Here is a 57,671-nt window from a genome sequence, read left to right on the forward strand (position 1 = left end):
TTATGCTTGGTGAGGTTAATGCCTTTGCGTGAGGCTCTGTCGGTCAAGCCACCTGCTAGAGCGATGGCCTTCTCTATGGTTAATCCTGGACGGTACTCAAATCCACCAGGTTTCCTGACTTCTCCATTAACGTAAAACAGACGAAAGTTATTGATGGTGACCATCACTTTTGGATTGATGAGATAATCGCCTTTTAAGCCCGTTTCTATTTCGTACTTGAGTTGTTTTGGTGTTTTTTTGATTGCTTTAATTCGGCCAAGGTAGGGGTAATCAAAGTAGCCATCTGACGTTATTAGAATATTTTTAATCGTAAGATCTTCTTCACCATAGACCTGCACGGAAATGGTATCGCCAGTATCGAGTAAGTAATCTTCCTCGTTTGAGTCAGCGTTGACCAAAGTGCTAAATAGCAACAACGCTACACTCATGAATTTGATGAATGCCTTCATTAATAATCCTTTTTACAGAGAAAACTGTGCGCTTAAAGTCCAAATGTTTTGTTCGAAGCTATAACCCGATCGGCTAGAGTTTTTATCTTGGTATTGCCAATCGGCTTGCAGCAGTATCCAACGTTTGATCTGATAATCGATACCAAAAGATAGAGTGTACCGTTCGTCGTTTCTGGAGATTCCCGTGTAATCATCTTGTTGATAAACAGCACCTAAGCGAGTTGCAAGGTAACTATTCCAATCGTGCTTGAGGTTCAGTCGGTAACGAGTTTGTAGGTTGTAATCGCCATCTTGATCGGGGTTAACCGCCGCTTGAGTGGTTTTCACGCTGACTAGAGTTTGTTCTTGAGGCAACCATTCAAAGCCGATATCCCAACTAAAGCCTTTAAATGTCTCTCGTTGAGCGCTGTCAAAATCTTTGATTTGATAACCGAGTCGAGCGATGCCTTTGGTTTTTCCTGTGACTTCCCATTCGGCACCGGTGTAATAGAAACTGGTGTTGTTATCTTTCGATGGCTGCGCAGAATTTCGGTGCTGATACTCGGTTACGATTTGGTTTGTTCCGACTAACCAATAGGTTCTTGGCGTCGCTCTTAAATAGAACTCCAAATGTGCATTGGGAGCTCGAAAATCGTTGTATTTAGTTTTAGCGTTTGGGCGACCAGGCAAGCCGTCACGATAGTTTTGATAGGTTTTATCACTATAGCCTAAACCGAATTCGAGTCTGCCTTTGGCACCGTTAGATCCAAAGACATAATTGGTTTTTACATCGTTACGGTTGAACTCTATTGGTGAGTCGATTGCGCTACCATTACCTTCGGTAATATCTTCTCCTCGAACTTCATGCTGGGCGCGAAAACGGTAATCAACCACTAAACGATGACGATGATTAAATTCGAAAAAGTTGGAAAACTGAAAAGTGTGGTCGTCGAAGTCGTTGCGATCGTCAGATGAAAAGCCAGCTTTTAACTTATATAAAATATCTGCGCGATAGCGATTCCGTTCTATACGTGCTAGTAAGCTTGGTTCTATACCCCAAATATTTACTGACTCTACATTGCCGGATTTTTCCGCTTTATTGATGTTGTCATCTCCCTCGTAGAAAGTTTTTACGAGGGGAATCAACTCTATACCAGACTCGGTTTGGTAAGCCATCGGTTCTGCGAGCAAGTCAGTAGAAAACAGACTCAATGCTATTGCCATTGTCAGTTTCTTCATAATCTCAACCTTAGTAAGCGTTAGCACCAGTGAAGCCTTTGAAAACGGTCATAAAGATGATTTTGATGTCCATCCAAACCGACCAATGGTGGATGTAATCCAAATCAAACTCGACTCTCTTTTCCATTTTTTCTAAGGTGTCGGTTTCGCCGCGATAACCATTAATCTGCGCCCAGCCAGTAATGCCTGGTTTTACTTTGTGACGTAGCATGTAGCGATCCACGATCTGACGGTATTCTTCATTGTGTGCCACGGCATGAGGGCGTGGGCCGACAATAGACATGGTCCCTTGCAGTACATTGATAAATTGAGGTAGTTCGTCCAAAGAGGTGCGACGTAGAAATCCGCCAAAAGGCGTAATACGAGGATCGTTCTTTGTCGCCTGTTTCACGTTGGAACCTTGATCCATGGTTGTCATTGAACGGAACTTCCAGACTTCAATCTTGCGTCCATCAAGACCGTACCGATGTTGTTTAAAGATGACAGGGCCTTTAGACGTTGCCTTAATGCCAATCGCAATGACGAATAGAATAGGGGCGATTAAGACCAAAATAATGCTCGAAAACAAGATGTCTTCAAACCGTTTTACCCAAGAAGAAATTCCAGCAAAAGGTGTATCAAAGACACTTAGTGTTTGAACTTGGCCGATCTGCGCCCAACGAGAATGTAAAAGGTTATAAGTGAAGAAGTCGGGAATCAGATACGTATTTGCGGTGGTATCTGAGAATTGGTTAAGAAGTGACGCAATGCGCTCTTTTGCGTGCATTGGCATCGCGATATAGACGTAATCTACTTCCCCTTTTTTAGCTCGCTCAAGGGCGTGGTCAACAGCTCCTTTAATAGGATAATCAGAATTTGGCAATCTGTCGGAAGATCGTTCGTCGTAAAAGCCATCAAAAAGCACGCCGTGTTCTGTGTGGTTTTGAATTTCGTTAGCTAGGGTAATGCCGTGAGGAGTTTGGCCGATGATGATTGCAGTGCGAGTGTTGAATCCTTTTTTTCTCAAATAGGCTAATCCGGTACGGAATGTTACTCGCCATGCCAAAAGCAGAGCGGGCGTAATCGCAAACCACAGCGCTAAAATTGTGTTATCAAATAAGGTATGGACTTCAGAAAAATACAGCACAACAAAGATAAGTGCAGAAGTCACCGCCCAAGCAACACAGACAATAAACATCTGCTCTTTAAACGAACTGGTTCGCCAAGAGCGATACAGATTGCCGCTTTCTGCCATAAATAGAAAGGAGATGCCTCCAACGAAAGCCAATATGACGTAATCTTTCCCCATCGCAGTATTCATGTCTTTGAACACTAAAAGCAGCATAAAAGAGACGATGACAGCAAGATCTGAGATGCGATATAAAAAAGCGAACTCCATCTCATGAGAGCGGATAAGTCCTTTTTGTTTCATGACTCAGTTTCCCTTCTGACACGCTACCGCCCTTGGGTGTCTTCCCCAATTGCCGTGTCGTGAACGTTATTAGTAGTTAGTGCACAGAGCATTCTGTGGAATGCTGCTGAGTTTTTTGTCACGTGTAATTTCGTTGATAAGTGTAAAAATTTGCTTTGTTGAGGTAAGTGGAAATAAGAATGATATTTAGCCCTTTGGCTAAGTTTGGCGGGTTAGGAAAAAGCTGGTACTTACTTATGAGGAATGAGGAAAAGTATTAAAAATGAAGTATCAGTACAAAGACAATGGTTTATGTGAGGGTAGAAGAAACGGGTGATTTGATTCGTTAACGATTAATGATTTAGTATCGAATTGCTGATATTTATTAAGATAAAAAAATCCCTCTCACTTGAGAGGGATTTTTGAGTAAGGACGAATGAACTATTCGACTTCTACGCCGTTTTCTTTGTATAGGCGGCGGCATGCGCGACCATCACTGTGGAACAGGTGACAACGATGAGCTGGAATACCGATCTCGATTTTATCGCCAGTGTCGACTGCAAGCGTGTCCGGCTGACGGAAAATAACGTCGGCGTCCGCGCCTTCTAGATTTAGGTATACTTGAGTTTCGTTACCTAGCTTCTCAACAATCATCACTTCACCGTGAATACTTGCATCAGCTTCAGAAGCGGATAATAGGTGCTCAGGGCGAATGCCTAAAGACATTCGGTCGCCGCGGTTAACTGTTGTACCATCCACCGGAATCCAGAAAGATACGCCGTTAGATAGTTGAACTTTGACGCGCTCTGCTTCTACTTCATCAATGAACACGCTCATGAAGTTCATTTTCGGAGAACCGATAAAGCCAGCTACAAAGCGGTTTTGTGGGTAATGGTAAAGTTCAAGCGGCTTACCAACTTGCGATACATAACCGCCGTCTAGTACAACGATTTTATCTGCCATTGTCATCGCTTCTACCTGATCGTGCGTTACGTAGATCATGGTACAACCAAGTTGGCGTTGTAGCTTAGTAATTTGTGCTCGCATGTTTACACGCAGTGCCGCATCCAAGTTTGATAGTGGCTCGTCTAGAAGGAATACATTTGGCTGCGATACTAATGTTCGGCCAATCGCCACACGTTGACGCTGTCCACCAGAAAGTGCTTTTGGTTGGCGCTCAAGCAAGTGGCCTAGTTGTAGGATTTCTGCTGCTTGTTCAACACGCTTGTCGATTTCTGCTTTGTCTGCTTTTGCTAGTTTCAAGCCAAATGACATGTTGTCATATAAGTTAAGGTGCGGGTAAAGAGCGTAAGACTGGAATACCATACCAACACCACGTTTGGATGGTTCGACGTCATTCATGCGCTGGTCACCAATATACAAATCACCTGAAGTAATGTCTTCAAGACCGGCAATACAACGTAAAAGGGTAGATTTACCACAACCTGATGGACCTACGAAAACAACAAATTCACCTTCGTTGATTGTTAGGTCTACGTTCTTAGAAATCAGTACGTCGCCATACGCTTTACAAACATTTTTTAACGTGACACTCGCCATGTAGCTCGTCCTCGATCAATTTTTTATTATTCACCGCTCATCATTATATGAATTATCTAGCGAGCAGTAACAGTAGGAATCGGTAAGTTCTTGCGGTTGGTAAGAAAAGTAGGGTAGCACTTCAATAAAATGTCCTGAATAGAAGTGCTACCCATCATAGCCAAGTACGAGTTTCTCTCCCCCACATTATTCGTATTGTCTCCCCCGTGAAATAATTACCACAAACAACACTAATAATGACATTCCACTCGTCTGGCAATGCAAAACCAGCAAATCTTTTTCCTAATACGTAGGCACTGCTGGGAAAGGGTTCTTACCATCCACTCTTGGATGACTGCAGTTTCTAAGATTGTGCGTAGTGCGACATCCTCCTAATAGAAATAATTGTAGGGGGAGTAGAAAGGGAGGAGTAAAAAAGGAGGAGGAAGAAAGCAGTTGGTCGGAAATCACATTATTGCACCACCTAAAGTTGAAACCGATCACAGGAACTATCCATTTTGTGATTTGAGTCTCTTACCCTTGGCGATTTAGATCACGAAAATACGTCATAATTGTAAGGGCGTAGGGATTAGGAGGATGAGACATATTGGATTATTTCAGATGATATATGTCGAAATACGGCTGAACCTCAATGGACTAGCCCTACATCAAAAATATAAAAAGGATACGAACATGAAAAAGTTAAGCGCTGTAGCACTAGGTACTCTTGTTGCTTTGGGTTCTTTTGGTGCTAATGCTGCCATCGAAGAAGGACAACTTACTATCTGGATCAACGGTGATAAAGGCTACAACGGCCTTGCTGAAGTTGGTAAGAAATTTGAAGAAGACACAGGCATTAAAGTGACTGTGGCTCACCCAGATGGCCTTCAAGACAAATTCCCTCAAACTGCAGCGACTGGCGACGGTCCTGATATCGTATTCTGGGCTCACGACCGTTTCGGTGGTTACGCAGAAGCTGGCCTGCTAGCAGAAATTAAACCTTCTAAGAATATTCAAGAAGGTATCGTTGATTTCGCTTGGGATGCAGTACGTTACGACGGCAAATTGATCGGCTATCCAGTTGCGGTTGAGTCTCTATCTCTAATCTACAACAAAGACCTAGTTCCAAACCCACCAAAGTCTTGGGAAGAGGTTGCAGCATTAGATGCAAAACTTAAAAAAGACGGCAAGTCTGCAATCATGTGGAACCTAAAAGAACCGTACTTCACTTGGCCATTAATGGCGGCTGATGGCGGCTACGCGTTCAAATACACTTCTGAAGGTTACGATGTTAAAGACGCTGGTATCGCGAAAGAAGGCGTTAAAGACGCAATGAGCTTCGTAAAAGGCTTAGTTGATAAAGGCGTAATCTCTGCGGATATGGATTACTCCGTGTCTGAGTCTGCGTTCAACCAAGGCAAAACAGCGATGACGATTAACGGTCCATGGTCTTGGGGCAACATTGAGAAGTCTGGCGTTAACTACGGCGTGACTACGCTACCTAAGTTCCAAGGTCAATCTTCTAAGCCATTCGTTGGTGTTCTAACGGCTGGTATCAGCACTGCGTCTCCAAACAAAGACCTAGCAGTTGAGTTCATTGAGAACTACCTACTAACAAACGATGGCCTACGTATGGTTAACAACGATAAGCCTCTAGGTGCGGTAGCACTTAACTCGTTCCAACGTGAGCTTGATTCAGATACTCGTATCGCAGCAACAATGGACAATGCGATGAACGGCGAAATCATGCCAAATATCCCTCAAATGAACGCATTCTGGGGTGCGGCTAAGAACGCAATCATCAACGTAGTTGACGGTCGTCAAACTGTCGATGCAGCTCTTGCAGATGCAGAAAAACAAATGACTAAATAATTAAGTAAGACCTTTTTAAGGAGGAGGCAACTCCTCCTTACTTTTCTATATTTATTCTATATTCGCTAGCAGGTTCCCTATGCAGTCAGTTCAAGGTACAAATGCTATGACAGCACCAGAAGCCAGCCTTCCGAGCAGCAAAAAAGTGTTCATGAAATGGTCACTTTTAGGCACAGTCGGCATCATCAATGGCTACGCAACAATCCTTATGTATTCTCGCGGTGAGATTGCGTTTGCACTACTTACGCTCATTCTTACCGCTTTAGCGTTGTTCATCTTTGGTAGCAAAAAGACGTACGCACACCGTTACATCTACCCTGGTATAGCAGGGATGATCCTTTTCATTCTTTTTCCTTTGGCGTACACCATAGGTTTGGCGTTTACCAACTATAGCGCGAAGAACCAACTCTCTTTTGATCGCGCTCAGAACGTACTTTTGGACCGAACTTACCAAAGTGGTGATAGCTACCCGTTCACTTTGTATAAAACGGAGCAAGGCCATCAACTTGTGGTTGAAAAAGATGGTGAGCTACTTGCAAGCCCGACTTTTCAGCTTGATAACCTTTCAGCATCGGAGTTTGATCTTTCACCAATTGAAGAAGTAACGGGTGAAAAAGAATCAATCAAGGCGATTGTTAAGAACCGCAGTGCGTTGAGCAGTGTCGATTTACATTTGCCAAGTGGTGATGATATCCGCATGAGTGGGCTGCGCAAATTTGCTGCAGTTGTACCTTTGTACACATTACAAGAAGATGGTGAAACGCTTTACAACAACCGGACTGAAGAAACGCTACGTCCAAATATGGAAGTAGGTTACTACCAGCCTGTCGATGAAAATGGTCAATTTGTTGGTAGCACAGTGTCACCAGGTTTCGTGGTGAACATTGGTACCCACAATTTTGAGCGTGTTTGGAAAGATGATGGTATCAAAGAGCCGTTTATCAGTATCTTTATCTGGACCATTGTTTTCTCTGCGCTAACCGTATTGTTTACGCTTGTTATTGGTCTTGTCCTTGCCAGTGTGGTTCAGTGGGAAGCACTTAAAGGTCGCTCAGTTTACCGTTTGTTGCTAATCCTGCCTTATGCAGTTCCGGCGTTTATTTCTATCTTGATCTTTAAAGGTTTGTTTAACCAAAGCTTTGGTGAGATCAACATGTTGTTGGAAGGCTTATTCGGCATTAGCCCGGCTTGGTTCTCTGATCCGTTCATGGCGAAAACCATGATCTTAATTGTTAACACTTGGCTTGGTTTCCCTTACATGATGATTTTGTGTATGGGCTTACTAAAAGCGATTCCAGACGATTTATATGAAGCATCAGCAATTGATGGTGCGAACTTTGTCACGAACTTCACACGTATCACACTACCAATGATGTTGAAGCCGTTAACACCATTGTTGATCGCGAGTTTTGCATTTAACTTCAACAACTTCGTACTTATCCAGTTGTTGACTGGCGGTGGTCCAAACATGATTGGTACATCAGAGCCTGCGGGTTACACCGACCTGCTAGTAAGTTACACCTACCGAATCGCATTCGAAGGTGCTGGTGGTCAAGACTTCGGTCTAGCAAGTGCAGTAGCAACGCTTATCTTCCTATTGGTTGGCGCATTGGCACTTATCAACCTACGCGTAACTAAAGTAGCTCAGGACTAAGGAGAAATTACAATGGCAATGGTACAAGGTAAGTCATTAAAGTATCGTGTTTGGGCTACTCATATTGCAATGTGGGCATTCTTGGCACTGATTATTTTCCCTTTACTGATGATCATCGCGATTTCATTCCGTGAAGGTAACTTTGCAACGGGTAGCCTGATCCCAGACAACCCAACACTTGATCACTGGAAATTGGCATTAGGTTTCTCGGTGACTAATCCAGACGGTACAGTTACACCGCCACCATTCCCAGTAATGACATGGTTGTGGAACTCGGTAAAAGTGGGTGGTATTTCTGCAATCCTAATCGTGGCGCTATCAACCACATCGGCTTACGCGTTTGCTCGTATGAAGTTCAAAGGTAAGAACACCATTCTTAAAGCGATGATGATCTTCCAGATGTTCCCTGCGGTGTTGGCACTGGTTGCTCTGTACGCGTTGTTCGACAAACTGGGTCAGTACATTCCTTTCCTTGGTCTGAACACGCATGGCGGTCTGATCTTCGCTTACTTAGGTGGTATCGCACTGCACGTTTGGACCATTAAAGGCTACTTCGAAAGTATTGACTCGTCTCTAGAAGAAGCGGCGGCTCTTGATGGTGCTACACCATGGCAAGCATTCCGTTTGGTATTGCTGCCACTGTCTGTGCCAATCCTAGCGGTAGTCTTCATATTGTCGTTCATCATGGTAATTGGTGAAGTTCCTGTAGCGTCACTACTGCTTTCTGATGTAGACTCGTACACACTTGCAGTGGGTATGCAGCAATACCTATATCCACAAAACTACTTGTGGGGTGACTTTGCCGCAGCTGCTGTACTTTCAGCAGTGCCAATCACTGCCGTATTCTTACTTGCGCAGCGCTGGTTGGTTGGTGGTCTAACCGCTGGTGGTGTGAAAGGATAATCTCTTGTGGTCTGAGATTGATAAGAATAACTAGAAAAGGGCGACCACATGGTCGCCCTTATACTTAGCACGGATATTACAATTTTGGTTTGGCCGCCGATCAGTAATATCTTGGCTTTTATTGGCGTTACGCATAGCTGGCTGTTAGCTTAGTTCCTTACGATTCAATCACTAACAGTTTTTGTAACCATAACCTGAGTTTAGACTCAGGTTTTTTTATGCCTGTTAAAGGCAATTGTGCAATAAGTAGATAGAGATTAGCGGCTTTGCAATGGATTACACAGGGCTTGAATAATGCCCTGCGTAGCACTTCACATAAATAACTAGAGCTTAGTAAAAAGCTAAATTGAGGTAGGGAAGGAAGAGATTAAAACTCTCGGCTGGAAGGTGCGCATCCAACGTATTGAAGCAGCGTGTACAAACTTTCTTGCTGCAGTGCGACGCGACGAAATAGATTAGCAAAGGTAACGTCACCGCCAAAGCAAGTTTGAATGTAATGATTAATTTCTGTTTCGTTATACCCCTCGACGTACATGGTTCTCACCCACTGGTACTCGACCGCTTTTAAATTGGTCAACGTCTCTTCACTTAAGGTCGTTTCTTTTAGTCTCAAGATCCAAACTCTATCCAGCTCTAAAATAATGGATGGATTTAAGCAAAGCTAGGTGAAGGATTTATGACAGAGAAGGGCGAGCGTGAAACAAATGGCAAAACCATGATGTTGCTCCACACTCTGGGTCTAGGTAACGTTGAGGTACTTAATAGCGTTCTTAACGGATGCCAGTTACTTGAGGTATTTAACGTGTGCTTCCATTTCTTCCCCAATCTCTTTACGCATGTTCATAAGACGGATAGCGGATTGCTCTAAGGCTTTGTCTTCATCTGACTCTGGAATCCATTTCGGTACATCGGTTGGTTTTCCGTTTTCATCTACAGCAACCATGATAACGATACAGTGAGTGGTGAGTCTGTTTTTCATTTGCTTTGGATCACTAGCTTGCACGTCAATCGCAATGTGCATTGAGCTTCGTCCGGTATAAATGACTTTCGCGCTAACTTCGACTAAGTTGCCGACATGAATCGGAGCAACAAACCGAATGCCGCCAGCATATGCGGTAATGCAATATTTACCACTCCACGCTGCAGAACAGGCGTACGCTGCCAAGTCGATCCATTTCATTACGGCGCCGCCGTGCACTTTCCCGCCAAAATTTACGTCGCTGGGTTCTGCTAAAAAGCGAAGGGTAATGTCTCTTTGACCACTGCTCATCTGTCTTTCCTTGATGGGTTATTGTTTTCCCAATTTAGCAGCAAGATGAATTTTCGGGAATAGCGAATGAAACAAAATATTAACTTTTATTCGAACGCTGGAAGTGACAAGCCACAGCGTAGTTCTGTGGCTTGGGGTGTAGATGTTAATTGGCGGTAGAGGCAACCTCAGAATTGGACAATGGTTTTCTCTGTCTTACTTTTATTTGCGACAGGATAACGCCAGAGATGACTAACAACCCACCAATAATATGGTAAGCGTAAATTTTCTCACCAATTAGTGTTGAAGCAAGTATGACGGAAACCACAGGCATTAGGTTCATGAACATAGCACTTGAATCAGCACCAATTGAATCAATCGCTTTTACCCACATCAGCGGCGCGAAAATGGAAGCAGCAATACCAGCATAAGCGATTAATGGTAGCGCGTCTTGGCTTGGTAACAGTTGTTCACTAGAGAGCCAAAGTGGTGTGAGCATCAAAACAGAAAAGAAGCCCTGCATGTAAACCAGAGTCAAACTACTGAATGGCATTTTCCAGCGTTTTAGCAGAACACAATAAGCCGCGTATACCATGGCAGCAACGAGCATTAAGCTGTCACCTTGCGTTAAGTCTTGATGTAAAAAGTAAGTGATATCACCGTGACCAAGCATAAATGCCAAGCCGCCGAGCGAAATGACACCACCGACGATACTTAACATTGATATAGATTTACCGAGCAATGGGACACTTAAAAACACACTGATCAACGGAACTAAAGAGGTGATCAGGGCCATATTAGAGGCCGTTGTTGTTAAACCGGCATAGTATCCAAGTGACTGGTTGAGAACCATACCAAGTAACGCAAGAAACGCCAACTTAGCTAAGTAAGGTCGAATAATGTGTCGTTGTTTGATGATTGCAGGCAGGCAAAATGGCGTTAGGAGTACCATTGCGACAAACCAACGGTAGAAACTCATCGCACTTGGTTCAATGGCGCTCGCAGCCATCTTGTTCACAATTGAGTTACCACCCCAAATCATAACGGTGAAAAACGGAAGTAAATAAATCATGAGAACCCTATAGCACAATTATTGATGGCGCTAGTCTGGCAGGTCTTTATAATAAAAAGTATCTCTTAAAAGACATCGTAAGCGGTAGGAAGACAATTTTGAAAAAGAGCGCCAGAAATCTTCACCCCTCCTTATCAATCGATCGTGCGCCATCAGATGTGTTTATGAATTTCGAAGCGTTTCTCTCTAATACAGAAACACGAATTCATAGCCACCCTTGGGGGCAAGTGCAACTGATCAGCGGTGGGATTCTGGAGATGGATGCAGAAGACACAAGATTTCTAGCACCTCCACATCTTGCTATTTGGGTTCCCGCCGGAGTTCGTCACACTAGCTACAACCGTAAGCCAATCGAATATTGTTCTTTGAACATTGCCCCTGAATTGACGGCGCATTTTCCAACCAAAACCAGTTTAATCAAAGTCACCCCCATCGTTTCTGCCATCATTGAGGACTTTCGTCAGCGTGACATTAACGTCGCGCAGAGCGATGAAGACAAACGCTTGGTGCGAGTGTTGTTGGATCAACTGGCGAAACGAGAAGTGGAACATCACTTTTTACCGACAACCGACAACAAATATCTTCAGCCAATCTTAAAAGCAGTAGAAGAATCGCCAACCGATGAAATTAGTTTGGCGGAGTGGGCGGCAAAAGTGCATACTACAGAACGCACGTTAGCGAGACATTGCCAGAGTGAATTAGGAATGAGCTTTACTGAGTGGCGCTTACGTGTGCGATATTTACATTCTATGGAGTTGCTGCGTAAAGGGCAGACCGTAAAAGAAGTCGCTCTGACGTTAGGTTATAACCAAGCCAGCCCTTTTATCGCGATGTTCAAGAAATACTCCGGCATGACACCGGAGCAATACAAGAATCGATTGTTATAGCTGAGCGATTATGTAATTCAAACCACCCACCACGGCTGCAACCTGTGCATCGTTACATTCTTCGTCGGTCACTGTTGGGCTGTCTGGGTACACTTCCGTTGTCGTGCCGTAAACGCAATTTGTTACGCCGCCACACAGGCCCAGTTTTACCATTGGGTAGTTGATAACGCCAAACTGTACGACGGGTGAACCAATGATTTCGCCGTTTTCATCTGCTGGTGCAATGTGAGTCACTTTTGCAACTGACTCAATGACCGCTTTTTGGAAGTCAGGCTGAGGGTTTTCACTATCTCCCACCGTGTAAAAGCCATCTGGGATCATACCTTCAATGTACTCAATACCATCACGAGCAGCTAAGGCTGGACGGAACTCAGTTTCGTCAGAATCTGTCGTTTCATGTAGATCAATGTGCATTAACACATCGCCTAAAGTTGCAACGAGCTTTATGAGGTTAGCGGACTCTTCGGCAGGGCTATACTTATAGAAAGAGCGGTTTGGATCAATCGCGTTTGGATTCCAGCGGTTGATCACCTCGTAACCCCAAGGGCTTACGCAGGGTGCAACGACAATATTGAAATGCTCTGCATAGCGCTCTGCTTCTGTTTCTACAAACTTTAATGCGCCATGTACACCGCTGGTTTCGTAACCGTGCACGCCGCCTGTGACCAACACAACAGGCTTAGTTGAATCCCAATTGCGTGTTTTGATACAAAACAGAGGGAAGCGTGCCTCGTTGTATGAGAGCGCACCATATTGTTCAACATCAAAACGCTCGCGTAGGGCATCGATTTTACTGACGACTTCATCTTGGTAGCTACGTTTTACTTCTTGCGTTGCTAACCAAGCTTTACGTTCTTCTTCGTTCCAAGGTTGGCCAGGAGTACCGATCGGGTAAATGTATCCACTTTTCATCTATACTTTTTCTTTTGACTGCTGAAAGGTATCACAAGACTAGACCTGTCTTATCTTTACGGCAATATAAAACACCATTTGGGGTGGTATTCTTTGCAAAATCATCACTTTGATGAGTTATTCATTGGTGTTACATTTTGTTACTTACTCAATTTCATATAAGAGACAAAAAATGGCTGGAGCAAGTTTACTCACACTGTTGGACGATATTGCCACGGTGCTTGATGATGTCGCCTTAATGTCAAAAATGGCGGCAAAGAAAACCGCAGGTGTGTTGGGAGATGATCTAGCGTTAAACGCTCAACAAGTGTCTGGTGTTGCATCTGAGCGAGAGATTCCAGTGGTTTGGGCGGTTGCAAAAGGCTCATTCAAAAATAAATTGATTTTAGTTCCTTCAGCTTTACTTATTAGCGCGATTATTCCATGGCTTATCATGCCATTATTGCTAATTGGCGGCTTATTTCTCTGCTTTGAAGGGGCAGAGAAAGTACTTGAGAAAGTGTTTCCTCACTCGCATCCGCACGAAGAAGAAGATGAGCTAGTTAATACTGGCGAGTCGATAGAAGAGTATGAAAAGCGTAAAGTTTCTGGTGCGATTCGGACAGACTTTATCCTTTCAGCAGAAATCATCGTGATTGCGTTAGGTACCGTGACAGGAGCCAGTCTTGTTACGCAAATTTTAGTTGTCAGTTTAATTGCAGTGATTATGACGGGTGGAGTTTATGGACTAGTCGCTGGGATTGTGAAGCTAGATGATTTAGGCCTTTACCTTGAAAGTCGCTCAAACGGTAAAGGTTGGGTGGCGAAAGTCGGAGGGGCCTTGGTCGCTTTTGCACCAAAGTTGATGAAGTTGTTAACCATTGTAGGAACTGCTGCGATGTTTTTGGTGGGTGGAGGAATTGTGGTGCACAACGTGCCAGCCATTCATCACTTTGTAGAGCCGATTATTATGAACTTTAGTGGTCATTCGGTTGCTACAGCCATTTTGCCTATTTTACTGAACGGTATTATCGGCTTTGTGGCGGGGTTGGTTGTGGTTGCGGTATGGACGATGGTTGAAAAGCTTCGTGGTCAATAATCACATCTAAAACATGAGACGATAATAACAAGGGTCATGACTTCTTTTTACAAAAAGCATGACCCTGTTTTATGGGTGAAACGTCAGTAAAGTACTTACTTCACTTTCCACTCGATCTGTTCATTTGCTCGAATAGGCACAACGATATCATTGCCAAATGGCATCGTTTCTGGCACATCCCAAGCGGATTTTTCTAACGTTACTGTATCTGTGTTACGTGCAATGCCGTAAAAATCAGGACCGTTGAAGCTTGCGAAAGCTTCCAAGTTTTCCAACTTGCCTTCTTTTTCGAAGACTTCTGCATAAAGCTCTATCGCTGCGTGTGCAGTGTAAGAACCAGCACAACCGCAAGCCGATTCTTTTGCCCCTTTCGCATGTGGCGCTGAGTCTGTACCTAGGAAAAACTTCTTGCTACCACTAGTTGCTGCTTCGATCAGCGCTTGCTGGTGGGTTCCGCGCTTAAGAATTGGCAAACAGTAGAAATGAGGTTTAATACCACCCACAAGCATGTGGTTACGGTTGAAAAGAAGATGGTGGGCAGTGATGGTAGCCGCTACGTTGTCTGAGGCGTTGTTAACGAAGTTTGCTGCGTCGGCGGTGGTGATATGTTCTAGAACGATTTTAAGATTAGGGAAGTCATTGACGATAGGAGCGAGGACAGTATCAAGGAATTCTTTCTCTCGGTCGAAGATATCAACATCGTGATGTGTTACTTCCCCATGAACCAAAAGTAACATTCCTACTTCTTCCATCGTTTCGAGAACGTGGTAAATGTTCTTCGCATTGGTCACACCGGAATCTGAGTTTGTGGTAGCGCCTGCAGGATAGAGCTTGGCAGCAACAATGTGTCCGGTTGCTTTAGCCTTACGTATTTCGTCTGGTGTCGTGTTATCTGTAAGGTAAAGCGCCATTAAAGGCTCAAACTGTTCGCCATGTTGCTCTTTGAGAATTCGGTCACGGTAGGCTAGGGCGAGCTCAGTTGTAGTAACAGGTGGGACGGTATTTGGCATAATCAGCGCACGGCCATTGTAGCGGCTGATGTCGCGAACGGTGTCTTTAAGAACTTCCCCATCGCGTAAGTGAACGTGCCAGTCGTCAGGACGAGTGATAGTCAGTGTTGTCATTAATTGCTCCCACCATTGAAAAGTTGTCTGATTGGAGCCTAAGCGCCGTATTTGCTTTTGAGCAAACGCTTGCGCTTAGGCGACAGGATGATAGAGGAATTGCCCTCATATTTCATCCCATTTTTCAATTTTATAAAGAGTGAGAGTGTAAGTGGTTACTTCATTGTTAACCAAAGCGCGTGGATCGTACCTGGTAGAAAGAAGAAACACGTCAATATTAGATTAATCAAAAAGTCTTTATTTAGACCTTTCTCCATAAACACCGCGACAGGCGGAAGAAAGATACATAACAAAATCAGAACCAGTTTTCTTGTATCCATAATTAAGCTCCAAATCGATAAATGGGAGTAGTGATAACTTGGGTGAATTATGTGTGTCGTATCACACTTTATCAAACGGTATTTGGTCAGAACGGTGTTAAAAAACGCGAATGTTGAGTGTAGTAAATACTTGTCACTAAAACCAAATTTATAAGAATATGGTTTCGAGAAAGTTGCGATGGATGAAGAGGCAGTAGACTCTGCAACTTAATGTGATTTGAGTATACAATACCGCAACAAATAAAAAACACCCGTAGGAAGAAGGCAATGTCGCAACCCGTTTTATCCCAAATTAATGTTTTTCCGGTTAAGTCAGTTGGCGGATTATCGCTGTCGTCCGTATGGGTTGAGAAGCAAGGATTGAGCTTCGATCGTCGCTTTATGATTGCGAAAGCTGATGGCTCGATGATCACTGCGCGAAAGTATCCGCAAATGGTAACCATTAAGTCTGCCTTATTGTCCGATGGAGTGGTGTTTAGTAGTTTGGGTATGGAGCCACTTAAAATCCGTTACCAAGATTTCAAAATGCAGGAGACACCTGCAACGGTTTGGAAAGATACATTTACTGCCTATACCACGACAGATGATGCAGATGACTGGTTTAGTCGTGTTTTGGGGCAGCGCGTTGAGTTGTTATTTAGTGGTGAGCAATCGAATCGTGTCCGTGAAAAGCTAGGTCAAAACGTCAGTTTTGCTGATGGTTATCCGGTTTTAGTGATCAGCCAAGCTTCACTTGATGAGCTGAATCGAAGAAGTTCAGAGCTGCACTCAATGGATCAGTTTCGTACTAACTTAGTTGTCTCTGATACTAAGCCATTTGAAGAAGATTCATGGAAGCGCATACGAATCGGTGAGGTAGAGTTTGAGTCTCTCAAACCTTGCGAGCGCTGTATCCTGACTACGGTGAATACCCAAAGAGGCACATTCCGTGAGAGCAAAGAGCCGCTCAAAACCTTGCAACAGTTCCGTGCAAACGATGTCGGTGGTGTGTTCTTTGGCCAGAATCTTGTCGCGCGAAATGAAGGCATTATTCGTCAAGGCGATAAAGTTGAAGTATTGGAGTACAAAGAGCCGGAGTTTTACGCAGATAACTCGCCAGTGCGCATGAAGCTTACATGTGTTGAGCGTGAAGAAATTGCCCAAGACTTTGTGACCTTATGGTTAGAGCCAAACAAAGGTTCGTTGCCTAATTACTTGCCAGGACAACACCTGCCAATAGAGGTGAATATTGATAGTAAGAAAGTGGGTCGACGCTATACCTTATCATCCAGTCCTTCTCGTCCGGGTCGTTATGCTATTTCTGTAAAGCGTATCGCGGGCGGAAGAGTCTCTAACTCACTCTTAGACAACTTACAAGTCGGTGATGTTTTAGAGGCAGAACAACCTGACGGTCAGTTCCACCTTAAAACGCATGAAGCGCAGCCTCTGCTGTTACTCTCTGCGGGTAGCGGAGTAACACCAATGTTATCAATGGTGCGTTACTTAGCGGATCATAATCAGTTGGAGAACGTGGTTTTCTACCATCAATGTCGGACCGAAAATGATATTCCTTGTCGCTCAGAGTTGGAGCAGTTAAAGCGTGAGCACCCAGGGCTAGAAGTAAAAGTCTGTTTAACGCAGCCTGCCGTTGATTGGTTTGGGTTAAAAGGGCGTTTAAGTTTGTCACACATTAAGCAAATCAAAGATGTTGAACAGCGCCAAGTGTTTGTGTGTGGTCCTGATGGTTTTATGGAGAAAGCGAAAAATCTCCTGCTAAGAAAAGGGCTGCCAGAAGAAAACTACCATCAAGAAGCGTTTGGAGTTTCTTCTCTTACGTCAAAGCCAGAGAAAAGTCTCGCTATTGACTTTAATGGAACTAAAGTCGTAGGCAACAACCAAAAAACGTTGTTAGATCAGCTCGAGGATGCTGGGAAGGTTGTTAGCAATAGCTGTCGTGCTGGCTTATGCGGCGCGTGTAAGGTTCAGCTTACGTCGGGTCAAGTACATCATCCGAACGTGCCCGCGTTGACTGATGAGGAACGTGCAATGGGAACCGTATTGGCGTGTTGTGCTGTGCCAGAGACGGACGTAACAGTAACCAACTAGGCGAGAACGTCTTTGTCCTTCGACAAAAACTGTTCCTAGACAAGAAAACGCTGCTATTTTTAGCAGCGTTTTGAGTTTTAAAGAGAGCTGAAAATATCGCTCAGTCGTAAATCGTCGGGATTGGCTGGCGTTTGTGCTGCGTTGCTTTGTAAATCGCTACCAAACGGTCACTCACTTGCTGTGGAACGGGTTTGCCCTCTAAGAAATCGTCGATTTGCTCGTAAGTTAAGCTTAGGGCATCTTCATCTGCTTTTTGTGGAGCAAGCTCTTCTAAGTCTGCTGTTGGCACTTTCTTCACTAGTTGCTCAGGTGCACCCAATGTAGCAGCCACTTCACGAACTTGGCGTTTACTTAATCCGAACAATGGTGCCATGTCACAAGCGCCATCACCAAATTTAGTGTAGAAACCAGTGATGTTTTCTGCTGAGTGATCAGTACCAAGAACAAGGCCGCCTACGTAGCCCGCGATCTCGTATTGAGCAACCATGCGAGCACGCGCTTTTACATTGCCTTTTACGAAGTCGACTTTTGCTGCATCAGTTGGTAGAAGATCTGTGCCTTCTAATGCAACGTGAGAAGCCGAATGAAGCCCGTCAACACCTGCTTTGATGTTCACCGATACAGAATGGGTTGGCTGGATAAAAGACAGAGCGAGCTGAGCCTCATCTTCATCTTTTTGCTCCCCATAAGGCAGGCGAACTGCGATAAATTGGTAGCTATTGTTGCCCGCTTCTTCGTTCAGCTGGTCTACAGCCAACTGAGCTAAACGACCACATGTCGTTGAGTCAACGCCACCGCTGATGCCAAGAACAAGAGACTTACAGCCCGCTTCTTGCAATTTACGCTTAATAAAAGCGACACGGCGTTCAATTTCAAAATGCGGATCAATTGAAGGGAGTACGCGCATTTCGTCACGGATGGATTGTTCCATTTAGGGTTCCTTTTCCTGCAAATATTTCAGACTCTAAAGCACATTTGCTCAAATGGTGATAAACCATACAGTTGAGGCTCATTAAACGCGACTTTAGGGTCAAAAGCTGTAAAGATTAGTAGTATCATACCGAAATCATCAGATTAGAAAACTCTCTTCAACCAGGTAATCACCGGATATGAAAAAAATCGCCATTTTTGGTAGTGCATTTAACCCACCTAGTTTAGGGCATAAAAGTGTTATTGAGTCTTTGAGCCACTTTGATCTCGTGCTACTTGAGCCAAGCATTGCACATGCTTGGGGCAAGAACATGCTTGATTACCCAACTCGGTGCAAAATGGTTGATGTGTTCATCAAGGATATGGGGCTTTCTAATGTTCAGCGTTCTGATGCGGAGCAAGCTTTATACCAACCTGGACAAAGTGTGACGACCTATGCGTTGTTAGAAAAAATTCAAGAAATCTACCCATCTGCCGATATAACTTTTGTCATTGGTCCTGATAATTTCTTCAAATTTGCTAAATTTAGTAGAGCTGAAGAGATTACGGAACGTTGGACTGTTATGGCATGTCCTGAAAAAGTAAAAGTCAGAAGCACAGATATTCGCAAAGCATTGGCCGAGGGTGAAGAGATCGGCGCCTATACAACACCTTCCGTAAGTGATTTATTACTTAGTAAAGGCTTATACAGAGAAACATTGTCTGGGAACTGAGAGGTCAGATTTTCATGGTCAGAGTCGTTTTATTTAGTGCATGTGCGCTGCTTGTGGTGACACAAGCTCATTCCGCGTGTAACTATTTTTCTGATCGTTCCGTGGTGTTTGAAGATAACACGCTTCCAATCTGTGAAGAAATTTTAGATTCCATCGGCGTGTTAAGTACTGAAGCATTGATTTGGTATGCAGCGGAAGCGAAGCTTGAAGGACCAACAGAAAACTATTGGGAGGAGTGGGCGATTAAGCCGGAAGACACCCCACTTCTAACTCAAAACTTAGAAAAGAATTACTTTGGTCTTGGTTTTTGGATGCCGGAAGAGCTCCGAGACGAAGAGAGTAAAATGGATACAGAAGAGTGGCTTCGTAGTCACGGGTTGATGTTCAGCGTCGGTTTTGGTGATAAATCAGACGGACAGCCAAGAATGCGGTTTGATTATCGTTGGCACGAATATTATGACGCTGACTGGATGATGCAGATAGAAGTACCTTTCTAGACATCTCAAGCAAATGAAAAAAGGGCGTACATTATCAATGTACGCCCTTTTTGTTTTTACTTGAATCTCTACTTTCTGTATCCGTAACTCTACGTAATGCTGAAAACGTAGCTTGTTAAAGAGCAAGTTATAGCGCTTCTCCAAAGACTAAAAAGCAAAGCTGTTCATATTCTTCGGTGTTACCAGCAAAAAGAGAGTCAACAATTTGCTCTTCCTTCTTCCCCGACAGTTTCATTTTTCTTGCTTCACGTAGTGTTAGTACCAAGCAAAGCTCTTTAGAAATATTCATGTCACAGCCAGGAGTCCATTGATTGATGGTTCTCGTTAACGTTGAGTGCGCTAGTTTAGGAGACAGCGTCAATACTTCATGTCTTACTACTGTCAGTAGATCGGTTTGCAGATCCGAGCGTTCGGCAGTTGTTGCTAGCTTCTCGACGAGCGCTTTTAGTAGCGGTGAAGGCTTCACAAAGCCCGCCTGTTGTGAGAAGTCGTCATTTAAACGCACAGAAAAATCACAACGATATACACGAGAATTAGGTAAAAAGGTGAGGGAGCTCAAACATCCTTGAGGAATCCAAAAATATTGGCCTGGTTCAATGGCATACTCCTGCTTACCCAATTTAATGACGGCTAACCCTTCGATGACAGACAGTAGACTGTGCTTCAATGCTTTTTTACGCGCAGCTACATCAAGAAAGGGGTATTTAGCGTCGTGAAATTCAATTGCGTAGTTCATTATGAGTACCAGTGTTTTTTGGCGCTAAGGGTAACGTTAAACCCATACGATTCCAACCTGCAGAGAGAATTTTTTAGCATGATAAATGGTGGCTTAACTGGTATGACCATGTTAAAAGTATGGGTTGAAATGCTGCTTGTCAGCAAAACTATGCGTAAAATGTGCCAGCTTTTTTTGATATGTAATGAACAATGACAGCCAATACCGATCCTTATATTGAAATTCGTCCTTACAACGACGAAGAAATTCCAGCAGCGCTGGATCGTCTAATCCAAGATGATGAATTTATCACTGCTATCCTAGAACATCGCTTTGCTAATAAAGCAGCGTGGTTCAAAACGCTAATGAGCCCGATCCTGCGCATCTACCTGAAAGCCAAGTGGAGCAAGCTTGATTCTGTCGAAGCAATTCAGATTGAAGTGAAGAAGTATCTGAAAGATACATTGAATAAGACAACGGATGGCGTCACTTTTTCTGGTTTGGATAAGCTGGATAAAAACACGTCATACCTATTCGTTTCTAACCACCGTGATATTGCGATGGACCCTGCGCTCGTAAATTATGGCTTGTACCAAAGTGGGCACCGTACAGTTCGTATAGCGATTGGCGATAACCTGCTGAAGAAGCCATGTGCGACAGAATTGATGCGACTCAATAAGAGCTTCATCGTTAAGCGCTCTGCTAAGGCGCCTAGAGAAATGATGAAAGCATTGGGACAACTGTCAAGCTATATCAAACATTCGCTTGATACTGGCAATTCAATTTGGATTGCCCAAAAGGAAGGTCGTGCTAAAGATGGAAACGACTTTACTGATCCTGCGATTTTAAAAATGTTCCATGTTGAAGGTCGTAAACAAAAGATCAGCTTTGGTGAGTACACGCGTTCTCTGAAAATCGTTCCTGTCTCGATTGCCTATGAAAATGATCCATGTGACATTGCCAAAGCAAAAGAGCTGTACGAAAAAGCAGAAAATGGCCGCTATGAAAAAGGCGAATTTGAAGATATCGAAAGCATCATTCAAGGTATCGTTGGCTATAAAGGCCGTGTACATGTTGCGTTTGGTGATGTGATTGAGCAAGAGTTTGAAACGCCGGAATCTCTTGCTGGTGAAATCGACCGCCAAATTCACAACAACTACAAATTGTACCCAATCAACTTGTTAGCTGCTGGGCATGAAGATTCGAGCATCATTACGGAAGCGGTTAAGCGTCATCTCGCGGATAAGTTGGATCAGCTACCTGAAGGCGCAAGACCTTATTTGGTGGCGAGCTATGCTAATCCTGTGAATAACCAAGAGTAATCTTCGTCACTGAACTCGTTGATTCAGAATGCCTTAAAGCCTCGGTCTGACGGGGCTTTTGTTTATCTGCTCTTTAAGGTGCGACGGCGCCACCAAGGGTTAAATTGCTAGGCCATTTGGTGATCCTGTTACCACCTAAATAGATATTCCCTTTCACCGTCATTGTGTCTGGAAATACTTTCAGCGCTGATCCTCCAATATAAAGATTACCATCAACCACCAATCCTTCAGGAAGTTCAGAAATGGGAGTGCGAATAACACTTAGATCACCTTTTACTCGAAGTTTAGCTGGAAGCGCTTTTAACGGTGTATCTGTCAGATTTAGGTAACCGCCTAGTTTGATGCCTTTAGGCCAGTTTTCGATCTTACTACCTAGTAGGTTTGCATAGCCTTTTATCTTTGTTCCTGAGCGAATAACTTTGAGTGCGCTGTTAGTTGCTTCCAGACTGCCTTCAACATCAAGCCCTTTAGGCAAGGTTTTGATAGGGGTTTGTGAGATGTTTAAGTTGCCCTTTACCACTAGGCCAGAGGGTAGTTGGGTGTAAGGCTTGTTTCTAAGATCAAGATTGCCGTAATTATCGATGTGACCAAACTTAGAATAGTAATCTAGCTCATATGCCAAAGGAGACGAGCAGAGTAGGATTGAAGTAAGGCATAGGGAAACAAAACGCATAGTCAAAGAGTTAGTTAAATACCGAGATCAACAGGTGCTTATCTTATACTTAAATAAACCTATTATGCATTTTTTGCTCACAGTTTTTGATTCATAACTTAAATATTCAAATTAGAGATACACGTTAAAAGTGCGCTTCTTTACTGAGCTAAGTAACTTCAAGCTTACTAAAATGAGATAAATTAAATGATTGAATGTGAAGCAGACCCAAGTGTAGAGGTGAGAAAAATATCAGTAGATATTTGAATAATATGAGATTCTTCCAAGAACTTCACAAGGGTCCTTGTTAGTATTATTGAGGTTTGAGGGAGATTTTCATGAAGTTAAAAAGTGTATCTATTTTTACCGCTGGTGTTTTTGCAGTACTGCTGTCGGGTTCCGTTTTTGCTAAATCATACAGTACACCAGAAAACAAAGCGCTAATAGTTGCTGACGGTAAGGTAGGTCAGCGTATCTGTTACTACGATGATAAAGCCTACACCACAGGGGCCGTGATTAATGTTGAAGGCGTATTACTGATGTGTACCGCTGAGAACGATTTTGAAACCAATGGCTCGTTAAAGTGGGCCGTGTTCAAAAAAGATAAATAAACGCGCCGAAGTTGTCTGTTTCATTTAGAGCGGTTTAAGATTAAGAGATTGGAAAAATAAAAAGCGAGCATCATGCTCGCTTTTTTCATTAACGCGCGAGTGAGCGAGTTTTTAATTCAAAGATAAGTTTTTCAGCACTTACTTCAAATTTGAATCGAGCCGTCGCTTGGTTAGATTCTTCGGTTATTTCTGAAACATTGTATTCAACATCAGCACATACTGATTTAGCGAGCTCGATGTATTTTTGTAGTTCAGACTCTAGCTCTGTTTTTGTCTGTGCGAAAACCGTTACGTCGGCAACTTCGTCACCTTCTTTGATGATAAAGCCTATCTCGCCAGCACAGCCGCAGGCCTCACATACTTGGTTTTTTTCTAATTCGACACTCATAACGAATCCTCTTGTAAATACTAAGGGTATTCTATCAGGTATTTGATCTGTATCTACAAAAATGACGACTTTTGCGTAAAAAAGGAACAGAGTAGGCACTTGTTAAGTAAGGGTTAAAGATTGGATTACTAAATCATCAAGAACGTTAATGTGATATATATCAACATTTAAAATCAATTAACGAACATAGTGACGAGATTTTGCTCAGTCCAGTTGAACTAATGGTTAATTTATAAGACTATTTCTTGATTGATTATTTTTAATAATTATCATTCTTGGTCTTTGAATAGTTTCGATGAATAATTGGCGCAAGGTTTTGATGAGACTAACTTTTCGCCTTATTTTGAGTAGCATGTATTGACAAAAACATAACTGAAAATTACACATTACGCAGTGTAAAGACGTTATGGTTTGGAACTCGACATGATATTAAATAGTCGCAATACATATACCCAAAGCGCTTTCAAGTGCAGTGCTTAGCAACCTGATTTCTAGGTTTTCGCTAATCGAACCGCATCGGCGAGCCGGGTATAATGCTAAGAATGATTTCATTCTGGCCTCATTTAATAGTGAGTTAGATGGATTTACAAAGAGAAGAGCTTAAAATATGCCAAAGCGTAGTAAAGAAGATACCGAAATCACTATCCAAAAGATCATGGATGCCGTTATTGATCAGCTACTCAGATTAGGTTACGACAAAATGTCGTACACGACGCTAAGCCAGCAGACAGGTATATCGCGTACCGGTATTAGCCATCACTTCCCTAAGAAAACGGACTTCACCGCCGCACTGGATGGCCGTATCTTTAAAATGTTTATTGAACACTTAGAGTTTGATAAAGGATTAAATGCATTTTCACAAAGTTGGATTAAAGCGCTGGAAGATGCTGAGTTTCTCGCGATTTTACGACTGCTATTCCATCACATTGTCACCGCTGAAAATGCGCAAGAATTTGCTGCTAATGGTATTGACCGCTTATACAAAATGGTTGAAAGCCAGTTTGGTGCGGGTGGTGACAAAGAGCTTGAGTGGTTGATTGGTCGATCATTGATCCAAATGAGCAAGTAATAGCCTTTAAAGCCCCAAATTCTGCCACTATCAAAGCAAAGGCCCGCAATTCTCATATTGCGGGCCTTTGTCGTATCAAAGTGTTTTAGAGACGGCTTAGAGGAGATACGCTTTATGCTGCGGCATGCACTTGAGGGAAGTCTAGCGTCGGATGTTTTGTCACAATAGATCGATAGCCATAAACTTGCTCAATGCGCTCTGACGTTAGTGCATTCCATGGCGTGTCATCACAAACTAGTTTCCCGTTATGCAAGAGTACAAGGCGGTCTGCGTACTGAGAGGCTAGATTCAAGTCATGTAACACCACAACCACCGCAGCGTTCTGTGCTTTTGCCGTTTCACGAGCAATTTTTAACGTGTTGTGTTGATGGGCGAGATCCAACGCTGAGGTAGGTTCATCAAGCATTAAGATTCGTTTTTCGCCAGATTGATGTAGTTGTGTCATCACTCGTGCTAGATGCAGTCGTTGCTTTTCTCCACCAGATAAAGACGGGTACAGGCTTTCTGCTAAATGCAATACGTCGGTTTGTTCCATGTAATGTAAAGCCAGTTTAGTGGTTTCTTTATTGGACAGTGATAGCGGTATTGCCCCCAGCTCTACTACTTCTCTGGCTAGAAATGGGAAGGTTAAGGTGCTGTGCTGCGGGAGCATTGCAATATGTTTGGCGCTTTTTTCAGGCTCCCAATCATGCTTTTGTTTACCGAAGTAGGTGATGTGATGATTCGAAGAGATCTCACCGCATAGAAGCTTGAGCAAAGTACTTTTACCTGCGCCATTGGGGCCGAGTAGGGCGGTCACTTCACCAGCTCGGATATCAATGTTGATGTCATCGAGCACCACACGGTTGCCATACGTCATCGAAATGTTTTTCCCCGATAAAACGATCTGGTTCATTACAAAATCTTCCCTTTTTGCTGGAACAATAAGTAGATGAAAAAGGGCGCACCAATCAATGCGGTCACGATTCCAACTGGTAATTCAGCTGGTGCCACGGCAACACGAGCAAACATATCTGCGGCAGTAAGAAGCAGTGCTCCCATTAAGGCAGATATTGGTAATAGCGTTCGATGGTCAGGCCCAGCGAGCATGCGCCCTAAGTGAGGAATCACGAGCCCAATAAAGCCAATTGCACCACTGATACTCACCGTAATACCAACACCCAGTGCAGAAAGTAAAATAAGCTGACGTTTGAGTTTTTGAACCGGAACTCCTAAGTGTCTTGCTTCTGATTCCCCTAACAACAGAGCATTCAGCGCCATCGACTTCTTCTGAAACCAGAGCAATAGGATGACGAGTGTTACAGCAGATAGAGCAATCCCTGACCAATTTGCACCAGCTAATGAGCCCATCGACCAAAGCGTCAAGTCTCGCAGCATCTGATCATCTGCGATAAAGTTCATGTAGCCAATCGCAGCACCCGAGAGCGCGCTGATGGCAACGCCGGCTAACAACATAATTGTAACTGAGGTACCAAACTTACTTGTGCCGAGTTTATAAACGAGAATAGTCGTTAGTGCACCGCCAATGAAAGCAAAAAGAGGCAGAGCCGCTAAGTTCATTAGTTGCGGATAGTTTTGGCTAAATTCAGCAAATACAACAATAGCGAATGCACCACCAAGAGCAGCGCCAGCAGACACACCAATGATACCTGGCTCGGCTAATGGGTTACGGAACAAGCCCTGCATAACCACACCACAAATTGCCAAAATGGCGCCGATGAACATACACAAAATGGTGCGAGGCAATCGGATTTCGTTAATGACCAACTGAATGTGAGGAGCGAGATCAGAACTGCCTCCCGTTAGGCTACGCAAACTGTCAGCAAAGCTAATGTTCATTGGGCCAACGGTAATAGAGGCGATAGCAATAAATGCTAAAAATCCACTAAGCACTGATAACGTCGTTGAAAGGGGGATGCGTCTTAACAACATGTCTTGTCTCTATGGGTAAAGCAGTGCATTCAAGCGTTTGGCTTCTGCAAGGCTTTTAAGGCCCAAACCACCTACCAGAGCATGGCCATCAATCGTTATGATGTCTTTGTTCTTTCCAGCGGGTGTTGCAGCAAGAAGCGGCATTGCTTTTAAAATTGCATCGGCACCACCCAACGTTTCATAGCTGCGACCACTAACAAGAATCACGTCAGGCTGCATCTCTACCATCGCTTCTGTGGATAGAGGCTTGTAAGACGAGAGTTGTGTAGCGGCTGGGTTTTGTCCGCCGGCGAGTTGAATAATTGCATCGGGTGTCGTTTGTGAGCCCGCAACATTTGCAGGTCGCCCTTCATGGATCAGCAGAAAGAGCACTTTCTTTTTCTTCGCTTGATCAGGTTGGTTTGCATTGAGTGCTTGTACTTGCGCCTGGACATCTTGCTTTAAGCTTTCAGCTTGAGCTTTGCGATCCATAAGGTTCGCAATTTGATCAATACGTTGATAAAGGCCCTCGACATTTGCATCAGTATTAACGATTTCTACATCTACGCCAGCCGATTTCAATTGGCTCAATGTTGTTTTCGGCCCCATCTCATCAGAACCAATGACTTTTGTCGGACGTAAGGCGAGCAACCCCTCCGCTGAAAGACGACGGTGGTAGCCCACTTTAGGCAGTTCCATTCCTTTTGGTAATTGACTGGTGACGTCGATAGCAACCAAGCTATCTTTAGCGTCGAGTTCAAGCAAGAGTTCAGTGACGGCGCTGCCTGCGCTAACAACGCGCTCTGAGGATGGCGTTTCATTGGCAAAAAGTTGACTACTCGCAAGTAGGGAAATAGCTGCCGTGACAACAGCATGAATAGTGATGCGTGTGTTCTTCATTTTGAAAGGATCTCTATCTTACTTATTTTTATGATGGCTCTTCAGTGAGTAACTGAGTTGCTTGAATTCCGTTTTCTTGTAAAAAGCCGAGAAGTTGTACTAGCGACTGAATATTCGCGGTTTTTTCTGCTCCAATTACAATCGGTTTATCGCTTGACTTACTCTCTTCTAACAGCGCGAGGGTAAAGTTGTCCCAATCGATATATGTCTTGCCGTTAATAGCCCAGTAAGGCTCGTCTTTAAGAATATTTACCGTGATGGATTGCTTATCGACATCTGCAACAGCCTGAGATTCTGTGCTTGGTAAATTGACGTCTAATGAATCGAGTTTGACCGCTGCGGTTAACATCAGGAAAACCATGACGATAAAAATAATGTCTAACAGCGGTGTTAAATCGGGGGTTAAACCGTTACGACTATTTTCTTGTGGTGTTTTAATCATTTAGTTGCTGCCTCAATCTTCTCAGAAGAGCGCAGTGTTACTTTTGAGTGGTCTGGCGAGACATGCTGTAACGAGATACCTTCAAGCCATAAGTTGACGTAGTTTAAAGTGTGCTCAAGCTTGGCGATTACACGATCCGCCCACAAACCAATGATCTGCGCTCCTGAAATGGCAGGAAGTGCGATAATGAGACCCGCGGCAGTGGTGCGCATAGCAAGACCTAGGCCGTCAGCCAAATCATTCGGAGTGATATTCCCCGTTGAAACCGCGATGCCTTTAAACATGTCAATTAAGCCAAGTACCGTACCAAGCAAGCCAATTAAAGGGCTGATGACGCCAATCAGCGTCAGCAAACGAAGGCCGGAATGCAGCTGATGGCGTTTTTCTTGCAGCCAAATACCTGCGGCATCCTCTCTTAAAGATTTCGAGAAAGAATGATGAGCAAGCAACATCGCAACACCACGGTACAGAAGCGGCCGCTTATTCGACAACTCTTCAGCAAGTGCTTCAAGCTCGCTCCCATTTGTTGGGTCTAATCCTGTGAGCTTTTGGCGAATGGCTCGCTTTCCTACACCAAGGCTAATTAACACATGGAATAATCGCTCGGCGATGATCATCACCGTTAGAGCTGAGCAAATGATCAAAGGCCATGTCATCAGCCCAAATTGAGTTTGTAATTCTTGTAGTTGTTCCATTATCCATCCAACTTAAAACGAACAGGTACTTGTACTCGGTGAGCGACTTTTAGCCCACCTGAAATATGTGGTGTAAATTGCCACTGTTTGATCGCACGAAGTGCTGAGGCATCTAGCGACTCTGTGCCGGAAGACTCAATCAAAACCTGTTTAATCTGGTTACCATTCTCATCTAGCCATATCTCATACAAGGCTACACCCTCAATACCGCGTCTTTGTGCAGATCTTGGGTAACGGGGTTGTGTTGGTTGACTCACAAACGTTGGTTTGTCGACCAAGACAGGCTGAGACGTTGCCCCTTTGGATTGGCTCGCAGGTGCGGATTGTTGAGCTACCGTCTCTTTCTTCACTGGTTCCGTTTTTTTCTTTGGTTTCGCTTCGGGCTGAACCTTTTGCTTTGTTACGGTTTTGGTGGGCTCGACCGCTTTAGGTTTAGATTGTTTAACCGGTTCAGGTTTTTTCTCTACTACCTTCTTCTTAACAGCGTCTTTCTTGACGACCTGTTTTTTTACAATTTTCTTTTCTGGTTCAGGTTGGTCTTGAGGCTGCTGCTCTTTTGATGGCGCTACATTTTCTGGTGTAGATTTTTCGACAGCGGGAGGAGCAGACACAAGATTTAGACTTACCGAACTTGCTGGGTTTCCAGCCGGCATCGCGAACACCTTTGTCTCTTGAGAAACAAAAAGAAGTGCGGCATGGATGACAAGGGAAGCACCTCCTGCAATGACATATCTTTGTACGTTCACGGAATATCTCGGGAAACTATGAAAACTTGGGAAGATTATTACTTACAATGGAAATAAGATCAATTATCAATTGCATTATCATTACGCTCAAATTATGATTCTTGCAGAATTTTTAAGATCAGCTTCCATCCCTTACATGATGGGAGTTAAGCGAGTATATATGAGCGTCGATATCGATAAGCTTGATGAATCAGTGTTGGGCAGTGATAGTCCTGATCCATTGCGATTTGCTTTTGTTAAGAAGCATTCTGCACATGCCGGGGGAGCGAGCGTACCTGTGCCCTCGTCTCAACAACAGGCGATTTTTTCGAGTATTACGGCTAACTCAATTAAAGCGACCAATAAGCGCTGTCTTTATATTCATGTTCCGTTTTGTCGCGTTCGTTGCACTTTTTGTAACTTCTTTCAAAATGCTGCAAGTCGCACACTGGTTGATGAGTACTTTGAAGCATTAATGCAGGAGCTTAGAGAGAAAGCGGCATTACCTTGGACACAAAATGGTATTTTTCACGCCGTATATATCGGGGGCGGAACGCCAACGGATTTATCTCCAATACAGGTTCGTGTGTTAGGCCAGGCTATCCGAGACCACTTTCCTTTGGCCGCAGACTGCGAAATCACCTTAGAAGGTCGCATCAATCGTTTTTCTGATGAGTTGTATCAAGGCGCTTTAGACGGTGGGTTTAATCGTTTCTCTTTTGGTGTGCAAAGTTTTAATACACAAGTGCGCCGCAGCGCAAAACGTTTAGATGATAGAGAAGATGTCCTCAAACGGGTGAGCGAGATCGCCAAAGAAGACAAAATTCCGGTCATTATTGATTTACTCTATGGCTTACCTTATCAAACCAAAGAAGTGTTAGAGCAAGATTTAAATGATTTCCTCTCGACTGGCGCACACGGACTGGACTTGTATCAGTTAGTGGTTGGTGGGTCAGCTCCCATGCTCAACCTCGTAGAAAAGGGAAAAATCCCGCCACCTGCGACCACACCAGAAAAAGCGGGAATGTATGAGCTCGGTGTGAACTTTATGGCCAAACACCATATGAAGCAACTGAGTGTGAACCATTGGGCAATCGATAACCGCGAGCGTAGTTTATACAATAGTTTAGCCAAGACTTATGCAGAGGTATTGCCAATTGGCTGTGGTGCTGGAGGTAATATCGGTGGCTACGGGATGATGCAACACCGCACACTAGAGACCTATATTAAAGCGGTCAAAGAAGGTCAAAGCACCATCGCGATGATGATGAAGCAAAGCCCTCTAGAACCACTTTTTTCTGCACTCAAATCTGCGTTTGACCGTGGCATTGTTCAAGCAAATCAACTTCCATCATTTATGGGAGAGGACGCGTTCGGGTTTTTATTGCCTCTATTTAAAGTGTGGCAAGCGAAAGGCTTAGTACAACTACATGAACGTAGCGCAGTCCTTACTCTTGCAGGCAGCTTCTGGGCTGTGTCATTGGCTCAAAGTTGTATTCAGGTACTCACGTCAGAGATGAACGAAACCGTACCGAAAGCATCCAATAATTAATGAAAACAAATTGAACAAAAACGGAAGACACAATGGAATCAATCAAGCAACAAGTTGAAGTATTACTAGAGCAAGAACCACAATTATTGCCAGCTGCGATGGCAGAGCGTCTTGGCATTTCCGAGTTTGAGGTTGTTGCGGCTCTACCTCAGGAAATGGTGGCTATTGCACCAGGAGAGCAAGCGCAAAGCATCTTAGAAAGTTTGGTTGGTTTTGGCCCGGTGACGACCATCGTCCACTCTTTTGGTTCTATCTTTGAAGTTAAAGCGCCGTTTCCAAAAGGAAAAGTGGCGCGTGGCTATTACAATTTAATGGGTAGAGAAGGTGAACTGCACGGCCACCTTAAATTAGATAACGTTAAAAATGTCGCATTAGTCAGTAAACCGTTTATGGGTAGAGAGAGTCACTATTTTGGTTTTTTCTCAGAGTGCGGAAGCAATATTTTCAAGATTTATTTAGGCCGTAACGAAAAGCGCGAGTTGATTGAAGAGCAAGTCACCGCATTTCGCGCCCTACAAGCCGAATTAAAAAAATAATCACAAACATAATCGAGGCTTAACTCGAATACTAATTAGTAAAGTCAGGTATCAATATGGATCAACAAGTTAAACAAGAGCGTTTGCAAGGTCGTTTAGGGCCAGAGATCAAAGAGTTCCGTCAGGAGCGTCGTACACTTCAGCTTGCAACTGTCGATGCAGAAGGTCGCCCGAATGTAAGCTACGCGCCTTATGTCCAAAACCAGGAAGGTTATTTCGTTCTCATTTCTAAAATCGCTCGTCATGCCCGTAACCTTTTAGAAAATCCAAATGTTTCATTGATGATGATCGAAGATGAAGAGTCTTCAAAGCAGCTGTTTGCTCGTAAGCGCTTAACTTTTGATGCGGTAGCAAATGTAGTTGAGCGAGACACAGAGATGTGGCAACAAGTTGTTGGACAAATGAAAGAGCGTTTTGGTGAGATTATTGATGGTCTAAGCCAGCTAGAGGATTTCGTTTTGTTCAACTTAAAGCCAGAATCGGGGCTATTTGTTAAAGGTTTTGGTCAGGCGTATCAAGTGTCTGGTGATGATTTAGTAGATTTTGTTCACCTTCAAGAAGGTCACAAGAAAGTCGAAAGTGCTTGATTGTAAACCGATCATATGAATGTCGATCATTTGGCATAATGAACGTTTAAAGGGAGTTAGGTTATACTGACTCCCTTTTTTATATTGGAACAAAAGCATGAAACCTGTAAGCAAGGAATTGAGCGAGATTTGCTATCCGTTTATTTACGAGGACAGTCCGGTTTGTGACTTTGAAATTACAGCAGATGAACTTTGTAGTCGTATTGGCCTTGTTCTCGCTATGGAGTTGGACGAGTTTAGCCGCGATATACTGACAAGAATGCAGCCTAATGTTTATCATCTAAATGGCTCGGTTCGCGGAAAATTAGCGATTACAGAGACGGAAGTCGAAGAGTTAAAGGCCGATTATGCTTTGCTCAAGCAACGTATTGATGGCGGCTTCAAAGGCTTTGTTCTACCCGGAGGGCACCCGGCAGCCAGTCAATTGCATTTGTGCCGTTGCCAAGCTAAAAAAACGGTACGAGCATTAGTTGCCGTTGAACATACAGGTAAGAAGCAGCCCGCACCTATTTTGTTTCGTTACGCGAACTTATTAGCGAATGTACTTTACAGCCTAGCTTCTTATATTAATCATGCTCACCAAGTCAAAGAGACGGAATTCGTTTCTCGTAGTTACGCGATGCCAAAGAAGTGAGCTGAGAAATTAGCGGATGTGAGCATCAGGGATAGGACAAGTACTGCATTATATTCTCAAATCAACTCGTCCAATAAGAGTTAAGAAGTCATAGCTTTGGCTTCTAGCTCTTTTGCTCCGCGAAGCATCGCTTCGATTAGTTCTCCTGCATTGAATTTCTCAAGTGCCTCATGCGCGCCAACTTGGTGAGCTCTGTCTACACAGATTTCGCTCGATAACGATGTATGTAAAATGCGGTATGAATGGTTCAGAGAGGAATTATTCTGAACTTCAAATGCTAATTCATAACCGTCTAATCCGGGCATTTCAATATCGCTGACCAGAATATCAATTGGGCGATGAGCCGCAGCGTCACTTTTCATCAGTTCCAATGCATCTAAACCATTTTTACAGATTTGATACCCAATATTGATGCTATCGAGTGCGTCACACAGCTGTTTACGAGCGATGGAAGAGTCATCCACCAATAGAATACTGAGTGCTTTTAGGCGTTCTCGCTCAATATCTGTCAGCATTGGGATCTTTGAATTCTCGTACTGCGGATAAATTTTGGAAAGTAGCAGCTCCACATCCAGCATTTGAACAGTTTTGTCCTCGTAGCGAGTAATTCCAGTCACGAAAATATTTTTTCCAGCGCTCGGAGGTGGCGTTTCAATAGCTTTCCAATCGCACTCAATGATCTTCTCTATACTACGAACCATAAACGCAACCACGGTTCGCAAGCAATCTGTCACGATCAAGTAGCAGCTTTTATATTCTTCTTCACTAATAGGACGAAAGCCAACAGCCGCTGACATATCGATCACTGGTACTGTTAAGTTACGTATCGTAACGGTTCCAATGACGTGATGATGCGAGTAAGGGATCTTTGTCGTTGGCATGTACGGGACGATTTCACGGACTTTTAGCGTACCGATAGCGAAACTCTGTTGCAGGGTGAGCTTAAACATCAACATGCCCTGAGATTGATTCGCTTTGCTAACGACTTTTGCCATGAAAATAACCTTATAAATACCACCGAATTGTGTCTAATCTAATCTTATCAGACGAAGGCTTCAACCATCGGAGAGACAAATGTGAGCTTTTTAGACAATCTTTTAGAGAATAGTGATTAACTGAGCAAAACTTGTTTGTATTTTAAACTCATTATGTAGACGATTTTATATTCCTCGTGTATTTGGGCCTTTACCGCTGAGCTATTATTAAGAAATGTTTGGTCTGTTAAAAAGGATTGGGTACACTTGCGCGACCAGAATAGTGAGAGATAGAACAATGGCAAATACAGCAGCCGCATTACATATTCTTGTGAAGCACAAAGAGCAAGCGGAAGACATAATCAAGCAACTGAAAAAAGGCGCAAAGTTTCAGACATTAGCGAAGAAGTATTCAACTTGCCCGTCAGGCAAACGCGGTGGTGACCTTGGTGAATTCCGCCGTGGTCAAATGGTACCTCAATTCGACAAAGTGTGCTTTTCTGGCGAAGTGTTAACGCCGCATTTAGTTAAAACCAAGTTCGGTTGGCATGTTGTGAAGGTGCTTTACAGAACATAAGGCTTGGTATCGACCTAAACATTGTCAGATGAAATCCACAAGCATTAAATATCATCTGTACGGTCTCTTTTCACCAATCACTACCGTTATGACATGGCAGATACATTCTGATCTGCCATGCTCAACCAAACGCTAATCTTTCCAAACTAGAAACTCATTTATATGCAGTTAACTTGGCTTTTCTCATAAGTTGTTATCCTATTTCAAGCTTTGGTATGAGAATACGTTTGCTGGTTGTATCAATTATCAATGCTATTCCTTGCTGGCGAACTTTGGTTCATGTTCGGACGCCATTCGCATATGATAGCGACCTTATAAAAATTAATCCTGTTCATAATTTAAGATGTCCCTGACTCATAAAGACTATTTTAAAATCGCATTTCCTTTCATCGTTTCTACTGTTACCCAGCCATTATTGGGGGCGGTGGACACCGCGGTGATCGGTAAACTCGGTGTGGCTGAGATGATTGGTGGTGTAGCGATAGGCACCGTCATCATGAATACCTTGTATTGGCTGTTTGGCTTCTTCCGCGTCAGTACTACCGGGCAAAGTGCAATCGCATTAGGTAAAAATAGCCCAGAGGATCAAGCGAGCAGCTTATTGCGTCCTTTCGTGCTTTCGCTCTGCCTTGGCTTGATTTTCATTGCGTTGCAGTCCGTGATTTGGATGGGGGCAGAGCTGATTATCTCCCCTGATGCCGTCGTGGCAGAAAACGCTAAGATTTACTTCGATATCATGATCTTTGGTGCGCCATTTGTACTGCTGAACTACACCGTGATTGGTTGGTTGATGGGGCAGGCGAAAGCCAAAGAAACCTTGTTCACGCAAGTGTTTGGTAACGTGCTGAACATCGTGCTGGATATCGTCTTTGTGTTGTACTTCGATATGGGCATTGCTGGCGTTGCGGTAGCGACACTTATCGCGCAAATTTCGACGTTTGTTATTGGTGCGGTACTGGTGCTGAAAACTTGTCGCTTCCCGCTGTTTGATTACATTCAAACAGCAAAAATGACGCGTAAAGATTTCAGAGTCATTGCGTCTTCCAATATGGATCTGCTGCTTCGTACTGTGTGTCTATTGGTGTTCTTCAACATGATGGCGCGTGTGGGCTCTCAGCTTGGTTCTGATGTGCTTGCTGCGAACGCAATCTTGATGCAAGTGACCTTTATCGTCAGCTACATGTTCGACGGTGTGGCGAATGCGTCGAGCGTCTTTGCAGGTAAAGCAGTAGGGCAGAAGAATAAGACATTGCTTGATAACGTGATTAAGCTAAACACGCAATGGACCGCAGCGTTCGTTGTTGTCTTGACCTTGCTGCTAGTGCAGTTCAAACACCAAGTGGTGTCGTTATTTACCACTTTGCCAAACCTTGTTGAGCTGTATCTAGACATGAGCCCTTGGTTATTGGCATTCCCGTTGGTTGCTGGTTTTGGTCTTACGTTTTACGGCATCTTTACCGGTACAGGGACGACGCGACCAGTGCGTAACTCTACCTTTCTAACCATGGTGTTGTTCTTAGTGACCCAATTTATTGCGGTGCAATATTGGGGCAATCACGGTTTGTGGCTGGCATTCACTTTGTTCTACGTTGGGCGTTTTGTCTTCTTGTTCCCATACCTCGGTCAAGTTAAACAAAAGTGTCTTTAATTCACACTGTCACAAACGACCTAATTTAGATGTTCTTATAACAAGGGTGGAGCCATCTGCCCTTGCTGATAAATCTGAAAAAGGTGATGAAATAACCCCTCTGAGTTGTTTTCTTGCTCAGACCTGCGTGATACTATCGTTATGTTATATTGTTACATTTAGTTTGATGTCGTGATTTCTCAACCAATACTCTCCGTTAATAATCTCAGCCTTACAGACTCAGAACGCACACTCTTCAAAGACATTTCTTTTGAGCTGTCTCAAGGTGAAGTTCTTGCCATTATGGGACCTTCCGGCATTGGTAAATCCATGTTGTCGAAAGCCGTCGCAGGTTTTTTGCCGTCTGATATTTGGGTAGACGGAAGTATCCAGCTTAACAGCAGTGAAGTCGCACAAACTGTCATGCTGCAACGTAGTCAATTGCAGCGTCCCGCGGTCATTTTCCAAGATGCACTTAAAGCGCTGAATCCATTGGCGTCTGTCGAACAACAACTGTGTTTGGCATTGACGGGCAAAAAAACGCGCTTGTCTTCAGCAAACCGAGACACCGTGACGACCTTGTTGTCTCAACTCGGATTTGCGGATCCAAAAGCAGCATTAGCGCAGCATCCAAGCCAGTTATCTGGTGGTCAGCGCCAGCGTATTTGTATTGCGATTGCGTTGCTTGGTAGTGCCAACTTGATCATCGCTGATGAGCCCACCAGTGCGCTCGATCCAATCACCGAAGCGGAGATCCTTGAGTTGTTTCGCAGTAGTGTTCAGCAACGCAACATCAGTGGTTTGTTGATCACGCACGATCTGTCTGCGGCTTTGGCGTGTGACAAAGTCTTGGTGATTGCGGACAACACCATGGTGGCTTATGGCGCACCTTGGCAAGCCATTCAGCAAAGTTCGCATCCTTTCTGCCAACAACTTGCGCAACTGCTGCCTTAACCTCATCTCTGGAGCCTATTTTGACTAAGCACAACTTGAGCGGGCACACGCAGCCTAAATCGGCGGAAGTTCGCTTTGAGCAAGCCAGTGTTCACTATTACTCCAAACCAAGTTGGTTGGGGGGCAAACCGTTTAAAGCGCTCGAACAATTGGATCTTTCCATCGACACAAAGAACATTGCGATTGTTGGTCCTTCTGGTGCGGGTAAATCGACTTTGATTGAGCTTCTGTTTGGTCTTCGTAAACCCACATCTGGTGAAGTGTATGTGTGTGGCTATCCGCTATCGCGTAGCTCGGCTAAGCAGCGCCAAGAGTTGTGCCAGCACATTCAATTGATTCCGCAAGAGCCGCAATCGAGCTTGAATCCTTATTACACCGTTCGCCAGATCTTACTGGAGCCGCTAAGCAACATTGGTTTGACACAAGAGCTCAATGAGAAGGTGGAAAAGGTGTTGGCGGATGTCGGTTTGGATCTCACATTGTTGGATCGTAACCCGCAGCAATTATCAGTTGGGCAAGCCCAACGTGTGGCTATCGCCAGAGCTTTGATTGTTGAGCCTTGCGTATTGGTTGCCGATGAGCCAACCAGCAGCTTAGACCCCGTCAGTCGTAAACAGATTCTCGACTTGTTGGCAGGCATTCAAAAGAGTCGTCAGATGCGCCTGATTTTGGTGACACATGACCTCGATGCGGCACAAACCCTATGCGATGAAATCCTAGTGTTAGACAAAGGACGCGTTGTCGAACACGGCACGGCACAAAACGTGACAAATAACCCATCGCACTTGATCACGAGAGCCTTGATGAGCGCTCAACACAAAAGTAATGAATTCACAAAAACCATTGGAGAGGTTTCTTATGCACCTTAGTACTCCCAAGTTAGCTTTGTCGCTGGCTTTAAGCGCACTACTGACGGGTTGTTTTGACTCTGGCGAAAGTAAGCCAGATGCGGAAAAAGCAGCGGCACCGCAAGCAACGAAAATTCGCGTTGCCATGATGCAGCCACCACGCACAGGTTTGTCGCCACTTTCAGATGACGCGTTCAAACTGTCACGTTGGAGCACGGCAGAAACGCTAGTGAACCTAAACGATCAGTCGGTAGCAGAGCCTATGCTGGCAACGGAGTGGGAACAAGTTGACCCGATGACGTGGCAATTTACGGTACGTAAGGGCGTGAAATTCCACGATGGTTCTGACCTTGATGCCAACGCGGTTGTGAACTCTCTACAAAAAGCATTAGATGCCGCACCAAAACCACGCATTTTGGATGGTATCGAATGGCAAGTTAGCGCATTGGACGACTTCACTGTTGAAATCAAAACGACCTTTAACGATCCATTGTTGCCAAGTCGTCTATCTAGTCCACAGTTAGCGATCCTTTCTGGTGCTGCATACCAAGAAAACGGTCGTGTTGTGCCAATCAATGCGGGTACGGGCCCATTCGTTCTGACAGAAATCAACGGGACAACCAGCGCTAAATTGAAGCGTTTTGATGGTTACTGGGGTGAAAAAGCGAAAGTAGACAGCATCTTCGCTGAATACGTACCAAACGGTTTTGCTCGTGCTGCTGCACTGCGTACCGGTGAGGCGGATGTAGTCGAAGCCGTTCCTGTATCGCAAATCGCGATGATGGAATCTTCACAGCTGCACGAAGTCGCAATGCCACGTACCAACACGCTTTACCTAAACAATAAATCAGATGTGTTTAGCCAGTTTGGTTTGCGTAAAGCAGCGGCTCAAGCGGTTAACCGTGAGCAAATCATCAAAACGGTTTACGAGAACCACGCCGATTCAGCAAAAGGTCTGTTAGGTCCAGCATTGGCATGGGCTCAACCAATTCGTGATGCGAACCCTCGTATGGAAACCATGGAAATGCGCCACGCGAACGGTGAGAAGATCACCATCGGTACATTTACCGACCGTGCTGAGTTGCCAGAAGTAGCGGTGCTGCTAAAGCAACAACTTGAAGCGGCTGGCTTTGTGGTTGAACTAGACGTTCGTGAATACGCACAAATCGAAAACGATGCACTAGCAGGTAAGTTCGATGCGTTCTTGTTGTCACGTGCAACGGTGCTGGATTCTGGTGACCCAGTGGCGTACATGCAAAGTGACTTTAGCTGTAAAGGTTCTTACAACCTAGGTCAGTTCTGCTCTGAAGAGGTGGACGCAGCATTGAAACATGCTGATCGTCAGCCGTTGGGTGAGAAACGCCAACAAGCGATCATCGAAGCAGAAAGCAAAATCCTTGAGCAATACGCTGTGATTCCACTGCTTCACGAGCGTGTAATCCAAGGTGAGAGTGACCGCGTGAAGAACGCACAACGTGACCCACGTGAGCGTCGCCTGATCGACCAGTTTACTGAGGTGAACTAACTCGATGTCGTCTGTTGCCAACATGCGTTCTCGTTGGAGCGCTTGTATGCCTGAATGGTTTACGCGTTTTTTGTCGCGCTTCCTGTCACTCGGGGTAGTGGTTGTGCTGGTGGGTTTGATGCCGGATATTGCCGGTATCGACCCAAGCCAATCAATCCTCCGTGCTCGTGCGGGTGCTCAACAATTGCTGACGGCAGAAGCTCTGCAAGCAATTCGAGAAGATCTTCAACTTGACCGCAGCGCTGCTGAGCGATTGTGGGATTGGTTGACGCTTGCCATGCAAGGTGACTTAGGTGTCTCTTGGGTGAGTGGCGCATCCGTGATGGAGAGCGTTCAACAAACCGCAAAAACGTCGCTATTACTGATGCTTACAGCGCTAGGCATGGCATTTGTAATGTGCATGGCGAGCGTACTTTACACTGTGCGTCGTTGGCAACAGAATCGTTTAGACAAGCATCATGACACGCTCAGTTCGGTGTTGGTCTCATTGCCTGAATATGTGATTGCTTCATTGCTGATCATGGTGTTTTCCATTTGGTTGGGTTGGTTCCCGCCTTATGGTTGGCAAGGCGTACAAAACCTCTGGCTACCAAGTTTGGCAATGGCATTGCCTGCGGCTGGCTTGTTCGGGCGCTTGCTCAATGACAGCCTCAAGCGAGTATTAGATGAGCCTTGGGTGATCACTTGGCTATCGGCGAACGTCAGTAAGTTTCAAATCTTACGCTTTGCCTTGTGGCGCGCCGTTAGTAACTTGATTCCTCAAATCGCAATGACGGTGATTGGTTTGACCGGCGGCGCGGTTGCTGTGGAGCAAGTGTTCTCCATTCCGGGTATCGGACGACTAATCTTAGGCGCAGCGAAATCACAAGATCTGCCGATGCTGCAAGGTGGTTTGTTGGTGTTGCTGGTGTTCTCGATGTTGATCAGCAGTGCGAGCATCTTATTGCAACGCTGGTTACTCGGGCACAGTGTCACAAGTGGTAAGTTGATCAGCAGTCACAGTACGTTCCGTTTTACCCAAAGCACCACCAAACGTATCGTCAGTGCCACAATCTTTACCTTGCTGATTGGTTGTGCAGGATGGGCGTTAATGCGCGATCCTTACACTATCCAATTTACCCGCCTTGAATCGCCAAGCTTAACAGCACCGTTTGGTGCTGATGCGGTCGGGCGAGATCTGCTTGCTCGCGTTGGCGGCGGTATGATGTCGACAATCAAAATGGGCATCATCGCAACGTTCCTAAGTTTAGTGATTGGTTTACTGCTCGGCTTCGTGACTCGTTATAGCCAAGGCTTAATTGAGATCACCAAAGGTGTGCCATACATTGTGGCGGGTCTGTTGATTGCTGTTCTAACGGGGATGAACCCAAACAGTGCCTTGATTGCTATTGTTATGGTGTCATGGGCACCATTAGCAGCGCACTGTTCAAGTTTGTTGATGGAAGCCAAAGCGCAGCCTTACACGCATCTTGCGCCTATTTGGGGAGCTAGTCAGTGGCGAGTACTCCGTTACTACTTGTTGCCTTATGTGCTGCCGCCATTGATTCGTCACGCGTTTCTGCGTTTGCCATACATTACGCTCAGCCTGACGTCTCTGAGTTTTATCGGACTTGGCGTTAAGCCGCCTGAACCTGAGTGGGGTTTATTGATTGCAGAGAATCTGCCTTACATTGAGCGCTCGCCATTAGGTGTCTTACTACCAATCTCAGGCTTGGTTTTGATGGCAATTGCGGTGAATTTGATTTTTGATGACAAGTGACGAGCAGCGATAAAGCGAAGTGAGCTTCCATATCCAGATGTAATCAGTAATTTGGTAATTTAGAAAACAAAAGGATGTGTTTTCTGCCAGAAAGTACACAGCACGGTCTATGTATATTGGAAGCACCTATAAATTAACGAGTATAAAAGTTACGCGAACTCAGATGTTTAGGTAGTGTTACTCTTTATACACACGTAATCCTTTATCCGTTAATTCTTGAGTGACCACTTCGGATAGGTTTCGATCGGTAATAATTCCGTCCAATTGCTCGATGTCTAATGCATGAAAGCTCGCTATCTGACCGTATTTAGTTGAGTCTGAGATCAGATAATTGGTTTGTGCCGCCTTGATGATTGCTTTTTTAACGAGAACTTTATTTTCATTAGGTGTTGATAAGCCTTTCAAGCTCCAAGATGAAGTCGAAATAAAGGCGATATCAATATTTAGCCCATTCAAGAACTCTGCGACTTTTCCTCCAATGGTGGATTGGTTCTCGCGGTCAATTTTTCCCCCAGTGTGGTAAAGCTCACATTCACTGTGCGTCATAAGGAAAGCAGCAATAGAGAAGTCATTGGTGATCACTAAAAGATCATTACGATTTGCTATTTGATGGGCGATTTCTAGAGAGGTTGTTCCCGCATCCAAGTAAATCGTAGCGTCTTGACCAATTAACGTAGCCGCCAGCTTACCAATTTGAATTTTTTCATCCGCTTGTTGCTCGACCTTCGCATCATGGGAAAGTTCGGAATGTAGAGCTTGAGCGAGTTGCACTCCACCAGAAACAGAAACGACTTTACCTGAGGATTCAAGCTTCACGATATCACGACGAATGGTCATATGTGATACGCCAAGGTGGTCGGTTAAATCTGAAATGCTTAACACTTCTTGATGTGATAACAGGGATAATATGGTTCTTTGACGTTCTGCTGGGATCATAGTTTCACTTCTATATTCTTGTTTTTCAGTATCCTACCAATCTTTTCATTTGTTGTGAATATCTGTGAATTATGTTCTCAACGTTGTAAGAACAGCCTTCGCTTGTGTTAACTGCTCGGAATATCTCTGCCCATAAAGAGGTATATATCACGACATTGTTAATTTGTGTGAAAAAATGTGATTCAAAGCGAGGTCTTAGTATTAATCTTCACATATAATCACATCAACCAAACAAGAATTAACAAAGTTTAATAGACCAGAAGGCATTGTTTTTATGAGTGAAGTTCAATCTGTAGGTGTTATCGGTTTAGGCTCTATGGGAATGGGCGCCGCAAAGTCATGTGTGCGTGCAGGCCTAGATGTCTATGGTTTCGATTTAAATTCTCAAGCGCTTGAAGAGTTAGGTTCATTCGGTGCAAAAGCTGTTTCTACAAATGCAGTTGAGTTTGCAGATAAGCTTGATTCGGTTCTAGTTCTTGTTGTGAACGCAGCTCAAGTTAACACGGTCTTGTTCAAAACCGGTCTTGCTACAGCGCTTAAGCCGAATACGCCAGTAATGGTTTCAGCAACCATCTCAGCAGAAGACGCAAAACAAATTGAAGCGAAATTGGCAGAACACAATCTTGTGATGCTTGATGCACCGGTATCTGGTGGTGCTGCAAAAGCAGAATTAGGTGAGATGACTATTATGGCGTCGGGAGCGCAAAGCACATTTGATGCACTTGAACCAGTACTCAACGCAACGGCAGCTAAAGTCTACAACATCGGTGAAGCGATTGGCCTAGGCGCAACTGTGAAGATTATCCACCAATTGCTAGCAGGTGTTCATATCGCAGCTGGTGCTGAAGCAATGGCATTAGCGGCACGTGCAAACATTCCTCTTGACCTGATGTACGACGTGGTGACGAATGCAGCGGGTAACTCTTGGATGTTTGAGAACCGCATGAAGCATGTAGTTGATGGTGATTACTCCCCTAAATCTATGGTCGACATCTTTGTGAAAGATTTAAACCTCGTATCGGACACAGCAAAAGATCTCAAATTTCCACTTCCTCTATCAAGTACAGCACTAAACATGTTTTTGAGTGCAAGCAATGCTGGTTTTGGCCAGGAGGACGACAGTGCCGTTATCAAGATTTTTGATGGTATTGAGCTTCCAGGTGTAGAAAACAAACAGAAATAAGCGCACGTAAAACGGAGAAAAAATGATGTTATTAGGCGTTATCGCAGACGACTTTACTGGCGCAACAGACATCGCAGGTTTTCTTGTAGAAAACGGCATGCGCACAGTTCAGCTTAACGGTATTCCAAAAGAAGAGATTGATGTAAACGCAGATGCGGTCGTGATCAGTCTTAAATCTCGCTCCTGTCCTGTAGATGAGGCAATCGAGGATTCAGTAGCTGCGCTTAAGTGGCTGCAAGCAAATGGCTGTCAGCAGTTTTACTTCAAGTACTGCTCAACGTTTGACAGCACAGCAGAAGGTAACATTGGTCCTGTAACGGATGCACTGCTTGCAGAGCTAGGTGAAGCGTTCACCATTGTATGCCCATCATTACCAGTGAATGGTCGCACAGTTTACAACGGCCATCTATTTGTATTCCAAGACTTGCTAAGCGACTCAGGTATGCGTAATCACCCTGTGACCCCAATGACTGATTCAAGCCTAGTTCGTATGATGGATGCTCAATCTCAAGGCAAATCTGGCCTGGTGAACTTCCAAATAATTGAACAAGGTCCAAAAGCGGTAATTGAGCGCTTTGAAGAGCTAAAAGTACAAGGCAACCGCTATGCAGTGGTTGATGCATTCAATGCAGAGCATCTTGTCACACTTGGCCAAGCGGCGAAGTCTCTAAAACTGGTAACTGGTGGTTCTGGTTTGGCTGCGGGTATTGCTAAGAACTGGATAGAGAGCCTTGAAGATCAAAGTGATGCGAAGCAAGAGGGGAACCCTAAAAAGGCACCAACCGTTGTGTTATCTGGATCTTGTTCTGTCATGACCAACCAACAGGTCGCTGTTTACAAAGAAAAAGCGCCACACTTTGCTATTGATGTGAAGGCGTGTCTGACGGAAGAAGATTACTCAAATCAAGTGTTTGATTGGGTCATGACCAACATCGAAAGCGAGTTCGCACCACTGGTTTACGCAACCGCAGATGCAGCGGCGTTAAAAGCGATTCAACAAGAGTTTGGCGCGCATGCTTCAAGTCACGCGGTTGAACAGTTCTTTAGCCAACTTGCAGTTAAACTTCAGCAGCACGGTGTGAAAAATTTCATCGTTGCGGGTGGGGAAACCTCAGGGGTTGTAACCCAAAGCCTAGCCGTAAAAGGTTTTCATATCGGTCCTCAAATCGCACCAGGTGTACCTTGGGTGAAGTCACTTGAAGGCGAGCTTTCTTTGGCTCTGAAATCGGGCAACTTCGGCGATGAACACTTCTTTGCCAAAGCACAGTCGTTTTTTGAATAGGTGACGTTGTGATGAATAAAGAATTGATGACAGAACAACAACTGCGAGAGCAAATGGTCACTATGGCTCGCTCTATGTTTGAACGTGGCTATGCGACTGGCGGCGCTGGCAATCTTTCTCTAAAACTGCCTAATGGACACTTTCTGGCAACGCCAACTGGTTCTTCGTTCGGCCGCTTGATTGCTGAAGAGCTTTCGGTTGTAGATATTGATGGCAACCATATCTCTGGTGAAAAACCATCAAAAGAAGTGGCTTTTCATCTGGCGATTTATCGAAATAACTCAAAGTGTAATGCGATTGTGCATCTGCATTCTACTTACTTGACGGCGCTTTCTTGTCTTGAAGGTCTAGATCGCGAGAATGCCATCAAAGCTTTTACACCTTACTTTGTAATGCGCATTGGCGAACTGCCAGTGATTCCGTACCTGCGCCCGGGCGACCCTCAGATTGCTGAAGAACTTGCGCAACGGGCTAGTGACTACCGAGCTTTCCTCCTGGCGAACCATGGTCCAGTGATCACGGGTACGGACTTTGAAGATGCAGTAGATAACGCAGAAGAGCTAGAAGAGACAGCGAAGCTAGCGTTCATTCTTAAAGACAGCAACATCCGCTATTTAACGGATACTGAGATTCAAGACCTAAAAGGGAGAGGTAAGTAATGGCTAAATTCGCGGCAAATCTGACAATGTTATTCACAGAAGTTCCTTTTCTAGATCGTTTCGAAAAAGCACACCAAGCGGGCTTCAAAGCGGTGGAATACCTTTTCCCATACGCATTCGAAGCGCAAGAACTAGCAAGCAAGATACAGCAGTTTGGTTTTGAGCAAGCGTTATTCAACATGCCTCCAGGTGATTGGGATGCAGGTGAACGAGGTTTTGCAGCTATTCCGGGGCGTGAGGATGAATTTAAAACGAGTGTCGAGACTGCGCTGATGTACGCCAAGGCACTGAACTGTAAAAAGGTTCACGCTATGTCTGGCATTGTTGATTCACGCTTCACTCGTGATCAGCATATTGAAACCTTTATCTCAAACATTCGTTATGCAGCGGATAAGTTTGCCGAACATGGTGTTGAGCTGATGATTGAGCCACTCAACAATCGCGATGTACCGAACTACTTTGTTGCACATCAACGTGAAGCGGTGGAACTCATCAAACAAGTGGCTCGTCCAAACGTGAAATTGCAGCTCGATCTCTATCACGCACAAATTATGGACGGTGATCTGAGTACGTTGATTCGCGATGTGGCGCCATACACAGGCCATATTCAAATTGCTTCTGTGCCTGAAAGGCACGAACCATCGGAAGGCGAACTGAATTACCCACACCTATTCAATGTTTTGGATGACTCTGGTTACCAAGGCTGGATCGGTTGTGAATACAACCCAAGGCATAGCACGCAGCTGGGCCTTAGTTGGGTTAAACCATACCTATAACAATTTTAATTTCTATCCATAAATAACTTGAAACCAATTACAAAAACAAAGGGTCGTGACTATGAATATTATCATAACTGGAGGGGCGGGTTTTCTCGGAACCCTACTTGCCAAATCACTACTAAAAGAAAACAAAGCTGAAAGTATTACTATTGTCGACATTCAAAAGTCGCGCTTAGAGGGCATTGATGACCGAGTCGTTTCTTTAGTCATGGATATGACAAAGCGAGAAAATATAGACCAAGTTATTACTGCCGAAACGACACACATTTTTCATTTAGCGGCAATTGTATCGAGCCATGCTGAGCAAGATTTTGATTTAGGCGTAGCTGTAAATCTGACGACCACACAGTTATTGCTTGAGCGTTGCCGTAAAGTAAACCCTAATATTCGTTTTACGTTTGCTTCATCTTTAGCTGTATTTGGTGGTGATCTTCCGGAAACGATTACACCAATAACAGCACTTCATCCTCAGTCATCCTACGGGACGCAAAAAGCTATAGGTGAGTTATTGGTGAACGACTATGCCCGTAAAGGCTTTGTTAAAGCTGTATCCGTACGTTTACCGACTATTTGTATTCGCCCTGGGAAACCAAACCTTGCCGCTAGCTCTTTCGTAAGCGGAATTATTCGTGAGCCTTTGAATGATCAAGAATCAAATTGTCCTGTAGACCCTACGCTAAAACTTTGGATATCGAGCCCGTCTAGAGTGGTGGACAATATTCAATATGCAGGGCTAATGCCTTATGAGCAGTTAAATAATCTGTCCTATAGAACGCTTAATTTACCTGGTATTCAAACTACACCAGCTGAGATGATTCAAACAATGGACACTCTAATGGGTAAACAACTTTCTAATTATATTACCTATGAGCATGATGCGGGTATTGATCGTATTGTGAGTAGTTGGCCACAAAAAATTGATTGTACTAAAGAACTGGAGCTTGGATTTAAAGCAGACAGTAATTTCAAGGATGTATTACAACAATTTATTTCTGTTAACAATATGGAGATTGTCTAATGTTACCAACCTCAGTAATTGGACTAATAGTAGCCGTATCAGTCCTTGTTTTTCTTGTATTACGTACAAAAGTACATGTGTTAATTGCGATGTTAATTGCGGCATGTATCGCAGGTATTATTGGTGGGTTAAGTGTTGACGACACGATTGCGACCGTTAGCAAAGGATTTGGTGGAACATTAGGCGGTATAGGGATTGTCATCGGTCTCGGCGTTATGATGGGGGCTATTTTAGAGGCTTCTGGAGCAGGAGAAAGTATTGCCTATAATTTTATAAAGTGGTTAGGAAAAAAGAAAGAAGAGGCCGCTCTTGCTGTAACTGGCTATATTGTTAGCATCCCAATCTTTGTGGATAGCGCGCTTATCATTCTTTATCCAATTGCGAAGTCTTTGTCAAAAACGTCCAATCGCTCGATTTTAACGCTTACGGTTGCTCTGGCGGGCGGCTTGGTCGTAGCGCATCACGCTATTCCGCCGACTCCAGGGCCTTTGGGAGTTGCTGGTATCTTTGGTGTCGATCTTGCCAGCATGTTAGGTTTTGGTTTGATGATCGCAGCGCCTTGTGTCATGGGTATTGTTTGGTATGCAAGATGGTTAGAAAAGCAGTTTCCTGAATTCATTCCAACCGAACATTTCTCGAAGTCTAGTGAGCAACTGATTAATGATCACAAAGAGTACATTGCAAGTAAAGAAGCGAAAGACCTACCATCTTTAAGTAAATCTATCGCTCCAATTATTATCCCTATTTTACTTATACTTGCGAAATCAGTTATGGGTTTATTAGAGGGGACTTTCGGTTTCGAAGGGCTGACTGCAACAACATTTGGTCAATTTATCGCTTTTATCGGCAGCCCTACTATTGCACTATCAATAGCGACGTTACTAGCGGTTTACACATTGGGTAATAACCTTACCAAAGAAGAAGCGAATGAAAAGATGGAACAAGGAATCTCCACTTGTGGCATCATTTTGTTAGTAACAGGAGCTGGTGGCGCGTTAGGTGCCGTATTGCGTGAAACGGGTGCGGGCGCAGAGATTGCCAACCAAGTTGCAGGGCTTCCTATTTCTGCGGTTATGATTCCATTTATTATTGCGACGTTAGTTCGTATTATTCAGGGCTCTGGTACAGTCTCCATGATAACCGCTGCTTCTATATCTGCCCCAGTTTTAGTGAATATTCCTGACGTTAACCTTTTATTCGCAGCGACGGCAGCTACGATGGGATCTCTATTTGCTGGCTACTTTAATGACTCGCTATTCCATATTGTTAATCGATTAATGGGGGTGACTGAGGTTAAGAAACAACTCATTATTTGGACTATTCCAACAACAATTGCTTGGGCTATTGGTGGTTCATTAGTCATGATTCTTAACTTATTCTTCGGATCTCATGGTTCAATCTTTGATCCTGTGTTACCACTTGCTGTACTTTTGGGGTGTGTTGCATTTACAAAATCTTACAGCGCTAAGCACGTCGAATTACAAGAGGTATAAAGGTTTACTTGTACTCTTCCATAAAGTAAAAACCTATCACAATATGTATTTTTATCAGATAGTTTAGAGTTTTTTAATAATATGAACGGCCCTATGTTTGGGCCGTTTTAGTTCTTATAAATAAACTATTTAAATTGAACCGATATAGGTTCCGTTTTCAACTTAATCAATATGAAATGGAATTGTTATTTCCCGCTTAGTAAGCGATTACATATAAAGGATATATTCGAGTTTAACCCTAGTGACTTTACTCTAGCGAAGTAGGGTTACTTTATATAAGAGTCCAGTACTTTTAATACGACTTCCATATCTTTTTCACGTTGAGTTTTGTCTTCCTCAAGTACAACGTGCTCAAGTAAGTGACCTTTAATTACTTCTCGCATCAAACCATTTACTGCTCCCCGAATAGCGGCAATCTGCTGCAACACATCTTGGCATTCATGCTCTTCTTCCAGCATTTTTTTAAGTCCGTTCACCTGACCCTGTATTTTACTGACTCGAGTGTTGAGCTTCTTTTGATCTCTGGTTGTATGCGACATGTCTTATCTTCTTTACGTTACGGGCCGAGTTATTCTAACTGATAATGTAGCACTCAATTCATACTGGGGGGTAGTATTTAATACTAGGGGGGAGTATAGTTTGCGATAAATTAGAATCAACAACAGAGAACAACAATGGATTTTGTCGCGTTACTACAACAAGGTAATGGGTGGTTCTTTATTCCCAGTGCCATTTTGCTTGGCGCTTTGCATGGTTTAGAACCTGGGCACTCTAAAACGATGATGGCGGCGTTCATTGTCGCTGTGAAAGGAACGGTCAAACAAGCCGTGATGCTGGGTTTAGCTGCCACACTTTCTCACACTATAATTGTATGGTTAATCGCTGTTGGCGGGATGTATATTAGCCAGAAATTCACCGCTGAAGCGGCTGAACCATGGATGCAACTTATCTCTGGGGTCATTATCGTGACAACCGGCGTATGGATGTTTTGGCGGACATGGAGCGATGAGCGAGCTTGGAACAAAGCTCAGGATCATGCTCGCGACTGGACGACGCAAGTTGTGGATACAGGACATGGGCATGTTTCGCTTTCGATTACAGAGGAAGGGGAGCATCACCGTTTCCAGTTGCGAACACTCAGCGGTAAACCTTTAACTGCTGAAGGTATCAAGGTTTCGGTATCGAGTGATGGTTATCAACCTTCTGATATTTATCACTTTATAGAGCGTGATGGATACTTGGAATCGGCGTCTTGCATTGAAGTCTCTAATGGACTTTCTGTCACTTTGATCATCGGGCACCATGATCATACCCATGACTTTGATGTACATTTTCGTCCTGGTTCTCATTTAGAAAGCGAAGATAAGGAATATCAAGATGCTCACGAGCGCGCTCACGCTTTAGACATTCAAAAGCGCTTTGAGAATCGAGACGTGACGAATGGGCAAATTCTGCTGTTTGGATTAACGGGCGGTTTGATTCCATGCCCTGCTGCGGTAACGGTTTTGCTTATCTGTTTGCAGCTTAAGGCAATGACTCTTGGTGCGACTTTAGTTGTGTCATTCAGTATTGGCTTAGCCTTGACTCTGGTTGCTGTTGGCGTTGTGGCAGCAGTGGGCGTGCAAAAAGCGACATCTAAATGGAGCGGTTTGAATGATGTTGCACGTCGAGCTCCTTACTTATCGGGCGTCTTGATCAGTGCAGTTGGTTTGTACATGGGTATGCATGGATACATATCGCTGACGAGTTAAACTCTGTGGTAAAGATTCTTTTCCTTTCTTTTTTATGGGCAATGGCTTAATGCCTTGGTTTGCCTATTTTGCTGCCGATTCTTTATTGAGAATCACTCGATCTGACATCGCTGCCATATCTACAAACCAAGTCATTCTCGCTTCACCAAGCATCTCGGATTACAACCGCTGCAATTGTGGCTCTAATATCTGAACCAGAGATACTAAATGATAAAACGGGAGCACTGACCACAGTGCTCCCGACGGTTAAAACGCTAATTAGAAGTCTTTTCTTTAATGTTCGATACCAATTTGGTCGCATAGTTAAATTTAACTATGCAAACGTTTCCTTTTGCGTACTCGTCCCTTCGCCAAACCTCGTAGAAATGTGACGTTTTGAAGACTTTTTTTCCTTCTGTCTAAAGTAATCGGGAACCAAGCAGATACATAGTTATAAAGTTATGTCTTGCTCTGCCAAACAGACCCAAAATGCAGTTTGATTGGTTTTGGAGAAGAAAGGCTTAGCGCTCGATTAATGAGCATCAATTGAATTGTATTGAGACAATTATAATGAAAAGAATCATCTTATTAGCAGTCTGCGCCATGTTTGGTATTGCTGTCGTGGCGAGTATGGCATCAACGTACCTAATTTCGAGTCAGAAAATCGATGACATCATCTTAAACAAATCCCAAGTTCAAGCTGAGTTTCTAGCGGGAAATGCGAGTTACATTTTGGAGAACTCAGCTAATCCAATGCAAGATTTACAATCGCTTGTTGAGGGGCTGAAACAACGTTCAGACGTGAGTTATGCCGTTGTAATTGACCGTAACGTAACGGCAGTAGCCCACAGTGATAAGCACAAGCTGAACAAAACCTATAACGATGAATATACTGTTGAAGGAGCGACGAGAGGTGTTCAACAGTACTCAAAGTGGTATGCCGATGTCCAGAAAGTATGGGTGTTTGACATCATGGCACCAATTTATGTGGATGGTCAGTTATACGGTACTTTTGATATCGGTATTCCTATTACTGAAGTGAGCCAAGCGACGAATGGAATTATTACTTACCAGTTGATCTCTATGGTGGCGATCTTCGTTATGTGTGTTTTGATTCTGTCACTTCTGCTAAATAAACTGATGAGACCGCTTTCTGCGCTTAAAGACGCTCTACAAGACATCTCAAAAGGAGACGGAGACTTAACCGTTCGTTTGCCAGCGAAAGGTAATGACGAAGTCGCGCAAATTTCTTCTGCTTTCAACGTTTTTGTTGGGAAAGTACATGAGATTATTACACAAGTTGTAAATACTGGTGTGGAGCTTAATAGTTCAGCTGTCGCTTTGCGTGGGCAATCTCAACAAGCGCTCACAAGAGGGCAAGAGCAGAACGAGCAAACCATGCTGGTTGTCACATCCATGAACGAAATGATTGCGACGGTCAATGAAATTGCCTCCAATGCTGCTGGAGCGGCAAATGCTGCGAGTGCAGCAAGTAATGAAGCGCAAGATGGCTACACGACGCTAGAAAGAACCAAAACGGCGATGACTAATCTTGAAAACGAGATGAACAGCACTTCCAACATTATCGTGAGTCTTGCTGAAAATACTCAGTCGATTGGTAGTATTCTAGAGGTGATTAGAGGTATTTCGGAGCAAACCAATCTATTGGCTCTCAATGCGGCTATCGAAGCTGCACGCGCTGGTGATGCCGGCCGAGGTTTTGCAGTCGTAGCTGATGAAGTTCGCAACCTAGCGACTAAAACGGCTCATTCTACCGATGAAATTGACAATATGATTCACCAGCTACAAACTGAAGCTCAAAGTGCGGTGAATTCAATGAGTAATAGTAAGACTCTTATTGAAGAAGGAACGGCAGAAACTGAGTTAGCTCGACAGGCTTTAGAAGCAATAGCTGCACAAGTGACGACTATTTCAGATATCAATACTCAAGTAGCAACCGCAACAGAACAGCAATCAACGGTAGCAAACGAAATTAATATGAACATGGATACCGTCAGCCACTCAGTGAAAAGTGCGCTAACGGCGAGTGAGCAACTAGAAGCATCAAGTCAACAACTCGCGGAGCTATCGCGAACACTCGATCGTCACGTAGGAGCGTTTAGAATCTAAACGCCAACTGACCCTCTTTAATAAAAGCCAGTAAATGTTAATTGCTGGCTTTTTTATTTGAAAAAATCGAGTCTCAAATCGCTTAGCGGTGTTTGTCCTTTCTAGACGATAAAACAGAATACGATAAATTAGTTGAGTAAAGCTTAGCTAGGCGTTAAGTTTTGCGTTTTGCTTTAAATGTTCAACAAACATAGATATTTTCTTCGCTACATGTTTTCTTGACGAGTAAAAGGCGTAAAGCACTAAATCCTCAGGTTCGTACTCTAGAGTGACGATTTCTAGCTCACCATTTTTGATCTCATTTTGGCATGACTCAATTGGCAATATTGCGTATCCAAGCCCTGATAACGCGCCATATCTGGCGAGATGACCGCTGTTTACTTTGAATGAAGATTGCACAGTTTGAGTAATATGGCCCCCAGCAGGGTTTCTGAATACCCATGGTGCACCATTTACTGCGGTAAGCGTCGTGATGCAGGGAACATGACTTAGATCCGTAATTTTGTAAGGGGGGGCGTATTTCTCAATTAGTTGAGGCGCGGCTAAAATGGCACTGGGCCAGCGTTTTATCTCTCTCGCCACCCAGTTACTGTCTGACAAAGTACCTCTGTGAAAACTCAATATTATATCAAAGCCATCGATAGCATCGCCTTTAGGGGCGAGCGTTGTATCACAATGCAAAGAGATTGCTGGATATTGATTGCAAAAGGAAACAATAGCTTTTGCCAGTACAGGTGTGTCTGGCATAAGAATTCGCAGTTCCCCTGTTACCGTGTGCGAGTGGCGCGTTACAGTTTCTAGTGCGGCGTTGAGTTGCTCCAATAACGGACGAGTGCTGCTATAGAGCTCTTCTCCAGCCTCGGTAGGCGTCATTCGCCTTGTTGTTCTATTGAACAACCTAATGTTTAACTTTTCTTCAAGCAGGGCAATGTGTCGGCTGACATTTGATGTTGGTATGTTCAAACACTCAGCGGCTCGCTTAAAGCTGTTGTTCTCATAAACACAGTGAAAACTTTTTAACCAGATTTGGTCAACGTTATCAAACATTTCATTATCCCACTTTATTGGATTATCAAGCCAGCATATCGCACTTTATCCCTGTACTAAGTTACATACAATTTTATTTACAAGTTTAAGCGAACAAACAACGAGATATCGCGCTAGAACGTAATCAATAGTGGTGGATTTATGAGCTGGTTAGAACGGTTATTTGAGAATAAAAATATAATAGGTTCGCGCAAAGCGTCTATCCCTGAGGGCGTTTGGACAAAGTGTCCTGAGTGTGAACAAATACTTTATCGTGCCGCGTTAAAAGAAAATTTGGAAGTATGCCCTAAATGCTCATATCACATGAGAATGGCTGCGCGTCAAAGGTTGATCTCTTTTCTGGACCATGGAACACAACAAGAGTTGGCAAGTGAGTTGGAGCCACAAGATATTTTGGGTTTTAAAGACTTAAAGCGATATAAAGAGCGAATTGCTTTAGCGCAGAAAACGACTGGAGAAAAAGATGCGTTGGTGGTGATGCAGGGCAAGTTATTGGGGCTGCCTGTTGTTGCGTGTGCATTCGAATTCTCTTTCATGGCAGGCTCGATGGGCGCAGTGGTTGGCGAGAAGTTTGTCCGAGCAATTGAAAGCGCAATTAATACAAAATCTGGGTTAGTATGTTTTTCCGCTTGCGGAGGGGCGCGCATGCAAGAGTCTTTGGTGGCACTAATGCAAATGTCAAAAACCAGCGCCGCGTTAAACCACTTATCTGAGCACAGATTACCCTATATCTCAGTATTGACGGACCAAACTTATGGTGGCGTCTCGGCGAGTTTAGCCATGTTAGGAGACATCAATATTGGTGAACCTAAAGCAAGTATTGGCTTTGCGGGAAGACGTGTCATTGAGCAAACGGTACGTGAAAAGTTACCAGACGAGTTTCAGCGAAGTGAATTTTTACTAGCGCATGGTGCGCTAGATATGATTGTCGATAGACGTGAAATGCGCGATCGCGTTGGCCGCTTACTGGCTAAGTTAACCAACGCGAGGGTGGTCTCAGAATAGGTTATATTAAAGTTAGACTTAGTACTTGCGTTTATTGAGCCGTAATCATTACAAACCGTTCATTTTGCCCCCATCTTGGTTCCGCATTCATTAGGCTGAGATCCAACGCCGTTTGGTATGGGTCAACAGCAAAATGGTCGCTTACTAACCCCCAGAGCATCCAGTTGATTGCGGTTTCATTCTCGGTAAGCTCTTCGAGTGGCGCTTGGAGGAAAAAGTACTCATCTTCGCCATCGTAACCGAGCCGATCATAGATAATGTTGCGTAGCTCTCGATCCAAATCATGTTGGAGGTTGATTGAGTCGTACAGTTGCTCTTCTGTTGGGCCATTCTCATGGTGATAAACATTGCGTTTTGACTCTTTGTGTAAAGTACCTGCGCCAGTTTCAATGCTTACTTTCTTTTGCGAGTGTTGCTCAAGAACTTGAATGATTTCATCCTCTAGTTGATCGAGTTTACTCAGCAAAACTTGATTGTTTATGTCACCAGCGGGGGAGGCCATCGTTTGGAAGGCTTTCACTCTCTCGTAGACTGCTTTCCCGTGAGGAAGGGCTGCAAAACACTGTTCTTGGAGCGCTTCATTGGCTTGCCAAATGCCCGAGTAGAGCTCGTAATCATGTGTATATGGTTGAAGCTCTTCAGTATCTTCCCCTAATAATTCTCGCCAGCGCTTTTGCCACTGTTCTTCTTTTGCGTGTTTTACACGCGCGTATTGCTTAACCCAGCGGTTACGAAGTTTTACCCCAAAAATGGCAAGTCCCCATGGAGCGAGCAAATAAAAATAATAGTGAGAAGAGTTATCCCAAAAGTAACCGTAAACGTAAACACCAAAAGCAAGCACCCAAGTTCCAATAGTACAAGCAATAACCCCGGACATTATTGATGATTGGCGCTTTGTTTCTCTTAATGTATTACCTTCAGCACATAACCAAAAAATGCCGCCAAAAACAAAGGCAAACGTTGTCATGAAGTAGGCAATCCCCGCTCCCAAAAATCCCCAAAGTGACATGTATTATCCCTAGCCAAATATCTGCTTTATTCACTCATCAATGACTGGAGGAGTAAATGTGTTTGATTTGGCGGAGAATTTACCATTAATGCCAACCTTTTGATATGCACTCTATGACTTATTGGGAATGAGTCACAAATAAAAATAGATGGTATCAAGCATCAAAATTTAATTTAGAACCTTTGATTGTCGTGAACTCTATCTGGAAGAGTTAAGGGGGGCGTTTAAGGGCAATTTTCCTCATAAAGTCGTTATTTAGAAAAAGGTAAATTAATGTTTTTATTGATAATTGTGAGTTTTTTTGGAGTGGGATTGCTCCCATTTAATTAGAGTAAAAGACCTATTTTTGGGAGCGGTTTCATAAATTTTATGATACTGATTTCACTGTTTGAGCTGTAAAGAATATAAACCCCCACTCAATGTATGTTAATAATCAATGAGTGTTGTTATGTCTCATATCCGTTTTTTCCCGCGCCATCGTTTGGCGCTTGCTTGTATGCTAGCGAGTGTGTCTGGCTTCTCTTTTGCACAAAATCAGTGTGCTGTTGCTGATTTACAACAATCGCGAGATCTGGCTACTGCCGTTTCTGGTGCTGAGTATGATTGCTACCACGCTTGGTTTTCAGCACCTTCAGAAACGCTGAATGATATCTATAGTGAAGCGAGCCTAAGCCGTATCCAAGTCGTGCTGGATCAAGAAATCGCTCGCTATCGTGGTGAAGCAGATCAAGCTCGTATTCTAGAGAACCTAGGCGAATTTATTCGAGCGGCCTACTACGTTCGCTACAACGCTGGTACTGGTACACCTGAGTTTTCGCAAGCGTTGAGTCAGCGTTTTGCTCAGTCGACGAACCTATTCCTAAACAACCCTCATGCTTTGGATCAAGGTCGTGAACAAGTTGGTGCAATGAAGAGCCTGACTTTGATGGTTGATAACGTTAAGCAGTTGCCGCTGACCATGGATAGCATGATAGCCGCGTTGATGCACTTTAATCGTGAAACCGCGCAGGACACGCAATGGGTCGATGGTTTAAACAACTTGTTCCGCTCTATGGCAGGCCATGCAGCGAACGATGCGTTCTACCGATACATGGCAAACAATACACACCATATTGATACGTTGGTGAAATTCGCATCTGATAATGCTTGGGCATTAGATACGGATGCAAGCTTTATCGTTTTCAATGCATTACGTGAAACTGGTCGTTTGCTCGCGAGCCCAGATCAGGAGACCAAACGCAAAGCATTGGCAGTAATGCAACAGGTGATGCAGCGTTATCCACTGGGTAGTGAGCATGACAAACTATGGCTTGCTGCCGTTGAAATGATGAGCTACTACGCACCAGAAGGCCTAAATGGTCTGAATATTGAGCAAGCCAAGCAAGATTTAGCTGCACGTGTAATGCCAAATCGTTTTGAATGTCAGGGACCTGCCATTATTCGCTCTGAGGATCTGACCGATGCTCAAGCAGCGAAAGCGTGTGAAGTGCTAGCGGCAAAAGAAGCCGACTTCCATCGAGTTGCGAATACGGGTAATCAACCTGTCGCTGATGATTTGAATGATCGTGTTGAAGTGGCGGTATTCGCGAGTAACACTAGTTACGTTGATTACTCTTCATTCCTATTTGGTAATACAACGGACAACGGTGGTCAGTACCTAGAAGGTGACCCTTCAAAAGCGGACAATACTGCGCGTTTCGTCGCTTATCGCTACGCGAATGGTGAAGATCTCTCTATCTTGAACCTAGAACATGAATACACGCACTATTTAGATGCACGATTTAACCAATACGGTTCGTTCAGCGATAACTTGGCTCATGGTCATATTGTTTGGTGGCTAGAAGGTTTTGCTGAATACATGCATTACAAGCAAGGTTACCAAGCTGCGATTGAGCTGATTGCAGATGGTAAACTGAGTCTTTCCACTGTGTTTGATACCACGTACTCTCACGATACCAATCGTATCTATCGTTGGGGTTATCTAGCTGTTCGATTCATGTTAGAAAATCATCCACAAGACGTCGAAAGCTTGTTGGCATTGTCGCGCTCTGGCCAGTTCGAACAATGGGCACAGCAGGTGACGTCTTTAGGTCAACAATACGATGCTGAGTTTGAACGTTGGTTGGACACATTAAAAGTGGAACCTGAGCAACCTGATACAGACCCAGAAGAGCCAACAGAACCAACAAGCCCTGAAGCACAAGTGACTGAATTGACGGCGAACCAAAGCCTTCAGCTCAGTGGCGAAGCATACAGCGAAAAACTGTTCTACGTTGATGTTCCAGCCAACACCGTTAACTTCAATGTATCTATTGAGGGTGCGGGTGATGCGGATCTTTACATGAGCTACAACAAAGTCGCGCATTACTATGATTTCGAAATGAGTCAATATGCTGATGGCAGCAATGAAGAGATTGTGTTTGAACCAGAGCAAGATGGTTACGTTAAAGCGGGTCGTTACTACATCAGCTTAACTGGACGTGATAGCTATGACTCAGTGAATCT

56 protein-coding genes (2 of these 56 only partly in view) are annotated in these 57,671 nt (G+C 44.1%); 31 read left to right on the forward strand and 25 right to left on the reverse strand.

All coding sequences use genetic code 11. The annotated features are described in order from the left end of the window. The 4 genes from R7P35_RS01785 to malK all read right to left on the reverse strand — a co-directional run. Window positions 1-449 carry the 5' portion of a polysaccharide biosynthesis/export family protein gene (locus R7P35_RS01785; RefSeq protein ID WP_005375265.1) on the reverse strand. 85 nt of this gene lie to the left of the window's left edge, so the window shows 449 of its 534 coding nt (coding positions 1-449); its start codon is at window positions 447-449; the stop codon falls past the left edge of the window. 12 nt (window positions 450-461) lie between these two features. Then, window positions 462-1,667 carry an outer membrane beta-barrel protein gene (locus tag R7P35_RS01790; RefSeq protein WP_158173201.1) on the reverse strand — a complete coding sequence of 402 codons (1,206 nt, stop codon included), beginning with the start codon at window positions 1,665-1,667 and terminating at the stop codon, window positions 462-464. 10 nt (window positions 1,668-1,677) lie between these two features. Continuing rightward, window positions 1,678-3,078 (reverse strand): undecaprenyl-phosphate glucose phosphotransferase, encoded by a 1,401-nt coding sequence (locus tag R7P35_RS01795; protein WP_042521578.1) that lies wholly within the window; start codon window positions 3,076-3,078, stop codon window positions 1,678-1,680. Between the two features lie 420 nt (window positions 3,079-3,498). Then, window positions 3,499-4,617 (reverse strand): maltose/maltodextrin ABC transporter ATP-binding protein MalK, encoded by a 1,119-nt coding sequence (malK, locus tag R7P35_RS01800; protein ID WP_005375271.1) that lies wholly within the window; start codon window positions 4,615-4,617, stop codon window positions 3,499-3,501. 672 nt (window positions 4,618-5,289) lie between these two features. On the opposite strand from malK, the gene malE reads away from it, so the two are divergent. From malE to malG, 3 genes are all read left to right on the forward strand, one after another. Then, on the forward strand, window positions 5,290-6,468 hold the full coding sequence (gene malE, locus R7P35_RS01805; RefSeq protein WP_005375272.1) for a maltose/maltodextrin ABC transporter substrate-binding protein MalE: 1,179 nt from the start codon (window positions 5,290-5,292) through the stop codon (window positions 6,466-6,468). 79 nt (window positions 6,469-6,547) lie between these two features. Further along, window positions 6,548-8,122, forward strand: a complete 1,575-nt coding sequence (gene malF / locus R7P35_RS01810) for a maltose ABC transporter permease MalF (RefSeq protein WP_005375273.1) — start codon at window positions 6,548-6,550, stop codon at window positions 8,120-8,122. 12 nt (window positions 8,123-8,134) lie between these two features. Then, entirely contained in the window at window positions 8,135-9,025 is an 891-nt protein-coding gene (gene malG, locus R7P35_RS01815; protein ID WP_005375275.1) for a maltose ABC transporter permease MalG, read from the forward strand. A 367-nt stretch (window positions 9,026-9,392) separates the two neighbouring features. Here the strand turns inward: malG and R7P35_RS01820 are convergent, their stop codons facing one another. The 3 genes from R7P35_RS01820 to R7P35_RS01830 all read right to left on the reverse strand — a co-directional run bounded on the left by R7P35_RS01820 (window position 9,393) and on the right by R7P35_RS01830 (window position 11,346). Next, complete coding sequence (locus R7P35_RS01820) at window positions 9,393-9,638, reverse strand: hypothetical protein (protein WP_005375277.1); 246 nt, start codon at window positions 9,636-9,638, stop codon at window positions 9,393-9,395. 171 nt (window positions 9,639-9,809) lie between these two features. Then, window positions 9,810-10,295 carry an acyl-CoA thioesterase gene (locus R7P35_RS01825; protein WP_005375279.1) on the reverse strand — a complete coding sequence of 162 codons (486 nt, stop codon included), beginning with the start codon at window positions 10,293-10,295 and terminating at the stop codon, window positions 9,810-9,812. A gap of 145 nt (window positions 10,296-10,440) precedes the next feature. After that, the gene (locus R7P35_RS01830) at window positions 10,441-11,346 is read right to left on the reverse strand and encodes a DMT family transporter (protein WP_017635281.1); all 906 of its coding nucleotides are present in this window, start codon (window positions 11,344-11,346) and stop codon (window positions 10,441-10,443) included. 98 nt (window positions 11,347-11,444) lie between these two features. Between R7P35_RS01830 and R7P35_RS01835 the strand changes: the two genes are divergently transcribed. Beyond that, a complete protein-coding gene (locus tag R7P35_RS01835) occupies window positions 11,445-12,233 on the forward strand; it encodes an AraC family transcriptional regulator (protein WP_213904548.1) in 789 nt (262 codons plus the stop codon). Here the strand turns inward: R7P35_RS01835 and R7P35_RS01840 are convergent. Then, window positions 12,228-13,145, reverse strand: a complete 918-nt coding sequence (locus tag R7P35_RS01840) for a M14 family metallocarboxypeptidase (protein ID WP_054728741.1) — start codon at window positions 13,143-13,145, stop codon at window positions 12,228-12,230. The two genes, R7P35_RS01835 and R7P35_RS01840, sit on opposite strands and share 6 nt — an antisense overlap. Before the next feature lie 172 nt (window positions 13,146-13,317). On the opposite strand from R7P35_RS01840, the gene R7P35_RS01845 reads away from it, so the two are divergent. After that, window positions 13,318-14,223 (forward strand): DUF808 domain-containing protein, encoded by a 906-nt coding sequence (locus R7P35_RS01845; RefSeq protein ID WP_318091614.1) that lies wholly within the window; start codon window positions 13,318-13,320, stop codon window positions 14,221-14,223. 95 nt (window positions 14,224-14,318) lie between these two features. Here the strand turns inward: R7P35_RS01845 and pyrC are convergent, their stop codons facing one another. Next, window positions 14,319-15,347, reverse strand: a complete 1,029-nt coding sequence (gene pyrC, locus R7P35_RS01850) for a dihydroorotase (protein ID WP_191116399.1) — start codon at window positions 15,345-15,347, stop codon at window positions 14,319-14,321. Between the two features lie 155 nt (window positions 15,348-15,502). Next, window positions 15,503-15,667, reverse strand: coding sequence for a YqaE/Pmp3 family membrane protein (locus R7P35_RS01855; RefSeq protein WP_005375297.1), 165 nt, complete (start codon window positions 15,665-15,667; stop codon window positions 15,503-15,505). Window positions 15,668-15,934: 267 nt separating this feature from the next. Between R7P35_RS01855 and R7P35_RS01860 the strand changes: the two genes are divergently transcribed. Continuing rightward, window positions 15,935-17,752, forward strand: coding sequence for a hybrid-cluster NAD(P)-dependent oxidoreductase (locus tag R7P35_RS01860; RefSeq protein ID WP_191116400.1), 1,818 nt, complete (start codon window positions 15,935-15,937; stop codon window positions 17,750-17,752). 100 nt (window positions 17,753-17,852) lie between these two features. Here R7P35_RS01860 and nadE read toward each other — a convergent pair whose 3' ends face one another. After that, window positions 17,853-18,683 carry an ammonia-dependent NAD(+) synthetase gene (gene nadE / locus R7P35_RS01865; RefSeq protein WP_005375299.1) on the reverse strand — a complete coding sequence of 277 codons (831 nt, stop codon included), beginning with the start codon at window positions 18,681-18,683 and terminating at the stop codon, window positions 17,853-17,855. A gap of 178 nt (window positions 18,684-18,861) precedes the next feature. On the opposite strand from nadE, the gene R7P35_RS01870 reads away from it, so the two are divergent. Beyond that, on the forward strand, window positions 18,862-19,395 hold the full coding sequence (locus R7P35_RS01870; RefSeq protein ID WP_042521568.1) for a nicotinate-nicotinamide nucleotide adenylyltransferase: 534 nt from the start codon (window positions 18,862-18,864) through the stop codon (window positions 19,393-19,395). 14 nt (window positions 19,396-19,409) lie between these two features. Continuing rightward, the gene (locus R7P35_RS01875) at window positions 19,410-19,892 is read left to right on the forward strand and encodes a hypothetical protein (protein ID WP_017635276.1); all 483 of its coding nucleotides are present in this window, start codon (window positions 19,410-19,412) and stop codon (window positions 19,890-19,892) included. 127 nt (window positions 19,893-20,019) lie between these two features. Here R7P35_RS01875 and R7P35_RS01880 read toward each other — a convergent pair whose 3' ends face one another. Further along, window positions 20,020-20,628, reverse strand: a complete 609-nt coding sequence (locus tag R7P35_RS01880; RefSeq protein WP_005375302.1) for a hypothetical protein — start codon at window positions 20,626-20,628, stop codon at window positions 20,020-20,022. A gap of 191 nt (window positions 20,629-20,819) precedes the next feature. On the opposite strand from R7P35_RS01880, the gene R7P35_RS01885 reads away from it, so the two are divergent. Further along, the gene (locus tag R7P35_RS01885) at window positions 20,820-21,929 is read left to right on the forward strand and encodes a 1-acyl-sn-glycerol-3-phosphate acyltransferase (protein WP_005385027.1); all 1,110 of its coding nucleotides are present in this window, start codon (window positions 20,820-20,822) and stop codon (window positions 21,927-21,929) included. Between the two features lie 73 nt (window positions 21,930-22,002). On the opposite strand, the gene R7P35_RS01890 is transcribed toward R7P35_RS01885, so the two are convergent. Continuing rightward, window positions 22,003-22,602: a hypothetical protein gene (locus R7P35_RS01890; RefSeq protein WP_017821237.1), complete on the reverse strand. Its 600-nt coding sequence runs from the start codon at window positions 22,600-22,602 to the stop codon at window positions 22,003-22,005. Window positions 22,603-22,919: 317 nt separating this feature from the next. Between R7P35_RS01890 and R7P35_RS01895 the strand changes: the two genes are divergently transcribed. Next, window positions 22,920-23,192: a YnjH family protein gene (locus tag R7P35_RS01895; RefSeq protein ID WP_053307874.1), complete on the forward strand. Its 273-nt coding sequence runs from the start codon at window positions 22,920-22,922 to the stop codon at window positions 23,190-23,192. 88 nt (window positions 23,193-23,280) lie between these two features. On the opposite strand, the gene R7P35_RS01900 is transcribed toward R7P35_RS01895, so the two are convergent. Further along, entirely contained in the window at window positions 23,281-23,580 is a 300-nt protein-coding gene (locus R7P35_RS01900) for a YfcZ/YiiS family protein (protein WP_005375307.1), read from the reverse strand. Window positions 23,581-24,187: 607 nt separating this feature from the next. Here R7P35_RS01900 and R7P35_RS01905 point away from each other — a divergent pair. Further along, window positions 24,188-24,649, forward strand: coding sequence for a TetR/AcrR family transcriptional regulator (locus R7P35_RS01905; protein WP_005385033.1), 462 nt, complete (start codon window positions 24,188-24,190; stop codon window positions 24,647-24,649). 112 nt (window positions 24,650-24,761) lie between these two features. Here R7P35_RS01905 and R7P35_RS01910 read toward each other — a convergent pair whose 3' ends face one another. From R7P35_RS01910 to R7P35_RS01935, 6 genes are read right to left on the reverse strand one after another with little or no spacing between them, the layout of a single operon-like run. Next, a complete protein-coding gene (locus tag R7P35_RS01910) occupies window positions 24,762-25,544 on the reverse strand; it encodes a heme ABC transporter ATP-binding protein (protein WP_005385036.1) in 783 nt (260 codons plus the stop codon). Then, complete coding sequence (locus R7P35_RS01915; protein ID WP_054578656.1) at window positions 25,544-26,581, reverse strand: FecCD family ABC transporter permease; 1,038 nt, start codon at window positions 26,579-26,581, stop codon at window positions 25,544-25,546. Before R7P35_RS01915 ends, R7P35_RS01910 begins: the two co-directional genes overlap by 1 nt. 9 nt (window positions 26,582-26,590) lie before the next feature. Continuing rightward, window positions 26,591-27,460, reverse strand: coding sequence for a heme/hemin ABC transporter substrate-binding protein (locus tag R7P35_RS01920; protein ID WP_005375320.1), 870 nt, complete (start codon window positions 27,458-27,460; stop codon window positions 26,591-26,593). 28 nt (window positions 27,461-27,488) lie between these two features. Beyond that, a complete protein-coding gene (locus R7P35_RS01925; RefSeq protein ID WP_005375322.1) occupies window positions 27,489-27,902 on the reverse strand; it encodes an ExbD/TolR family protein in 414 nt (137 codons plus the stop codon). After that, on the reverse strand, window positions 27,899-28,597 hold the full coding sequence (locus R7P35_RS01930) for a MotA/TolQ/ExbB proton channel family protein (RefSeq protein WP_005375324.1): 699 nt from the start codon (window positions 28,595-28,597) through the stop codon (window positions 27,899-27,901). The genes R7P35_RS01925 and R7P35_RS01930 overlap by 4 nt, the downstream gene beginning before the upstream one ends. Next, complete coding sequence (locus tag R7P35_RS01935) at window positions 28,597-29,343, reverse strand: energy transducer TonB (protein WP_080773752.1); 747 nt, start codon at window positions 29,341-29,343, stop codon at window positions 28,597-28,599. The genes R7P35_RS01930 and R7P35_RS01935 overlap by 1 nt, the downstream gene beginning before the upstream one ends. A gap of 160 nt (window positions 29,344-29,503) precedes the next feature. Between R7P35_RS01935 and hutW the strand changes: the two genes are divergently transcribed. From hutW to R7P35_RS01955, 4 genes are all read left to right on the forward strand, one after another. Continuing rightward, window positions 29,504-30,874, forward strand: a complete 1,371-nt coding sequence (gene hutW, locus R7P35_RS01940; RefSeq protein WP_025768508.1) for a heme anaerobic degradation radical SAM methyltransferase ChuW/HutW — start codon at window positions 29,504-29,506, stop codon at window positions 30,872-30,874. Between the two features lie 32 nt (window positions 30,875-30,906). After that, the gene (gene hutX / locus R7P35_RS01945) at window positions 30,907-31,410 is read left to right on the forward strand and encodes a heme utilization cystosolic carrier protein HutX (RefSeq protein ID WP_005375329.1); all 504 of its coding nucleotides are present in this window, start codon (window positions 30,907-30,909) and stop codon (window positions 31,408-31,410) included. Window positions 31,411-31,466: 56 nt separating this feature from the next. Further along, a complete protein-coding gene (hutZ, locus tag R7P35_RS01950) occupies window positions 31,467-31,997 on the forward strand; it encodes a heme utilization protein HutZ (RefSeq protein WP_005375331.1) in 531 nt (176 codons plus the stop codon). 97 nt (window positions 31,998-32,094) lie between these two features. Further along, window positions 32,095-32,631: an ATP:cob(I)alamin adenosyltransferase gene (locus tag R7P35_RS01955; RefSeq protein WP_005375333.1), complete on the forward strand. Its 537-nt coding sequence runs from the start codon at window positions 32,095-32,097 to the stop codon at window positions 32,629-32,631. Window positions 32,632-32,711: 80 nt separating this feature from the next. Here R7P35_RS01955 and R7P35_RS01960 read toward each other — a convergent pair whose 3' ends face one another. Further along, window positions 32,712-33,626, reverse strand: a complete 915-nt coding sequence (locus tag R7P35_RS01960) for a chemotaxis protein (RefSeq protein WP_005385059.1) — start codon at window positions 33,624-33,626, stop codon at window positions 32,712-32,714. A 214-nt stretch (window positions 33,627-33,840) separates the two neighbouring features. Here R7P35_RS01960 and ppiC point away from each other — a divergent pair, with 214 nt between their 5' ends. From ppiC to R7P35_RS01990, 6 genes are all read left to right on the forward strand, one after another. Further along, window positions 33,841-34,182, forward strand: a complete 342-nt coding sequence (gene ppiC / locus R7P35_RS01965; RefSeq protein WP_081007916.1) for a peptidylprolyl isomerase PpiC — start codon at window positions 33,841-33,843, stop codon at window positions 34,180-34,182. A 343-nt stretch (window positions 34,183-34,525) separates the two neighbouring features. Beyond that, window positions 34,526-35,830, forward strand: coding sequence for an MATE family efflux transporter (locus tag R7P35_RS01970; protein WP_213904547.1), 1,305 nt, complete (start codon window positions 34,526-34,528; stop codon window positions 35,828-35,830). A gap of 171 nt (window positions 35,831-36,001) precedes the next feature. Then, window positions 36,002-36,763 carry an ATP-binding cassette domain-containing protein gene (locus tag R7P35_RS01975; protein ID WP_104976471.1) on the forward strand — a complete coding sequence of 254 codons (762 nt, stop codon included), beginning with the start codon at window positions 36,002-36,004 and terminating at the stop codon, window positions 36,761-36,763. A 20-nt stretch (window positions 36,764-36,783) separates the two neighbouring features. After that, complete coding sequence (locus R7P35_RS01980; protein WP_054701280.1) at window positions 36,784-37,632, forward strand: ABC transporter ATP-binding protein; 849 nt, start codon at window positions 36,784-36,786, stop codon at window positions 37,630-37,632. Continuing rightward, complete coding sequence (locus tag R7P35_RS01985; protein ID WP_005385068.1) at window positions 37,622-39,136, forward strand: ABC transporter substrate-binding protein; 1,515 nt, start codon at window positions 37,622-37,624, stop codon at window positions 39,134-39,136. Before R7P35_RS01980 ends, R7P35_RS01985 begins: the two co-directional genes overlap by 11 nt. A 4-nt stretch (window positions 39,137-39,140) precedes the next feature. Then, the gene (locus R7P35_RS01990; protein WP_411978882.1) at window positions 39,141-40,895 is read left to right on the forward strand and encodes an ABC transporter permease subunit; all 1,755 of its coding nucleotides are present in this window, start codon (window positions 39,141-39,143) and stop codon (window positions 40,893-40,895) included. A 177-nt stretch (window positions 40,896-41,072) separates the two neighbouring features. Here the strand turns inward: R7P35_RS01990 and R7P35_RS01995 are convergent, their stop codons facing one another. Further along, entirely contained in the window at window positions 41,073-41,831 is a 759-nt protein-coding gene (locus R7P35_RS01995) for a DeoR/GlpR family DNA-binding transcription regulator (RefSeq protein WP_005375354.1), read from the reverse strand. 274 nt (window positions 41,832-42,105) lie between these two features. Between R7P35_RS01995 and ltnD the strand changes: the two genes are divergently transcribed. From ltnD to R7P35_RS02025, 6 genes are all read left to right on the forward strand, one after another. Then, complete coding sequence (gene ltnD, locus R7P35_RS02000; RefSeq protein WP_005375356.1) at window positions 42,106-43,014, forward strand: L-threonate dehydrogenase; 909 nt, start codon at window positions 42,106-42,108, stop codon at window positions 43,012-43,014. A gap of 25 nt (window positions 43,015-43,039) precedes the next feature. Further along, window positions 43,040-44,296: a 3-oxo-tetronate kinase gene (otnK, locus tag R7P35_RS02005; RefSeq protein WP_213904694.1), complete on the forward strand. Its 1,257-nt coding sequence runs from the start codon at window positions 43,040-43,042 to the stop codon at window positions 44,294-44,296. 11 nt (window positions 44,297-44,307) lie between these two features. Next, window positions 44,308-44,955, forward strand: coding sequence for an aldolase (locus R7P35_RS02010; RefSeq protein WP_005385078.1), 648 nt, complete (start codon window positions 44,308-44,310; stop codon window positions 44,953-44,955). Continuing rightward, window positions 44,955-45,731 (forward strand): 2-oxo-tetronate isomerase, encoded by a 777-nt coding sequence (gene otnI, locus R7P35_RS02015; RefSeq protein WP_005375365.1) that lies wholly within the window; start codon window positions 44,955-44,957, stop codon window positions 45,729-45,731. The genes R7P35_RS02010 and otnI overlap by 1 nt, the downstream gene beginning before the upstream one ends. Before the next feature lie 61 nt (window positions 45,732-45,792). After that, window positions 45,793-46,752, forward strand: a complete 960-nt coding sequence (gene denD / locus R7P35_RS02020) for a D-erythronate dehydrogenase (protein WP_213904546.1) — start codon at window positions 45,793-45,795, stop codon at window positions 46,750-46,752. Then, entirely contained in the window at window positions 46,752-48,245 is a 1,494-nt protein-coding gene (locus R7P35_RS02025; protein WP_005375369.1) for a GntP family permease, read from the forward strand. Before denD ends, R7P35_RS02025 begins: the two co-directional genes overlap by 1 nt. 266 nt (window positions 48,246-48,511) lie before the next feature. Here R7P35_RS02025 and rcnR read toward each other — a convergent pair whose 3' ends face one another. Then, a complete protein-coding gene (gene rcnR / locus R7P35_RS02030) occupies window positions 48,512-48,784 on the reverse strand; it encodes a Ni(II)/Co(II)-binding transcriptional repressor RcnR (RefSeq protein ID WP_005375370.1) in 273 nt (90 codons plus the stop codon). A 135-nt stretch (window positions 48,785-48,919) separates the two neighbouring features. On the opposite strand from rcnR, the gene R7P35_RS02035 reads away from it, so the two are divergent. Then, window positions 48,920-49,996: a nickel/cobalt efflux protein RcnA gene (locus R7P35_RS02035; RefSeq protein WP_213904544.1), complete on the forward strand. Its 1,077-nt coding sequence runs from the start codon at window positions 48,920-48,922 to the stop codon at window positions 49,994-49,996. 549 nt (window positions 49,997-50,545) lie between these two features. Further along, window positions 50,546-52,105, forward strand: a complete 1,560-nt coding sequence (locus R7P35_RS02040; RefSeq protein ID WP_031778895.1) for a methyl-accepting chemotaxis protein — start codon at window positions 50,546-50,548, stop codon at window positions 52,103-52,105. A gap of 147 nt (window positions 52,106-52,252) precedes the next feature. On the opposite strand, the gene R7P35_RS02045 is transcribed toward R7P35_RS02040, so the two are convergent. After that, the gene (locus R7P35_RS02045; RefSeq protein ID WP_017821535.1) at window positions 52,253-53,152 is read right to left on the reverse strand and encodes a LysR family transcriptional regulator; all 900 of its coding nucleotides are present in this window, start codon (window positions 53,150-53,152) and stop codon (window positions 52,253-52,255) included. 141 nt (window positions 53,153-53,293) lie between these two features. Between R7P35_RS02045 and accD the strand changes: the two genes are divergently transcribed. Further along, window positions 53,294-54,157 carry an acetyl-CoA carboxylase, carboxyltransferase subunit beta gene (gene accD, locus R7P35_RS02050; RefSeq protein WP_005385089.1) on the forward strand — a complete coding sequence of 288 codons (864 nt, stop codon included), beginning with the start codon at window positions 53,294-53,296 and terminating at the stop codon, window positions 54,155-54,157. 31 nt (window positions 54,158-54,188) lie between these two features. Here accD and R7P35_RS02055 read toward each other — a convergent pair whose 3' ends face one another. Then, the gene (locus R7P35_RS02055) at window positions 54,189-55,166 is read right to left on the reverse strand and encodes a hypothetical protein (RefSeq protein WP_005385090.1); all 978 of its coding nucleotides are present in this window, start codon (window positions 55,164-55,166) and stop codon (window positions 54,189-54,191) included. A 448-nt stretch (window positions 55,167-55,614) separates the two neighbouring features. Here R7P35_RS02055 and R7P35_RS02060 point away from each other — a divergent pair, with 448 nt between their 5' ends. After that, on the forward strand, window positions 55,615-57,671 hold the 5' portion of the coding sequence (locus tag R7P35_RS02060; RefSeq protein ID WP_213904543.1) for a M9 family metallopeptidase. 370 nt of this gene lie beyond the right edge of the window; the window shows 2,057 of its 2,427 coding nt (coding positions 1-2,057); the start codon lies at window positions 55,615-55,617; the stop codon falls past the right edge of the window.

Origin of the sequence: Vibrio sp. Vb0304, from assembly GCF_033338995.1 — a bacterium.
GTDB classification, from domain to species: Bacteria; Pseudomonadota; Gammaproteobacteria; order Enterobacterales; family Vibrionaceae; genus Vibrio; species Vibrio alginolyticus.

Coding starts and splice junctions, on each gene's coding strand:
- R7P35_RS01790 (WP_158173201.1), bottom strand. CDS start 1,667: ATGAAGAAACTGACAATGGCAATAGCATTGAGTCTGTTTTCTACTGAC.
- R7P35_RS01795 (WP_042521578.1), bottom strand. CDS start 3,078: ATGAAACAAAAAGGACTTATCCGCTCTCATGAGATGGAGTTCGCTTTT.
- malK (WP_005375271.1), bottom strand. CDS start 4,617: ATGGCGAGTGTCACGTTAAAAAATGTTTGTAAAGCGTATGGCGACGTA.
- malE (WP_005375272.1), top strand. CDS start 5,290: ATGAAAAAGTTAAGCGCTGTAGCACTAGGTACTCTTGTTGCTTTGGGT.
- malF (WP_005375273.1), top strand. CDS start 6,548: ATGCAGTCAGTTCAAGGTACAAATGCTATGACAGCACCAGAAGCCAGC.
- malG (WP_005375275.1), top strand. CDS start 8,135: ATGGCAATGGTACAAGGTAAGTCATTAAAGTATCGTGTTTGGGCTACT.
- R7P35_RS01825 (WP_005375279.1), bottom strand. CDS start 10,295: ATGAGCAGTGGTCAAAGAGACATTACCCTTCGCTTTTTAGCAGAACCC.
- R7P35_RS01830 (WP_017635281.1), bottom strand. CDS start 11,346: ATGATTTATTTACTTCCGTTTTTCACCGTTATGATTTGGGGTGGTAAC.
- R7P35_RS01840 (WP_054728741.1), bottom strand. CDS start 13,145: ATGAAAAGTGGATACATTTACCCGATCGGTACTCCTGGCCAACCTTGG.
- R7P35_RS01845 (WP_318091614.1), top strand. CDS start 13,318: ATGGCTGGAGCAAGTTTACTCACACTGTTGGACGATATTGCCACGGTG.
- pyrC (WP_191116399.1), bottom strand. CDS start 15,347: ATGACAACACTGACTATCACTCGTCCTGACGACTGGCACGTTCACTTA.
- R7P35_RS01855 (WP_005375297.1), bottom strand. CDS start 15,667: ATGGATACAAGAAAACTGGTTCTGATTTTGTTATGTATCTTTCTTCCG.
- R7P35_RS01860 (WP_191116400.1), top strand. CDS start 15,935: ATGTCGCAACCCGTTTTATCCCAAATTAATGTTTTTCCGGTTAAGTCA.
- nadE (WP_005375299.1), bottom strand. CDS start 18,683: ATGGAACAATCCATCCGTGACGAAATGCGCGTACTCCCTTCAATTGAT.
- R7P35_RS01870 (WP_042521568.1), top strand. CDS start 18,862: ATGAAAAAAATCGCCATTTTTGGTAGTGCATTTAACCCACCTAGTTTA.
- R7P35_RS01875 (WP_017635276.1), top strand. CDS start 19,410: ATGGTCAGAGTCGTTTTATTTAGTGCATGTGCGCTGCTTGTGGTGACA.
- R7P35_RS01880 (WP_005375302.1), bottom strand. CDS start 20,628: ATGAACTACGCAATTGAATTTCACGACGCTAAATACCCCTTTCTTGAT.
- R7P35_RS01885 (WP_005385027.1), top strand. CDS start 20,820: ATGACAGCCAATACCGATCCTTATATTGAAATTCGTCCTTACAACGAC.
- R7P35_RS01890 (WP_017821237.1), bottom strand. CDS start 22,602: ATGCGTTTTGTTTCCCTATGCCTTACTTCAATCCTACTCTGCTCGTCT.
- R7P35_RS01895 (WP_053307874.1), top strand. CDS start 22,920: ATGAAGTTAAAAAGTGTATCTATTTTTACCGCTGGTGTTTTTGCAGTA.
- R7P35_RS01900 (WP_005375307.1), bottom strand. CDS start 23,580: ATGAGTGTCGAATTAGAAAAAAACCAAGTATGTGAGGCCTGCGGCTGT.
- R7P35_RS01905 (WP_005385033.1), top strand. CDS start 24,188: ATGCCAAAGCGTAGTAAAGAAGATACCGAAATCACTATCCAAAAGATC.
- R7P35_RS01910 (WP_005385036.1), bottom strand. CDS start 25,544: ATGAACCAGATCGTTTTATCGGGGAAAAACATTTCGATGACGTATGGC.
- R7P35_RS01915 (WP_054578656.1), bottom strand. CDS start 26,581: ATGTTGTTAAGACGCATCCCCCTTTCAACGACGTTATCAGTGCTTAGT.
- R7P35_RS01920 (WP_005375320.1), bottom strand. CDS start 27,460: ATGAAGAACACACGCATCACTATTCATGCTGTTGTCACGGCAGCTATT.
- R7P35_RS01925 (WP_005375322.1), bottom strand. CDS start 27,902: ATGATTAAAACACCACAAGAAAATAGTCGTAACGGTTTAACCCCCGAT.
- R7P35_RS01930 (WP_005375324.1), bottom strand. CDS start 28,597: ATGGAACAACTACAAGAATTACAAACTCAATTTGGGCTGATGACATGG.
- hutW (WP_025768508.1), top strand. CDS start 29,504: ATGAGCGTCGATATCGATAAGCTTGATGAATCAGTGTTGGGCAGTGAT.
- hutX (WP_005375329.1), top strand. CDS start 30,907: ATGGAATCAATCAAGCAACAAGTTGAAGTATTACTAGAGCAAGAACCA.
- hutZ (WP_005375331.1), top strand. CDS start 31,467: ATGGATCAACAAGTTAAACAAGAGCGTTTGCAAGGTCGTTTAGGGCCA.
- R7P35_RS01955 (WP_005375333.1), top strand. CDS start 32,095: ATGAAACCTGTAAGCAAGGAATTGAGCGAGATTTGCTATCCGTTTATT.
- R7P35_RS01960 (WP_005385059.1), bottom strand. CDS start 33,626: ATGGCAAAAGTCGTTAGCAAAGCGAATCAATCTCAGGGCATGTTGATG.
- ppiC (WP_081007916.1), top strand. CDS start 33,841: ATGTTTGGTCTGTTAAAAAGGATTGGGTACACTTGCGCGACCAGAATA.
- R7P35_RS01970 (WP_213904547.1), top strand. CDS start 34,526: ATGTCCCTGACTCATAAAGACTATTTTAAAATCGCATTTCCTTTCATC.
- R7P35_RS01985 (WP_005385068.1), top strand. CDS start 37,622: ATGCACCTTAGTACTCCCAAGTTAGCTTTGTCGCTGGCTTTAAGCGCA.
- R7P35_RS01990 (WP_411978882.1), top strand. CDS start 39,141: ATGTCGTCTGTTGCCAACATGCGTTCTCGTTGGAGCGCTTGTATGCCT.
- R7P35_RS01995 (WP_005375354.1), bottom strand. CDS start 41,831: ATGATCCCAGCAGAACGTCAAAGAACCATATTATCCCTGTTATCACAT.
- ltnD (WP_005375356.1), top strand. CDS start 42,106: ATGAGTGAAGTTCAATCTGTAGGTGTTATCGGTTTAGGCTCTATGGGA.
- otnK (WP_213904694.1), top strand. CDS start 43,040: ATGTTATTAGGCGTTATCGCAGACGACTTTACTGGCGCAACAGACATC.
- R7P35_RS02010 (WP_005385078.1), top strand. CDS start 44,308: ATGAATAAAGAATTGATGACAGAACAACAACTGCGAGAGCAAATGGTC.
- otnI (WP_005375365.1), top strand. CDS start 44,955: ATGGCTAAATTCGCGGCAAATCTGACAATGTTATTCACAGAAGTTCCT.
- denD (WP_213904546.1), top strand. CDS start 45,793: ATGAATATTATCATAACTGGAGGGGCGGGTTTTCTCGGAACCCTACTT.
- R7P35_RS02025 (WP_005375369.1), top strand. CDS start 46,752: ATGTTACCAACCTCAGTAATTGGACTAATAGTAGCCGTATCAGTCCTT.
- rcnR (WP_005375370.1), bottom strand. CDS start 48,784: ATGTCGCATACAACCAGAGATCAAAAGAAGCTCAACACTCGAGTCAGT.
- R7P35_RS02035 (WP_213904544.1), top strand. CDS start 48,920: ATGGATTTTGTCGCGTTACTACAACAAGGTAATGGGTGGTTCTTTATT.
- R7P35_RS02040 (WP_031778895.1), top strand. CDS start 50,546: ATGAAAAGAATCATCTTATTAGCAGTCTGCGCCATGTTTGGTATTGCT.
- R7P35_RS02045 (WP_017821535.1), bottom strand. CDS start 53,152: ATGTTTGATAACGTTGACCAAATCTGGTTAAAAAGTTTTCACTGTGTT.
- accD (WP_005385089.1), top strand. CDS start 53,294: ATGAGCTGGTTAGAACGGTTATTTGAGAATAAAAATATAATAGGTTCG.
- R7P35_RS02055 (WP_005385090.1), bottom strand. CDS start 55,166: ATGTCACTTTGGGGATTTTTGGGAGCGGGGATTGCCTACTTCATGACA.